The sequence below is a fragment of the Microbacterium resistens genome (genome assembly GCF_021172025.1).
Lineage (GTDB): Bacteria > Actinomycetota > Actinomycetes > Actinomycetales > Microbacteriaceae > Microbacterium > Microbacterium resistens.
Map to the genome: position 1 here is coordinate 2602714 of NZ_CP082781.1, position 56361 is coordinate 2659074.

Sequence of the window (56361 nt, forward strand, 5' to 3'; positions counted from 1 at the left end):
CGACAAGGGACCCGACGGCGGCTATCGCCTTGCCGCCGGATCCGACCTTCCGCCGCTGCTGTTCGACGACGCCCAGGCGGTGGCGATCGCCGTCGCGCTGCGCCACGCTCCGGCAAGCGGCGTCGAGGTCGACGAAGGCGCGGCCCGCGCTCTGGCGACGGTGCGTCAGGTGATGCCGTCCCGTCTCCGTCATCGGGTGGACGGGATCCGCTTCGCCTCGTCGGGTGCGGACGTGCGCGTCGACCCGGCCGTGCTCGAGGCCGCGAGCGCGGCAGCGGCCGAACGGCGGGTGCTGCGGTTCGACTATTCCGGCGGGGATGAGACGCGACGGACGGAGCCCCACGCCGTCGTGGCACGCGGCGGCCGCTGGTATCTCGTGGCCTGGGACCTGGACAGGGACGATTGGCGGCTGTTCCGTCTCGACCGAATGCGTCCGCGCACGCCGACCGGCCCCGGCTTCACACCGCGCCGCCTCCCCGCGTCCGACGCCCAGACCTTCGTGGCGGCGCGGAACAAGGGGGCCATGACGGAGGACCGCTGGCCGTGCACCGGCGTGGTGGTGGTCGATCGCCCGGCCCGCGACCTCGCCGCGTGGGTCGAGGACGACGATCTGGAGCAGCTCGCGGACGGCACCTGCCGGATCAGGATCGGATCGTGGTCGTGGACGGGCGTGCTCGCCGCGGTGGCGCGCTTCGACGCCCCCTTCACGATCGTGGCGCCCGACGCTCTTCGCCGGGCGGCGACGACGCTGGCCGAGCGGCTCTCGTCCGCCGTCGGCTGACCGCTGCGCCGCGCGGAATGCTCCGCCGGACGCGGACGGCCGTCCGGAGCCCGGGGTTCTCGCGCATCTCCTCGGTCTCGCGCCGGCCCGCGGCGGGGATCGCGCGCGGCACCCGCCGGTAGACTGGACGGGCCCCGCCTCCCTCTTCTCCAGGAGCCCGCGTGACCACGTCCGAAGCCCCCGTCCACGTCCCCGACTCCGTCGAGAACGCCCGCGCGACCCCCGAGAAGGAGCAGCCGTACGCGGCGCTCGGCCTCAAGGACGACGAGTACGCCCGGATCCGCGAGATCCTGGGCCGCCGCCCCACCTCCGGCGAGCTGGCGATGTACTCCGTGATGTGGTCGGAGCACTGCTCCTACAAGTCGTCGAAGAACTACCTGCGCCGGTTCGGGCAGAAGGTGTCCGACGAGATGCGCGAGCGCCTCATGGTGGGCATGGGCCAGAACGCAGGCGTCATCGACGTGGGCGAGGGCTGGGCCGTCACGTTCAAGGCGGAGTCGCACAATCACCCGTCCTTCATCGAGCCCTTCCAGGGGGCGGCGACCGGCGTCGGCGGCATCGTCCGCGACATCATCTCCATGGGGGCCCGCCCGGTGGCCGTCATGGACGCGCTCCGCTTCGGCGCGATCGACCACCCCGACACGGCCCGCGTCGTCCACGGCGTGACCAGCGGGATCAGCTTCTACGGCAACTGCCTGGGCCTTCCGAACATCGGCGGGGAGACGGTCTTCGACGCCGTCTACCAGGCCAACCCGCTCGTCAACGCGCTCGCGGTGGGCGTCCTCCGTCACGAGGACCTGAAGCTCGCGAACGCGACCGGCGTCGGCAACAAGGTCGTCCTGTTCGGCGCCCGCACCGGCGGGGACGGCATCGGCGGCGCCTCGATCCTCGCCTCGGACTCCTTCGACGACGGCGGGCCCACCAAGCGTCCCGCCGTGCAGGTCGGCGACCCGTTCGCCGAGAAGGTGCTCATCGAGTGCTGCCTGGAGCTCTACCGCGACGAGCTCGTCGAGGCGATCCAGGACCTCGGCGCCGCCGGGATCTCCTGCGCCACGAGCGAGCTCGCCGCCAACGGCAACAGCGGCATGCACGTGTCGCTGGACAACGTGCTGCTGCGCGACCCCACGCTCACGGCCGAGGAGATCCTCATGTCGGAGTCGCAGGAGCGCATGATGGCGATCGTCGCGCCGGAGAAGCTCGACGCCTTCCTCGCCGTCACCGGCAAGTGGGACGTCGAGACCTCGGTGCTCGGCGAGGTGACCGGCGACGGGCGCCTCGTGATCGACTGGAAGGGCGAGCGGATCGTGGACGTCGACCCGTCCACCGTCGCCGTCGACGGTCCGGTGTACGACCGCCCCGTCGCCTACCCGACCTGGATCGACGCCCTGCAGGCGGACGCCGCCGAGCTCCTGCCGCGCTCGAACGACCCGGAGGTCCTGCGCGAGCAGTTCCTCGCCCTCGTCGCCTCCCCGAACCTCGCCGACACCCGGTGGATCACCAACCAGTACGACTACTACGTGCTCGGCAACACGGCGCTCGCCTTCCCGGACGACGCGGGCATGATCCGGGTGGACGAGGAGTCCGGCCTCGGATTCGCGATCGCCACCGACGCGAACGGCCGCTACTGCCAGCTCGATCCGTACGCCGGCGCGCAGCTCGCGCTCGCCGAGGCGTACCGCAACGTCGCGGTCACCGGTGCGGTGCCGACCGCGATCACCGACTGCCTGAACTTCGGCTCCCCGGAGAACCCCGAGGTCATGTGGCAGTTCGGCCAGACCGTCGACGGGCTCGCGGACGGCTGCTACGAGCTGGGCACGCCCGTCACCGGCGGCAACGTCTCGTTCTACAACCAGACGGGCGACGTCCCCATCCACCCGACTCCGCTGGTCGGCGTGCTCGGCATCATCGACGACGTCTCCCGCCGGATCCCCTCGGGCTGGCAGGACGCGGGCCAGAACATCTACCTGCTCGGCACCACCTCGACCGAGCTGTCCGGCTCCGCCTGGGCGGAGACCGTGCACGACCACCTCGGCGGCACGCCGCCGAAGGTCGACCTCGCCGCCGAGAAGCGCCTCGCGGGTCTGCTGTCCGCCGCGCGCGACGAGTGGCTGGTGTCCAGCGCGCACGATCTGTCCGAGGGCGGTCTCGCCCAGGCGCTGGCCGAGGGCGTCATGCGCTTCGGGGTCGGCGCCCGCGTCTGGCTGACCGAGCTCATGGAGCGCGACGGGGTGGACGCCGCGACCGCGCTGTTCTCCGAATCGACCGGCCGCGTGATCGTGACCGTGCCGCGCGAGGACGACGTGAAGTTCCGCGGGCTCTGCGAGGGGCGCGGCTATCCGGTGCTCCGCATCGGCGTGACCGACACGGAGCCGACGCTCGAGGTGCAGGACGTGTTCACCGTCTCCTCCGAGGAGCTGCGCCGGGTCTCCCAGTCCACGCTCCCCGCCGCCTTCGGCCCCACCGTCTCGGAGCCCGCCCCGGCCTGACCCGCCCCCTTCGCCGCGGCGTCCGCGCCGCCGCGTCCGTTGTCGCGGCGTCCGTTGTCGCGGCGCCCGCTGTCTCGGCGTCCTCTGTCGCGGCGTCCGTTGTCGAGTGGTCAGTTTTTGTGGGTTGAGCGCCGCTCAACCCACAAAGACTGACCACTCGATGCGTGCGCCGGGTGCGCCGGGCGTGAGCGAAGGGTCAGAGGCGAAAGGTCGCGCGGGGGATCTCGTCGACGAGGCGACGGGCCAGCGCGAAAGCGTGCTCCTCGTCGAGGCGATGCTCGGCGACGAGGCTCGCCAGATAGCCGGCGTCCAGACGACGGGACATGTCATGCCGGGCGGGGATGGAGCAGAAGGCCCGGGTGTCGTCGATGAAGCCGCTGGTCTTGACGAAGCCCGCGCTGTCGGTGACCGCGCGGCGGAAGCGGGTGATCGCGTCCGGGGTGTCGAGGAACCACCAGGGCGCGCCCGCGTACACGCTCGGATAGAACCCGGCGAGCGGCCCGATCTCGCGACTGAAGGCGGTCTCGTCGACCGTGAACAGGACGAGGCGGAAGGTCTCGTGCACGCCGAAGTCCCGAAGGATCGGGGTCAGCGGACCGGTGAAGGACGCGACGGAGGGGAGGTCGTGGCCGGAGTCGGGACCGTAACGCTCCCGCGTCGGACGGTGATGGTTGCGGATGACGCCCGGGTGCAGCTGCATGACCAGTCCGTCCTCGGCGGACATCTCGGCGAGGCGGTACAGCAGATTGCGACGGTAGGCGGCGGCGTCCGCGGCGCCGACCTCGCCGCGCAGGCCCGCGGCATGGATCCGCTCCGCGTCCGCGTCGTTCAGCGGCTCCGACCCGGCGTCGACCACGCCCGTGTCGGTCGCGGTGCCCCCGGCCGCGCGGAAGGCCTCGCGCCGCCGGCGCAGCGCCTCCCGCAGCCCGGCGTAGGACCCGGCGTCGACGCCCGCGGCCTCGGAGAGCGCCGCGAGGGACGACGCCCAGCCGTCCACGGACGGATCCATGTACCGATCGGCGCGGAAGGTGGGCAGGACCCGGCCGCGGAACGTGGGATCCTCGCGCAGGCGGGCGTGCGCCTCGAGGTCCTCGGCCGGGTCGTCCGTGGTCGCCAGGACCTCGATACGGAACCGGTCGAACAGCGCGCGCGGACGGAACGCGTCCGCCTGCAGTTGGGCGTCGATGTGGGCGTACAGCTCGTCGGCGTTCTCGGCACAGGGCTGCTCCGTCACGCCGAACACCTCCGACAGCGAGGTCTCGAACCAGAACCGTACGGGGGTGCCGAGGAACACGTCCCAGTGCGTGCAGAACGCCCGCCACACCTCCTCGGGATCCGCCGGCGACGGACCCCGACCGAGCGCGTCGAGCGGGACCCCGACGGCGTGCAGCAGCCGCAGGACGTAGTGATCCGGCGTGATGAGCAGGGTCGCGGGGTCGGGGAAGGGCCGGTCGTCGGCGAGGAGCGCGGCGTCCACGTGCCCATGGGGAGAGAGGATCGGCGCGGCGGCGACCTCCTCGTACAGCCGGCGGGCGAGGCCCCGGACTCCGGGATCGATCGGCAGCAGCCGGTCCGGATGGGGACGAAGGGGGGCGGCTCTCATGATTCTCCTGATGCTGCCGAGGGCCGGGTGGCCGCGTGCGGACCGCGCCGGGACGGCGCGGGGCCGGTGGACTCCCGGACGGTGAGGTGGGTGGGGAGGGAGGCGATCTGACGTCGCGACAGCGCGCCGGATCCGACCCGGCCGCTCTGCAGCCGGTCCAGGAGCATCGACACGGACATCCTCGCCGCCTGCGCGATCGGGGCCGTGAGCGTGGTCAGCGGAGGGTGGCAGAAGTCCGCGCCGAAGATGTCGTCGCAGCCGACGATGCTCAGATCCTCCGGGACGCGCACCCCGCGTTCCTTCAGCCGGCCGAGCATCCCGATCGCGATGAGGTCGTTGAACGCGACGCACGCGGTCGCGCCGGTGTTCAGCGCGGCGTCCGCCGCGGCCGCGCCCGCCTTCGTGCGTGGCTGGTAGGGACCGACCCGCGAGTACTCGAGCCCCAGGCGCTCGCACGCGCCGATCACGGCCTGCCACCGGACGTTGTTCGCCCAGCTCGTCGGGGGTCCGGCGACGTAGCAGATGCGCCGGTGCCCGAGGGAGGCCAGGTGCTCGATCGCCTGATCGAAGCCGAGGCGGGTGTCGATGAAGACGGACGGGACGCCGGGGACCGCCCTGTTCAACGCCACGATGGGCAGCTCGCCGCTCAGCTCGGCGAGGCGCTCGTCCGACAGCCGCGACGCCGTCAGGATGGCCCCGTCGTAGGCCGTGCGCAGGTCCTCGAGCGTGCTCTCCTCCATCTCCGGCGACTCCTCGGTGTGCACGAGGATCTGCGAGTACCCGGCGACGCGCAACGCCTGCTGGGTGCCGCGGATGATGCCGAAGTAGAAGGGGTTCGTGACGTCGGAGACGAGCACCGCGACCAGGCGTGTGGGCACGGGCGGAGCGGGCCTGCGGGAGCCGGTGGGCGAGTATCCGAGCTCCTCGGCGATCCGCAGGATCCGCTCCCGCGTCTCCGGATTCCCTCGCCCGGGGGTCGCCAGCGCCCGCGACGCGGTCGAGGTGGCGACGCCGGCGGCGTCGGCGACGTCGGCCAGGGTCGCCCGGCGCGGAGGCTCGGCGGTCTCGGACATGGGGCATACGCAATCACATGTGGCAAATATTGGCAATCAATTGCAATGAATTGCCATTGTGCCTACTTTTGCCGCAGGCCCCGTCCCGCCGGCGCGGTCCATTGGCTCGAAGGAGAGTTTCGATGAAGTCACGACGCACCCTCGCCCTCGCCGCGACGACCGCGGCCGCCGCCCTGACCCTCGCCGGATGCGCGGGATCCGCCGACGCCGGCGCTGGAGCAGGCGCCGACGGCGAGGTCGACGGCACGGGGAAGACCCTGACCGTGATGGTCGCCGCGAACGGCCTCTATCCCGAAGAGCAGAAGGAGTGGTTCCAGAAGGTCTCCGACGCCTTCGAGGAGAAGACCGGTGCGACGGTCACGTTCGAGACCTTCGCCAGCGCCAACGACGAGCTGACGAAGATCCAGACCTCCGTGCTCTCCGGCCAGGGCCCCGACGTGTACGGGCTCGGGACGACCTTCACCCCGACGGCCTACGCCACCGGCGCCTTCGTGAAGCTCACCGACGCCGAATGGGACAAGGTCGGCGGGCGGGACCGCTTCGTCCCCTCGCTGCTGGGGATCTCCGGTCCCAGCGAGGAGGACGAGGTCGGCGTCCCGTTCGCGAGCCGCCCGTTCGTGATGGCGTACAACAAGGACCTGCTCGCCGCCGCCGGGATCAGCGAGGTGCCGACGACCTGGGACGAGCTGACCGAGGCCGCGAAGAAGACCACCGCGGGCGACGTGCACGGGCTCGCGCTCGGCTACGCGGACAACTACGACCCGTGGAAGTTCATCTGGGGGATGTCGGTGCAGGCCGGGAACCCCCTCGTCGACGTCGACGACAAGAAGGTGCGCCTGGAGGATCCGACCGTCACGGCTGCGTACGAGACGTACTTCGGCTGGTACCGCGACGGACTCGTCGACCCGGCCTCGATCGGGTGGAAGAACGCCCAGGCCGTGGCCGCGTTCGCCGAGGGCAAGGCCGCCTTCCTGCCCATGACCTCCGCGGTCTCGCGCGCCGCCTTCGCCGATTCGGCCGTCTCCGACTCCTACGCCTACGCCCTCCTGCCGACAGTGCCCCCCGGCACCGCCGAGCGCCCCTCCGGCGGGGAGGACGCGGCGAGCATCCTCTCCGGCGACAACCTCGTCGTGGCGCAGTACTCCCCGAACCAGGACCTCGCCTTCGCTCTCATCGAGATGATCACGAGCACCGAGTGGCAGGTGGAGTACTTCGACACGTTCGGCGAACTACCGACCGGCGTCGAGGCCGCGGCCGAGGTGCAGAAGGCGAATCCCGAGCTCGCGGCCAACGTGGACGCCGCGGCGAAGTCCGTCGCGACGCCTTTCACCGGCGCCTGGGGCGACACCCAGCTCGCGCTGACGAACGTCGTGGTGCAGTCCCTGCCCGCGCTGCAGAGCGGGGCTCTCACGGCCGCCGACATCGAGAAGGCGGTGGCCGTCGCCCAGTCGGCGGCGCAGTCCGCTCTCGACAAGTCGAAGTGAGCGGTCCCCGATGACGTCGACCATCACCGACGAGCGCACTGTTCCCGCCCGTGCGCGGCGCATGGGCGGGCGCCACCGCTCGGACGGCACCCCGCCGTCCGAGCGGCCCCGGCCGCTGTGGATGCTGGTCCCGGGCGGCGTGCTGATGACGCTGCTCATCCTCATCCCGCTCCTGCTGGCGTTCTGGATCTCGCTGCTCGACCTCGACCAGTACTCGATCCGTCAGTGGCTGCAGGCGCCGTTCGTCGGCCTGGGGAACGTGATCGAGGCGTTCTCCTCCTCCCCCCTGCTCCGTGGGATCTGGCTCAGCGTCAGCTACTCGCTGATCGTCTCGGTCGCTGCGATCCCGATCGGAGTGCTCGCCGCGCTCGCCACGCAGAACGCGTTCCGTGGCCGGGGGCTCATCCGCTCCGTCTATCTGATCCCGTACATCCTCCCGGCCTTCGTGGTCGCCACCGTGTTCCGCGCGATGTTCCAGCCGGAGGGCGTCGTCGACGAGGCGTTCGGGCTGTTCGGCATCACCCCTGGGCTCTGGCTGAACGGTCCGCAGAGCTACTGGACGCTCGTGATCGCGCAGCTGTGGGTGAGCTGGCCGTTCGTATACCTGCTGACGCTCGCCGGGCTCCAGGCCGTGGATCCCGAGGTGCACGAGGCCGCCGCGCTGGACGGGGCCGGCTGGGGGATCAAGCTGCGCCGGGTGATCCTGCCCTACCTGCGCGGATCCATCCTGCTCGCGTTCATCCTCACTTTCCTGCACAACATCAACGCCTTCACCATGCCGTTCGTCCTGTTCGGCATCCCGGCCCCCGCCGATGTGCAGGTGTTGCCGGTGCTCACCTACATCACGGCGTTCCAGAGCTTCCGGTTCGGCCTGTCGGCAGCGATGGCCGTGGCGTCGCTGGCGATCGTGGCCGTCCCGCTGTTCGTCTACCTGCGCGCCGTGCGCCTGGACACCGGAGAGGACGCGAGGCGATGAGCACGACGACCACGATCACACAGGTCAACCCGCGCCGCCGTCGCGCCGGCGGACACGCGCAGGTCGACCGGCTGCTCCCGCGCCCGCTGCTGATCGCGGCGAACGTGCTGCTGTGCCTGCTCGTCGCCGGACCGGTGTCGTACATGCTGTTCGCGTCCGTCAACTCCGACGTCGCCGTGGCGTCCGGCGCGTACTGGCCGACGGCTCTCCGCCTGGACAACTACCTCACGGTGTGGCGCAGCGTCGACCTCGCCGGGGGGCTGGTCAACAGCCTGCTGATCTGCGGCGCGGTCGCGATCGTCTGCGCGGCCGTGGCGGTCTCGATGGCGTGGGTGCTCGTGCGCTTCACCTTCGTCGGGCGGATCACGATCCTGCGGGGTCTGCTCGGCCTGCAGTCGGTGCCGGGAACCCTCATGCTGCTGCCCGTGTTCGTGATGTTCTCGACATTGTCGGCGGCCCTGCGCATCCCCACGATCGGCACCCACTGGTCCGTCTTCGTCACGTATCTGACCTTCGCGCTGCCATTCTCCACCTGGGTGATGGTCACCTACATCCGCGGACTCCCTCGCGAGCTGGAGGAGGCCGCCCGCATGGACGGCGCCTCGAACCTGCGAGTGCTGACACGGATCGTGCTGCCGCTGAGCTGGCCGGGGATCGTCGTCGCCGCGATCTTCGCGTTCCTCCAGGGATGGAACGACGTCCTCTTCGCCTCCGTGATGACCAACACGGAGAGCCGCACCGCCGCCGTGGCCCTGCAGATCTTCGGCGCCACCCAGGAGACCGGCGCCGTTCCGCTCTACGGCCAGATGATGTCCGCATCGCTGATCTGCGCCATCCCCGTCGTCGTGCTGTATCTCGTGTTCCAGCGCTATCTCGTCGGCGGACTCACCTCAGGAGGAGTGAAATGACCCGGTGGACCCTCTCCGGCTTCGGAGACGAGATCGATCCCGACCCCGTCGTGCAGGCCGCGGTGCTGCAGGCCCTCGGCGCCAACCGGATCGAGGTCCGAAGCGCGTGGGGCACGAACATCGTCGACCTCGACGACGCCCAGCTCGACCGCCTCGCCGGGGTCCTGCGCGACCGGGGCATGGGCGTCTCGGCCATCGCGTCGCCGATCGGGAAGGTGGACGTCGCCCTGCCCGTGGAGCACGAGGTGCGACGGCTGGAACGCGCGATCCGCGCCGCCGAGGTGCTCGAGGCGCCGTTCATCCGGATCTTCTCGTTCTTCCGCTCCGCGGAGCGCACGCCCGAGGACGTCCGCGACGAGGTGCTCGTTCGGATGGCCGCGCTCGCGCGCACGGCCGAGGCCGCCCGCGTCACCCTCGTGCACGAGAACGAGAAGGAGATCTACGGCGACACCCCCGACCGTGTGCTCGATGTGATCGAGTCCGTCGGCTCGGACCGCCTCCGGGCGGCCTGGGACAACGCCAACTTCGTGCAGGTCGGTGTGCGCCCGTTCACGGACGGCTATGCCCTGCTGCGGCCGCACATCGCGTACCTGCAGGTGAAGGACGCCATCGCCGCGACCGGCGAGGTCGTCCCCGCCGGAGAGGGCGACGGAGAGCTCCGGGAGACCCTCACCGCCCTGCGGGACGACGGCTACGACGGTTACGCGTCGCTGGAGCCGCACCTCACCGACTACTCCGCGCTCGGAGGCTTCTCGGGTTCGGCGGCCTTCGGCCGCGCCGGGAGAGCCCTGCGCGCCCTGACCGACGAGATCGGAGTCACCCTGTCATGACCGCCGACCCCCTGGACGTCGCCCTGATCGGCTGCGGCATCATCGGCGTCAACCACGCCCGCGCCATCGCCCGCACCCCCGGGCTGCGGATCACCGCACTCGTGGACGAGGTCCCCGCCGCGATCGAACAGGTCGGCAGCGTCCTTGCGAACGAGCTCGGGCTCGATCGCCCGTCTGCGTACCCGGACATCGCCTCGCTGCCGGACTCGATCGCCGTGGTGGTGATCTGCACGCCGAGCGGATCGCACGTCGAGCTGGCGGAGCAGGCGGTGGCCCGCGGCGCGCACGTGGTGCTGGAGAAGCCCCTGGACGTCGCGCTGGATCGGGGCCATCGACTCGCCCGCATCGCCGAGGAGGCCGCCGCGCAGGGGATCCGCGTGGCGGTGATCAGTCAGCACCGGTTCGATCCCGGTGCCGTCGCCGTCGCCGAGGCGGCGCACAACGGGCGCCTGGGGCGGGTCACCAGCGCCGTCGCCTCGGTGCCCTGGTGGCGCTCCCAGGAGTACTACGACTCGGGGGCCTGGCGCGGCACGTGGGCGCTCGACGGCGGCGGCGCGGTGATGAACCAGGGCGTGCACACGGTGGATCTGCTGCTGTGGTTCCTGGGCACGCCGGTCGAACTGTCCGCGATGACCGCCCTGCTCGCGCACGAGCGGGTGGAGGTGGAGGACGTCGCGGTGGCGACCATCCGTTTCGCGTCCGGGGCGCTGGCCGTGCTCCACGCGACGACGGCCGCCTTCCCGGATCAGCCGGTCCGCCTCGCGGTCTACGGGTCGCAGGGCACGGGGATCGTCGAGAACGACCAGCTCGCCGGGCTCTGGCTCGACGGGGATCCGACCGACCGCCGCGCGGAGGCCGTGCCGGAGGGGCACCGTCTCGGCGAGGATCCCGGACCGAATCCGTTCGTGGAGGGGCACGCCCGGCAGTACGCCGACATCGTGGACGCGATCCGCTCCGGCCGGGCGCCGCGCGTGGGGGTTCCCGAGGCGCTGCAGGCTCTCGCGGTGGTCCGCGGGATCTACGTGTCGGCGACCACCGGCGCACCGGTCCGCATCGCAGACCTCCTCGACGGCACCCTGTCCGACGACGACGTCCGCACGGGAGGTGCCGCATGAGGTTCTCCGTCTTCACGGCCGCCACCCCGGAGTGGGAGCCGGAGGAGGCCGCCCGGCGCATCGCCGCCCTCGGCTATGAGGGCATCGAGTGGCGCGTCACGGACCAGGACCCGGCGGATCCGCCCGGGTTCTGGGCCGGGAACCGGGCGACGTGGCCGCTCACCGGCCTCGAGAAGGCGGTCCCTGAGATCGCCCGGGTCACGCGAAAGGCGGGGCTCGAGTTCAGCGGGCTCGGCGGATACGTGCTGGCCGCTGACCGGGCCGACGTGCTTCGGATGCTGCAGGCCACGGCGAAGCTCGAAGCACGGCGCGTGCGGGTCCGCATGCCCTTCGCCGACACCGAGGACTACGGCACCGTGTTCCGCCGGACGCGGGCCGACGTGGAGTGGGCGGCAGAGGAGGCCGGCCGCCTCGGCGTCCAGGTGCTGGTGGAGCTCCATCACCGGACCATCACGTCGTCGGCTTCGGCCGCGCTCCGGCTCGTGGACGGCATCGATCCGGCGACGATCGGCGTGATCCACGACCTCGGGAACCTCGTGATCGAGGGACAGGAGGACACCCGGTCGGGCCTCCAGCTCCTCGGCGAGTACCTCGCCCACGTGCACGTGAAGAACGCCGTGTGGCGTCGGACCGGCGACACCGGTGTGGACGGCGACGTCGGGTGGGAGGCGGACTGGGCACCGCTGCGGGAGGGCATCGCGAGCGTCCCCGACTACTTCCGCGCGCTGGCCGAGGTCGGGTACGACGCCTGGGTCACGCTGGAGGACTTCTCCACGGCCCTGCCGCTGGAGGAGCGTCTCGCGGACGACCTCGCGCATCTGCGGGCGGCGGCGTCCGCGGCGACCGGGAGCGGGGCGGCGACGGGGAGCGGGGCGTGACGGGCGCCGGGGAACGACCGGGGGTGGGCGCGTCGCTGTCGCGCACGCGCCCCGCGGCGCCCGTCCGGGTCGCGCACCTGGGGCTGGGGGCCTTCCACCGTGCGCATCAGGCCTGGTACACCCAGCGCGCGAACGATGCGGCCCGCGACGAGGGATGGGGGATCGCCTCGTTCACCGGGCGCTCGTCCGCGGCCGCGGACCGGCTCCGGCTCACTGGCGGGGTCTACACCCTGCTGGGGCGCTCCGCGGAGGGCGACCGCGCGGAGCGGATCGAGTCGATCGTCCGGGCGGTCCCCGGCGCCGACGACCGCGCCTGGCAGGACACCGTCGCCGATCCGAACGTGGGCGTGCTGACCGTCACCGTCACGGAGGCGGGCTACGGGCCCGCCTCCGGGCCTCCCGCACGCATCGCCGCCGCGCTGCTCGCGAGAGCGGACCGCGGCGCGGATCCGATCGCCGTGGTCAGCTGCGACAACCTGCTCGGCAACGGGCGCGTGCTCCGACAGGCCGTGCGCGCCGCCGCAGCAGCGCACGCCGATCGTGTCGACGAGGCGGCGACGTTCGTCGACACGGTCGTGGACCGCATCACGCCCGCGGTCACCAACGCCGACCTCGCCGTCGTCCGCGAGCTGACCGGGCACGACGACCCGTCCGCCGTGGTGACCGAGCCCTTCGCCGAATGGGTCCTCGCCGGGGACTTCCCGAGCGGCCGGCCGGCGTGGGAGGCCGCCGGCGCGCGCATCGTCGCGGATGCCGCCCCGTACGAGGAGCGCAAGCTCTGGCTGCTCAACGCGGGGCACAGCGTGCTCGCCGCCGCCGGACGCCTCCGCGGGTACGAAACGGTGGCCGAGGCGTTCGAGGATCCCGAGTTGCGCGACGGCGTCGAGGCGCTCTGGGACGAGCAGCGCGAGGTCATCGACCTCCCCGCGCGCGAGGTGGACGACTGGCTCACGGCCCTACGGATCCGGTTCACCAACCCGCGCATCGCGCACCGTCTCGATCAGATCCGGCGAGACAGCACGGTGAAGATCCCGCTGCGTGTGCTCGCGCCGCTCCGGCGGCGGCGGGAGGCGGGCCTGCCGCCGGGCGACGCCCAGCTCGCGGCCCTCGACGCGTGGGTCCGATCCGTCGTCGAGCTTCCTCCGACCGACGACGCGACGTCCGCGCTGGCGTCCGAACTCGCGGCCGTGGAGCCGGCCGATCGGGTCCGCACGGTCGTGGACCGCCTCTCCCCGGGTCTCTGACCCGTCCCTCCTTCGCCGCAGCGTCCGCTGTCGAGTGGTCAGTTTCTGTGGGTTGAGCGCCGCTGAACCCACAGAAACTGACCACTCGACGCATCTCCGCGGGTTTGAGGGCGCCGGGGCGTCGCTAGATGAGCCACAGCGCCGGGATGGGAAGTGCCCACAACCGATCTCCCATCGATGCCCCCGCCTCTGCGGTGTTGAGAACGTAACCGCCGAGGAAACGCTCGCCCAGCTTGTCTCGCAACAATCGCAGGCCGGAGAGATGCTCCGCTTTGAGCGTGCTGGACGCTTTGACTTCGAAGCCGATAACGGACCCATCGGCGAGTTCCACGACGATGTCCACTTCTGCACCGTTCCGGTCTCGGAAATGGAACAGCTCGTACTCCTCGGAGCTCCACGTCCGCTGTTTCATCAGTTCGGCAACGACGAATCCTTCCAGCGCCGCCCCCAGGAAGGGGTTCCCGAGAGGTTCGAGCTGTCGCTCGGGCGTCCGAGTGAGACGAGCGGCAAGACCGGAGTCGCTGACGATCGTCTTGGGACGGGCCGCTTCCCGGCTCGTCAGGTTCGGGGTCCACGGCCGAAGCATGCTGGTCAAGTACATGGTCTGCAGCAGATCCACATACGCGGTGATCGATGTCTCCGGGACATCGACGTCTCGCGCGATTCTCGCCTTGACGAGTTCTCCCGACTGGTTGGCCGCCAGAAGTCTCAGCACGCTTCCGATCCGCCCGGAGTCCACTCGCGGTGCGATGTCCTTCACATCACGATCCAGCAAGCGCTCGACGTAGCCGTCGAACCAGACGTTGCGCATGCGCTCTGAGAGTCGTCGGGCTTCGGGATATCCGCCGCACGCGACCAGCCTGATGCTCTCCTGCCGTGCATTCGTGGTCGAGAAGTCCGCCGGATCTGCTCCGCGACGAAGACTGGAGATGATGTCATCACGACGCCCCTGTGCCTCACCCACGCTGAGCGGGCGCAATTCGACGGTCACCGCACGACCGGCGAGGCTGTCCGGTGTACGTGAGAGCTTGAGCAGGTTGCTCGACCCCGTGAGAACGAATCTTCCCGGCCGCCGATCCCGATCGATCGAGGCCTTGATGGCGAGCAGGAGCTCGGGGGCTCGCTGGAGCTCATCGATAACGAGGGTGCCCGCTCCGCCCTGCTCGACGAAGGCGACCGGCTCGGCCCTTGCGGCGAGGCGAGTGCTTTCATCATCGAGCGTCACGATGCGTGCCCGGGTGCCAGACACGAGTTGGGCGGCGAAGGTGCTCTTTCCCACCTGCCTCGCGCCCTGGATCACTGTTGCCGGGAAGGTCTCCATGACCTCCTTCGCAAAGGGCTCCGCATGCCGTGGAATCAGGTCTTCCATGGGGGCAGTCTAGGCGTGAAGCCGTAGGTTCGCTAGCACTAACTCGTGGTTTCGCTGTCATCGCTTCGTAGATACGCTGACTTCTGGTCGTAGTTTCGCTAGCCTCAACTCGTAGATTCGCTGACCCCTCGCCAGCCTGTCCCGGCCTGACCCGTCCCCATCCCTGTGCGGTGTCCGCGCCCACGCGTCCGTTGTCGCGCCGCCCGTTGTCGAGTGGTCAGTTTCTGTGGGTTCAGCGCCGCTCAACCCACAGAAACTGACCACTCGACCGGCTGAGCCGGCGCCGCTCGTCCGCGCGGAGAAGGTACGTCCGCGCGGAGAAGGTACGCCCGCGCGGAGAGAAAACCGGAATCGCTCCGCGCGAAGCGAGATCTCCGTGAGCGCGGCGACGGCCGAGGGGTGAGGCGGGGCGAGGCGGGGCGAGACGCGCCGACCGGATCGGGGCTAGGCGGGGGCGTGGGAGCCGGGGATCGCGGCGATGAGCTCGCGGGTGTAGTCGTGGGCGGGGGCGCCGAGCACCTGCGCCGCCGCGCCGGACTCGACGACCCGGCCCTTCTGCATCACGACGATCTCGTCGGAGATCTGCCGGACCACCCCGAGGTCGTGCGAGATGAACAGGTAGCTGAGGCCGAACTCGGCCTGCAGGTCCACGAGCAGCTGCAGGATCTGCTCCTGCACCGAGACGTCGAGCGCCGAGACCGGCTCGTCGAGGATCATCAACTCCGGGCCGATCGCGAGCGCCCGCGCGATCGCCACGCGCTGCCGCTGGCCGCCGGACAGCTCCGCCGGACGACGCGCGGCGAGCGCGGGATCCAGCCGCACGCGCTCCAGCAGCTCCCGGACGAGGGCCCGCTGCGAGCCGCGATCGCCGACCCGGAACGCCCGCAGCGGCTCGGCGACGATCCTCTCCACCGACATGCGCGGATCCAGGGACCCGAACGGGTTCTGGTACACGACCTGCATCCGGCGCCGGAGCTGGCGCAGGGCCTCGCCGCGGATGCCCGTGATGTCCTCGCCGTCCAGCAGGATCGTCCCGGCATCGGGCACGACGAGCCGCGCCGCGATCCGGGCGCTGGTGGTCTTGCCCGATCCGGATTCGCCGACGATCGAGAGGGTCCGTCCCCGGGGGACGACGAAGGAGACGTCGTCGGCGGCGAGGAAGGACCCGCCGCGGACGCCGTAGGTCTTGTGCAGGCCGCGCACCTCGAGGATCCCGGCGGTCGCATTCCCCGCGGACGCATCGGGATCGCCCGCGGGGTCAGCCGTGGGCACGCGCTCGCGGAACGACGCGAAGAGCGCCCCGTCCGCACGGCCGCCCGCGCGCGGGGTCAGCCGGCCCTCCCGCAGCCCCGGCGCCGCGGCGACGAGAGCGCGCGTGTACTCGTGCGTCGGGGCGCCCAGCACGTCGGCGGTCGCGCCGCGCTCCACGATCTCGCCGCGGTACATGACGATGATCTCGTCGGCGCGGTCGGCGGCGACGGCCAGGTCGTGCGTGATCAGCACCACCGCTGTCCCGTGCTCCTGCACGAGTGCGTCGAGCTGGTCCAGAACGTGACGCTGGACGGTCACGTCCAGCGCGCTGGTCGGCTCGTCGGCGATCACGAGCTGCGGCCCGCACGCCCAGGCGATCCCGATGAGGGCCCGCTGCCGGAGCCCCCCGGACAGCTCGTGCGGATACTGCGTCGCCCGCAGCGCCGGGTCGGGGATCCCCACCTCGTCGAGGATCTCCACCGCCCGTGCGGCCGCCGCGGCGCGGGGCATCCGCCGGTGGATCCGCAGCGACTCGGCGATCTGCTCGCCCACCCGCATCAGCGGGTTGAGGGAGGAGCCGGGATCCTGCGGGACGAATCCGATCTGCGCGCCCCGCATCCTCCGCAGGGCGCGCTCGGGGAGGCGGACGAGGTCGTGCCCGGCGAAGCGGACGGCGCCGCCGATGATCCGCCCGTTGTCCGGCAGGCGGCGGATGAGCGCCTGCGAGACGGTGGACTTCCCGGAGCCGGACTCGCCGACGAGGGCGACGACCTTCCCCGCCTCGACCGTGAAGGAGACGCCGTGCACGACCTCGGCCCAGCGGCCCCGCGTGCGGTACTCGACGCGGAGGTCCTCGACGCTCAGCAGCGGTGCGCTCATCGTTCGTCTCCGATTGCTCGTGCGATCCGGTTCACGGCCAGCACCACCGCGAGGATCACCAGACCCGGGATGATGCTCAGCCAGGGCTGGGTGGCGATGAAGTCGCGACCGGTCGAGGACAGGGCGCCCCACTCCGGCGCGGGCGGCGGCGCGCCGAAGCCCAGGAAGGTGAGCGCCGAGACGCCCAGGATCGCGGTGCCGAGCTCCAGCGCGGCGACGGCGATCACGGGACGGGCGGCGTTGGGCAGCACGTGCTGGAACACGACAGCGGGAAGCCGGGCGCCGAGGGTCCTCGCGGCTTCGACGTACTCCTCGTTGCGGACGCGGAGCACCTGGGCGCGCATCACGCGCGCGAAGCTGCCGGCGGCTCCCAGCCCGACGCCGAGCCCGATCGAGACCGGGCCGAAGCCGAGGGTCGCCACGACGATGAGGGCCAGGAGGATCCCCGGGATCGCGACGAGGACGTCCACGACCCGCATGACCGCGAAGTCGACGACGCCGCCGAGGAAGCCGGAGGCGAGTCCGACGAGTCCCCCGACCACCACGCCCACGGCGACCGCGAGCGCCGCGGACACGATCGACAGCGCCGCGCCGTGCACCACGCGCGAGTAGAGGTCGCGGCCGAGGTTGTCGGTGCCGAAGAGGTGCTCGGCGCTCGGCGGCAGCAGCCGCTCCTTGGGCACCGACAGGTACGGGTCGTGCGTCGCGAGCAGCGAGGGCGCGGCGATCGCGACCGCCACGACGAGCAGGACGAGAACGCTCAGCAGGAAGCCGGGCTGGCGGAGGAGCCTCATGCCGCCGCCTCCGCGGGGGCGGCCGGTCTGGCGGCGCCGCGCCCTCGGCCGGAACGCCGCGTCCGCGGGTCGATCACCCCGTACGCCAGGTCGACGACCAGGTTCACCGTCGCGTAGACCGCGGCGATGAGCAGCACGATCCCCTGGATCACCGTGATGTCCCTGGCCAGCACCGCGTTCACGGTCATCCGGCCGATCCCGTCACGGGAGAACACCGTCTCCACGACCGCCGTCCCCGCCGCGAGATACCCGATCGTGAGCCCGAGCATGGTGATCGACGGGAGCAGCGCGTTGCGCAGCAGATGGGCCGTGAAGATCCGGCGCGGCGGGACGCCCTTCGCGACCGCGGTGAACACGTGCTGTCCCGCCTGCGCCTCGATGACGGCCGCGGAGAACACCTGGAACAGGATCGCGCCCACGGGCAGAGCGAGCGTGATGGCCGGCAGGATCGCGCTGCCCGCCTGCCGGGTGCCGGAGGAGGGGAGCCATCCCAGGCCGAACGAGAACACGCTGATGAGCAGGAGCCCGGTCAGGAAGGCGGGGATCGCGACGCCGAACGGCGGGATCTGCAGCAGGACGTTGCGCAGCCACCGCGTCGGGGCGAGGAAGGCGAGGAACGTGACGAGTACGGCGAGCACGATCGCGATGACCAGCGCCAGGACCGCGATCTCCACCGAATGCGGCAGAGTCCGGGCGATCATCGTCGCGACCGGCTGCCCGGTCGCGAGCGAGATCCCCAGGTCGCCCTGGAGGAGCATCCCGAGCCGGTGCCAGTACTGCTCCCACGGCGTCCCGGCGAGGCCGTAGCGCTCGCGCAGCCGCTCCAGGGTCTCCGGGTCGACGACCGTGTCGCCGCCGCTCTTGCTCGCCAGCGCGGCGAGCACGGGGTCCCCGGGCAGGAAGGTGATGAGGAGGAACACGACCGTGTACGTCGCCAGCACGACGAAGACGAACTGAGCCACCCTGGGGAGGATGTAGCCCATGATGCGCCGGCCACGGCCGGGTGGGATCGTCCCTGTCATCGTCCTTCCCTCCTGCCCGGGGCGGTCAGCGCTCGACCGTCGCGTCGTACAGGACGATCCGCGAGGAGGAGTCGAAGGCGACGCCGGTGACGCCCTTCTGCGCCGCGTGCACCTGCGCGACCTGCAGCAGCGGCACGAGGTACGCCTGGTCGAGGATCCGCGTCTGCGCCTGCCCGAGCAGGTCCGCGCGAGCCGCAGGGTCGGAGGTCTCGGCCTGCGTCGCGAGCTCGGCGTCGAGCTCCAGGTCGGCGACGACGGCCCAGCGGGCGGCGGACTCCGCGGAGAACATGACGCGCAGCACGTCCGGATCGGTACGGGTCAGGCCCGCGCCGAGGAAGTCGTAGTCCCGCGACGAGACCGCGCCGAAGAAGTCGCCGGAGGTGACCATGGCGATCTGCAGATCGATCCCGGCCTTGGCGAGCTGGGCCTGTGCGGCCTCCAGCACGTCCTGGCCGTAGAACGCGGTGACGGTCATGCGCAGGGGCGTGCCGTCCTTCTCCCGGACCCCGTCGGCTCCGGCCTTCCAGCCGGCGTCGTCGAGGAGCTTCTTCGCCGCGTCGAGGTCCGTCTTCAGCGCGTCGGCCTGGTCGAGGAACGACGGCGTCGCGCTGCTGAGCACGCCGGTGGCCGGGTCGACGTGGCCGGATCCGGTGAGCTCGGAGATCTCCGCGCGGTCGGTCGCCAGGATCATCGCCCGGCGGACGGCCGGGTCGGACACGACGGGGCGCTCGGTGTTGGGGACCAGGGAGTGGGGGACGCCCGGATTGGCCCGCGCGAAGATCTGGAACTCCTCGGTGCCGAAGCGCGCCTCGTCGGCGGCGGGGAGGTCGAGGATCATGTCGAACTCGCCGGTCTGGAGGCCGCCGGTGCGCACGCCGGGCTCCGGCGTGACGGCGAACGTGACGGTCTTGACCGCGGCGTCGCCCTCGTGCTCGCGCAGCTCCGAGGCCCAGCCGTAGCCCTCCCGCGCCGTGAGCACCACGGAGTCGTTCGACGTGTAGGTGTCGAGCACGAACGGACCGGATCCCACGGGCGACTGACAGCGCTCCTCGGCGCTGAGCGCGGCCGACGCGTCCGAGAGCAGGCCGAGGGTGATCGTGCTCGCGCCCTGCAGGAACTGCGCGTTCGGCTCGGCGAACGTGACGCGCACGGTGGCGTCGTCGACGATCTCGGTGCCCTGGTAGCCGGCCAGGTACTGGGAGGCGAGCGCCGCGGTGGTGCCGAGCGCGGCGAGGGCGTCGAAGTTCGCCTTGACCGTCTCCGGGGTGAGCGCGGAGCCGTCGCTGAAGGTGACGTCGTCGCGGAGGGTGAACGTGAACGCGGTGAGCGTGTCGTCCGCCTCGTAGGACTCGGCCAGCCACGGCACGATCTCGCCGGTCTCGGGGTCCTGGTCCACGAGCGAGTCGACGAGCTGCCGGCCGATGTTGAGCGCGGTCGTGAGCGTCACCTGCTGCGGATCCAGGCAGACCGGATCGTCCTGCACGGCGATGTACAGCTCGTCCGAGGCCGAGCCGCCTCCTCCGCCTCCGCCGGCGGCGCACCCCGCGAGGAGTCCGGCGCCGACGACGGTGGCCCCGAGGGCCGCGGCCCAGCGCGAGGCGGTGAGTCTTCCTGAAGTGTTCACGTTTGTCCCTCTCGGAGTCGGGCGGGGCTCAGGCCGCGCCGGTCTGGACGCTGGTCGGAAGGGCGCCGTGCACGAGGCGGCCCCGTGACACGACGGCGACGATGTTCTCGACGCGGAGGTCCTCGATGTCCTCCCACGGCCGACCGCGGAGCACGACGAGGTCGGCCGCGCGGCCGGGGGCGAGCGAGCCGATCCGGTCCCCCATGCGGACCACGTCGGCGGCGTCGGAGGTCGCGGAGACGAGGGCGCGTTCGGCCGTCCAGCCGAACATCCGCGCCATCAGGCGCACCTCCTCCATCTGGTCGCCGAACTGCACGAACACGCCGTTCGCATCCGTGCCGAGGACGAAGCGGATCCCCGCGCGTCCCGCGTCGCCGAACAGCGAGTCGCGGTAGGCGACGACGTCCTTGGCCTTCGCCTGCGCCTCCTCGCCCACGTTCACGCGGCCGTCGGCGATGGCGTCGTTGATGAGCAGGGTGGGGGCGATGGAGACGTTCCGCTCGATGAGACGGTCCCACTGGTCCCGCTCCAGCCCCGTGCCGTGCTCGATCGAGTCCGCGCCGACGGCGAGGGCGATCTCGTTGCCCTCGGCGGAGTGGCTGTGTGCGGCGACCGGCATCCCCAGGGCGTGCGCCTCGTCGATCGTCGTCCGGATCTCGTCGAGGGTCTGGTTGCGCCAGCCCACCTTGTCGCCCATCGAGAGCACGCCGCCGCTCGTGAAGATCTTGATGCCGTCCGCGCCGAGGCGGGCGTATTCGCGGACGAGCTTGCGGCACTCGTCCGGGCTGTCGGCGACCCGGCCGCGGTGCGGGTAGTGCGGAGGGATGAAGAGGTCGCCGTGGCCGGCCGTCATGCCCACGGCTCCGTGGACGAGGATCCGCGGACCCGGCTGGATCCCCTCGTCGAACGCCCGCTTCACCGCGAGCTGCCGCTCGTCCCCGGACAGGTCCCGCAGCGTGGTGACGCCGCCGCGGGCCGCCTTCTGCGCATTGTGGGCGATGTGGAAGACCTGCTCCTCCCACGGCGTGATGAGGGGCCAGGACGACCAGTCCGCGTGACCGGTCCCGGAGTAGGCGCCCAGGTGCACGTGCGTGTCGATGAGTCCCGGGATGACGCACAGGTCGTCGTGCGCGGGCTCGTCGTCCGCGACCGTCTCGATGCGGTCGCCCGACCACTCGATGCGGCTGGCTCCGCGGAAGGCGACGCCGTCCCAGAGCGGGACGCCGCGGATGGACTCCTGAGTCGATGGCACTACTCACTCCTCTGTGCGGGTGGCCCGACGCTAGCAGATTCCGCGACACTTGTTGAGAGGTTCTGCTTGATTTGCCGGAACTTGTTGACTTGTTGTGACGAACACCGCCATCTAGGCTGTCCGAGCGGGGAAGGACGGCATGACCAAAGGCGCGATCGGTTCCTGGAGCGAGCGGAAGCCGCGCGCTCCCCTCAACGACGACGAGCGCATCCTCAGCGGCGTGCTCCGGCACGTGCGGGAGTCCGCCGAGGCGGATGCGCCCCTGCCGGGCGAGCACCGGCTCGCGGAGCTGCTGGGGTGCACCCGGCAGCAGATCCGGCACGCGCTGACCCAGCTGGAGAGCCAGGGGATCGTGATCCGCCGTCAGGGGGCGTCGACGATGGTCGATCCGCTCGCCCTGCGGCTCAGCGCCCGCTTCGACGCACGCGTCGAGTACGGAGACGTGCTCGCACGGATGGGATACACGCCGTCCGTCGAGGTCATCTCCGCGTCGTTCGAGCCCATGCCCGAGGACATCGCGCCTCTGCTGACCCCGGACGTCGAGCCGGTCACCGCGCGGATCGTGCTGCGCTGGTTCGCGGACGAGCGACCCGCGATGATCGGCACGTACACGGTCCCGTTCCCCGCCGGCACGGAGCGGCCGTTCATCGATCCGACCCGCTCGGTGTTCGAGATCGCCAACGACCTGTGGTCCGAGGCGATCGCCTGGGAGGTCGTGACCGCCGGCGTCACCGCGCTCTCGGAGGAGCAGGCCCCGCTGCTGGAGCAGCCCGTCGGCGGTGTGGCGAAGATGTGGCAGATCGTGGGGGTGACCCTCAGCGGCAAGCGGATCTATCACGCGCACGAGGTGCACCACCCCGACCTCGTGACCTATTCGTTCGTCCGCACGGTCAAGGAGCCCTGGAACGTCACCTGGCGCTGACCCCCTCCCTCACCCCGCGCTCCTTTCGTCGAGTGGTCAGTTTTTGTGGGTTGAGCGCCCCTGAACCCACAGAAACTGACCACTCGACCAGGGCGGGGGATGTGCATCGGGAGCGGGGATCACGTACGCTCGCGCTAGCGGATCCCGGGACGGACGGCGCGACCGTCGAGCCCGGGGAACGCACGGCGAAGGACGAGGACGGGAGCCCGGTGAGCGACATCGACGAGGAGTACGGCGACTTCGGCGAGCGCCGCAACCGCCGGATCCGGGTCGTCGCCTGGGTGACGATCGTGTCCCTCATCCTCGTCGGCGGCGGCGCCACCACCCTCGCGGTCCTCTTCGGCTGACGCGCTCGACCGGGGCCGGGCAAGCGAATGTCAGGGGGGCCTGTGCCGCGGGGGCGTCGGCGCGTAGCGTGGGCACAGACACCGTGACGGAGGCGCCATGACCATCCAGCCGATCGACGTCGCCCGTGACGCGAACCTCGAGGGGTTCGTGATCGGGTCGCCCGTGAGCATCATCCGGGAGTACGTCACCACGCCCGGCACGGGGCCGCGGCTGCACCGCCATCCCTATGCCGAGACCTTCGTCATCCATCGCGGCCGGGCGCTGTTCACCGTGGGCGACGAGCGCGTCGTCGGCGTCGGGGGCCAGATCCTGGTCGTCCCGGCCCTCGTCGCGCATCGCTTCGAGGTGCTCGACGGTGGGACCTACGAGGCCACCCACGTGCACGCGAACGACCGCTTCGTCACCGAGTGGCTCGAATAGGGGCGGCTGATCGCCTCTCGTCGGCGCCGGTGTCGGCGCCGGGGAGGATGCTGGACGGATGGAGAGTCAGGACCCCGACCGCGCACGGCTCACCCTGGAGGGGATCCGCGCGGAGGCCGCGAGCCGCGTGGCGGCGGCCGAGGCCGCGCTGGCGGCGCTCATGCACGACCGGGAGAGCGCGAACGACGACGACGAGCACGATCCCGACGGCGTCACGCTGTCCGCCGAGTGGTCACGCCTCTCCGGCCTCGCCGATGCGGCGCGCGCGGAGCTCCGCCAGGTCGACGACGCGCTGGCCCGCACGGCGGCGGGCGTCTACGGCGTGTGCGTCGACTGCGGACGCCCGATCCCGCCCGCACGCCTCGCGATCCGGCCGTTCGCGGAGCGGTGCGTGCCGTGCGCCGAGAAGCGCGGGCGCTGACCCTCCCGCCCGCCGGCCCGAAGCCCCGTGACGCCGCGCCGGCCCGGCGACACCCGTCGCCGGGCCGGCGCACCCGCGTCAGTGGTGTCCGCCGTGGCCGCCCGTACCGCCGGACGGGACGGCGCCGTCCGGGGCCCGCACCCGTGCCTCGTCTCCGCGCTCGATCACCACGAACTGCCCCATCATGCCCTCGTCCTCGTGCAGGAGCATGTGGCAGTGGTACATGTACGGCATCGCCGGGTCGGCGTAGTCCTCGAAGCGCAGCAGCAGCCGGTAGGTGGTGTTCGGGTTCAGGTAGATCGTGTCCTTGCGCCCCGCCAGCTCCGGGGGCGGCGCGTGCCCTCCGACGGAGAGCACACGGAACTGCACGTCGTGGATGTGGAAGCTGTGCGGGATCGGCTGCGTGCTCGTGACCTCCCAGATCTCCGTGTCGCCCACGTAGGCGACCTCGTCGATCCGGCTCATGTCCATCTCCTCGCCGTTGATCTCGCGCGTGTTGAGCACGAACGACCGGGTGGTCGCCGCATCCGCCTCGTGCAGCTCGTCCGCCCCCGCCTCCGCCGACTCCGGCCACGACGGTGCCGGGACCGGGGCGTGGGAGTCCGCCGCGCGGAACTCCATCACATCGAACGCGTCGTTGCCCCCGGACGTCGCGGGGACGACGATCCCGCCCAGGTCCGTCTTCTCCGATCGCAGCCGCACCCGTTCGCCCGGCTCGAACGCCACCACGACCTCGGCGCGCTCGCCCGGGGCGAGCCGCAGCCGGTCCCGCTCCACGGGCTCGTCCAGCAGGCCCCCGTCGCCGGCGACCATCGTCATCGGCCGGTCGGCGAACGCGAAGGTGTAGGTGCGCGCCGTCGAGCCGTTCAGCAGCCGCAGCCGCACGCGCTCGGTCGTCACGTCCTGATAGGCGCCGGGTGTGCCGTTCACCAGGATCGTGTTCCCGAGCATCCCGGGCTCGGATCCGTCGCGGTCGAGCACGAGCGCGCCCTCGTCGTCGAAGCGCTTGTCCTGCACGATGAGCGGCAGGTCGTCCACGCCGTACGCGGAGGGGAGGTCGGCGGCGAGGCTCGCGTCGTCGTCCAGCACGAACATGCCCGCCAGGCCCCGGTAGACGTGCTCCTCGGTCGCCCCGTGCGGATGGGGGTGGTACCAGAGCGTCGCCGCCGGCTGGTCGATCGTCCACGTCGGCCGCCAGTTCTCCCCCGGCGCCACCATCTGGTGCGGACCGCCGTCCATCGCCGCCGGCAGGTGCATGCCGTGCCAGTGCACGCTGGTCGGCTGGTCGAGCGCGTTGCCGACCTCCACGGCGACCCGTTCGCCCCTGCTGGCCCGGAGCGTCGGGCCGAGGAAGGACCCGTCGAACCCCCACGTCTCGGCCTCGCCGACCCCGGGGAACTCCGTGGTCCCGCGCTGCGCCGTCAGGTGGAAGGTGCGGACGCCCTCCTGGACCGTGGACGGCGCGAGCGGCGGGATGGCCAGGGGGTTCGCGAACTCCCGTTCCTCGACGGGCGAGGTGGACAGCGTGTCGCATCCGGCGAGCGCGGTCGCCGCGAGCACCGCCGCGAGCACCGCCGCGGACGCGCGCCACCGTCGCCGCGGCACCGCCCCGGTCATGCCCGCCTCCGCAGACGCTGGATCCCGAACGCGAGCAGACCCGCGATCATGCCCCAGAACGCGTCGAGGGCGAGCGCGACGAGCAGGGCCCAGATCGGGCCGTCCGCGGTCCCGAACACGGTCCCGATGAGCAGCGTGATCACGCCGTAGGCCGTGCCGGTCAGCGTCAGCGTGAGCACGGGCATCCGGACCGGGGCGAAGCCCACCACCCCGATCCAGGCGAGCGCGATCAGGCCCAGGAGCGTGAGGGCGCGGGCAGCGCCGTCGCCGAAGCCGAGGAGGGCGGTGAGCGGCCACAGCAGCGCCAGCGAGGCCAGGCCGAGGATCACCAGCCAGGGCGGGCCGGACGGCTGAGCGGGGCGACCGGCGGAGGGCGGGACAGGGGCGGGAAGAGGATCGATGTTCGTCATGCCTCCACGTTCCGCTGCAGCGCGCCGCGGGGCATCGGCCCGGGATCGTCGGTCCGCGTCGTCGCCGGAGGACGCCCGCGTCGCCCCGGATCGATCGGCCGATCGCCCCGGATCGATCGCGGTCGAGCGGCGCGGTTCCTACTCTGGACACATGACCGCACGCACCGGCATCGAGCCGCGTCTGGGCGACGCCGGCCTCGCGCTCGCCGTCGCGCTGGTGATCGCGGTCGTCATCGCGTCGGACCCGGAGCGTCGAGGCGGCGTCGGCGCCTACGTCTGCGCCGCGGCGTTCGGTGCCGTCCTGCTGCTGCGGCGTCGGCTCCCGCGCACGATCGTCGTGGTCACGGTCCTCGGCATCTTCGCGTTCTACTGGGCGGGATTCCCGCCGGTCGGCATGGTGCTCCCCGCCGTCGGCGCGCTGTACTCGGCCGCCGAGCAGCGGCGCACCGGCTGGGCGATCGGCAGCGGCGCCGTCCTCCTCGCCGTCGCGTCCTACTTCCGGCTGGACGGCTCGGAGCCCGAGGCCGCCTTGAACGGCTACACCTTCGTCACCGAGCTGGCGCTCGCCGCCGCGGCGATCGCGCTCGGGGTCGCGGTGCGCCTGACCCGGGAGGCGCGGGAGCGCACCGCCCTCATCGCGGAGCTCACCGCCGCCGAGGAGGCGCACGCCGCCGAGGCGCGCATGCAGGAGGAACGGATGGGCATGGCGCGCGACCTCCACGACACGATCGGGCACACCCTCTCGGTCGCGGCGCTGCACGCCGGGGTCGCTGCCGAGGCGACGGACTCCGGCGCCGCCCGGGCCGCGATCGCGCAGGCCCGTGCCGCGACCTCCGAGGCGCTTCAGGAGCTGCGCCGGACCGTGAAGGTGCTGCGCGCGGACCGGACGACGGATCCCGCGCCCGTCCTCGGCCTCGCGTCGGCCGACGAGCTGTTTGCCGCGGCGCGCGCCGCGGGCCTCCGGGTCGACGCGGACGTCGCGGTCCCCGCCGACGCGCTGAGTCCTGCCACGGATGCCACCGCCTACCGCATCGTGCAGGAGTCGCTGACGAACGTGCTCCGCCACGCGGCCGCCTCCCGTGCGGTCGTGACGGCGCGGGTCTCCGAGGGAGAGCTGACGCTGCGCGTCGCGGACGACGGCCGCGGCGCGGCGCCGACCTCGCTGCGCAGCGGGGCGGGGATCCGCGGGATGCAGGAGCGGGGCGCGCTGGTCGGCGGCACGGTCACGGCACGGCCGGCGCCGGGCGGTTTCGTGGTCGAGGCCCGCCTTCCGCTCGACCCGCGCGCACCCGGGTCCGGATCCGGACCCGAAGCCGACAGGGAGGGACGATGACCCGTCCGCCGATCCGCATCGTGCTCGTCGACGACCAGGAGCTCGTGCGCGCAGGGCTCCGGGCCCTCGCCGAGCGCGACGGCGACATCGCCGTCGTCGGCGAGGGCGCGGACGGCCGCGCCGGCCTCTCGCACGTCCGCGAACAGCGCCCCGACGTCGTGCTGATGGACATCCGCATGCCGGTGATGGACGGCCTTCAGGCGACCAGGGAGATCGTCCAGGACCCGGCGCTCGACGAGGTGCGGGTCCTCGTGCTCACCACGTTCGACGAGGACGAGCACGTGTTCGAGGCGATCCGGGCCGGCGCGTCCGGGTACCTCCTGAAGGATGTCTCCCCCGAGGACCTGCGCTCCGCGATCCGCGCCGTCGCGGCCGGCGACTCGCTCCTGTCCCCCTCCGTCACGGCGACCGTGATGCGGGCCGTCACCGCCGGATCCCGGACCGACGACACGCCGCTGCAGGGACTCAGCGGACGGGAGGTCGAGGTGCTCGCCCTCATCGGGCGCGGGCGCACGAACGACGAGATCGCCGCCGAGCTCTTCCTCAGCCCGGCGACGGCGCGCACCTACGTGAGCCGGCTGCTCGCACGGCTCGGCGCCAGGGACCGGGCCGCGCTCGTGGTGCTGGCGTACGAGACCGGACTGGTCACCCCCGGGAACGGCTGACGCCGTCCCGACGCGCAGGAGCGCCCGCCGCCCGATCCTCCGGGCGGCGGGCGCGAACGACGGCTCCGGTAGATGCAGGGCGACCGCTCCGGTGGTGAGGGGCAAGCTCTTTCCTGCTCGCTGTTTGGTGTGCTGTTGGTTCTAGTGCATGGAAGCGCGCCTATACTTTCGCCATGAGTCGGGCTCAGATTGGCGTGCAATCAAAACTCGTTCGACGAACCCACCGACCACTGACTGTTGTTGGCGTGCTAGGCGAACTCCTCTTAACAGCGGGTGTCATCGTACTGCTGTACGTGGCGTGGCAGATGTGGATCGGTGACGTGATCATCGGCGCGGTCGATAACGAGTCAGGCAACCAAACGAGTCAGGAGTGGGCGGCGAACCCGCCGCCGCCCCCACCGCCACTTGTCGCGAACCCCAGCGACCCGTCGCACGCTCCCGTGTACGAGCCTCCCGTGCTCGCGCCTCCGGAGGACGGAGTCGAATGGGCCCAGATGATAATTCCAAGGTTCGGCGCTGACTACAACCGCAAGATTGCAGGCGGCGTGAGCCGGCCCAACACTCTCGACAACGGGTGGATTGGCGTCTACCCAAATGCCAGCATGCCGGGCCAGATCGGCAACTTCTCAGTGGCTGGACATCGCACTACGTGGGGAGCCCCGCTTAACCAGATCGACAAACTCCGCCTCAATGATCCGATCGCCATCGAGACCGAACAGGGCTGGTACACATACCGATTCCGCACCCTTGAGTACGTGACGCCCGACAGGGTGGACGTGCTCGCGGACGTTCCTCAGCAACCAGGCACCCAGACCGGCGAGCGGTACATCACTCTAACCGCATGCTCGCCCCTCTATTCGCTGACGGAACGCATCATCGCCTATGGCGTCTTCGACAGCTTTCATCCTCGTGCGGACGGCGCCCCCTCCTACTTAGGTGAAGACAAATAGGTAGCCAATGGTCCAATTGCATGCCAGATGAGACGCTCGATAGCGTCCCAGCATGAAGAACTCAAAGAAGAAGCTCATCACTGCGAACCTCGTCAGTCTCACCATCGCAACGGCATCGGTCATCCTCACCGCACTACCAGCGAACGCGGTCACCGGAATCTCTCGACACTCGTCGGCTTCAGCCTGCGTCGCAGAAAATCGCCTCTACGTGCAGGAGGGATATCAGACGACCGCATACACCAAGACCTCTGACCTAAACCCCACGTGGTACTTCTACTACACCAACTCGAACTGGTCCTAGCCAACAGAATGCCCCCAGCACCTCGAGGCAGACCTCACCCACGAGCTTCACTTCGACGTGATTGCGTACCAGTTGTCGAAAAGTCTTCCCACACCGAGCTCGACTCTGGTCACCCCCGGGAACGGCTGACGTCATCCCGACGCGCAGGAGCGCCCGCCGCCCGATCCTCCGGGCGACGGGCGCTCCCGTCTCGTCACGCGGTGCGGCGACGCCTCACCATCAGGCCCCCGCCGACGGCCAGCAGAGCCGCGAGCGCCACGAGACCGGCGATCCCTCCACCGTCCATGCCCGTGGCCGGAAGACCCGATCCGCCGGGCCCGGGAGCCGGAGCACCCGGCGTCGGAGCGCCCGGGGTCGGCGCGGGCTCCGTCGGGGTCGGGGTCGGGGTCGGCGTCGGGGTCGGGGTCGGGGTCGGGTCCGCCACGACGGTCAGGGCCGCGTCCGCACGCCGGTCGCCCTGGACGAGGGAGACCTGGTGGACGCCCGGCGCGGCGCCCGGGACCGTCAGGGTGCGGTGCAGCTCGCCGTTCGCGTCCGCGGTCGCCTCCTGGGCGACCTCGCCGTCGAAGAGCACCTGCACGGTCTCACCCGCGACGAGATCGCGCCCGGTCAGACCGACGCCGTCCTTCGCCAGGGCGCCCACCGTGATCTCGCCGATCGACAGCTCCAGCGTCGGCGCGCCCGGGCGGGGATCCTCGGTCACGGTCAGGGTCGCGGTCGCCAGGACGTCGCCCACCGCCGCCGCCGGCAGCCCGGTCGCTCCCGAGCGAACCCGCTCGCCGGCCTGGATCAGCTCCACGGTGTGCGCTCCCGGCTCCGCGTCCGCGACGGTGAACGAGACCGAGCCCGCTCCGTCCGCGCCGCTGGTGAAGCGCGCGACCTCGACCCCGTCGAACGCAACGCGGACCGGCGTGCTCGCGGGGAGCCCCGCGGCGCTCAGCGCCACGCCGTCCGTGGCGAGCGCGCCGGCGGCGATCTCGTCCGGCGACAGGGTGACCTCGGCCGGCGTCGTCGGGTCGGCGGTCACGGTGACGTCCGCGGACGCCTCCTCCGCGCCGCTGCGCACGGTCACCGGGTAGGTGCCGGGGGCGACGCCGTCCCGCACGACGGTCGCGGCGACCGCGCCGTCCGCATCGGCCGTGACGGTGTCGACCACCTGGCCGTCGAACAGCACCTCGGCCTCGGCGTCGGCGGGGAAGCCCTCGCCGGTGACCCCGATCCCCGACGACGCGAGCGTCGACACGGTCAGCGTCGCCGGGTCCAGGGCCACCGTCGGGTCCTCGTCGACCGGGTCCGCGGTCACGGTGAACGAGGTCTCCGCGGCCCAGCGCCCGCTCGTGAGCGTCACCGCATGCACACCCGTGGCGGCGCCGGCGGCCTTGTGCGTGTAGGCCAGCGCGCCGTCGGCGGACGACCGGACCGTCGCCACGTCGGCGCCGTCCACCGCGATCACCACGTCCGCGTCCTCCGGGAAGCCCTCCCCGGTCAGTCCCACGCCCGTGGAGCCGAGTGCGGAGACCGTCAGGGAGGCCGGGGACGCCGAGGCGGTGGGGTCGTAGTCCACCGGGTCCGCCGTCACCGTGAAGGAGGCCTCCGCCGACCACTGCCCGCTCGTCAGGGCCACGGCGTGCCCGCCCGTCGCAGCGCCCGAGGCGGTGTGGACGTACGAGACGTCGCCGGCGGCGTCGGAGCGCACCGTCGTGGCGGTCGCGCCGTCGACGGCGATCGTGACGTCGGCGTTCTCCGGGAAGCCCTCGCCCGAGATCGTCACCCCGGAGGCGGCCAGCTCCGACACCGTGAGGGATTCCGGGGCGACCGACGCCGTGGGGTCGTAGGTCACCGGGTCCTCGGTCACCGTGAGCGTCGTCGCCGCGGACCACGTGCCACTGGTGAGACGGACCTCGTGGGAAGCGGGGAGGATCCCGGCACGCACGAAGTCGTGCTGCACCGCCCCGGTCGCGTCGGTCCGCAGCGTCGCCATCTCGGTGCCGCTGAGGGTGAGCACGACGTCGGCGTCCTCGGGGAAGCCCGTCCCGGATACCCGCACCCCCGTGGTGCCCAGTGCCGACCGTGTGACGGTGGCCGGATCGACGGTGACCGCCGGCTGGTACGGATCCTCGGTCACGGTCAGCTCCGCCGACACCGTGTGCGGTCCGCTGGTGAGCGTGACGGTGTGCGCGCCGGGGGCGACGTCGGCCCGCCGGAGGGAGTAGGTGAACCGCCCCTGGGCGTCCGCCGGCATCGACACGATGGCGCTGCCGTCGAAGGTCAGCGAGACGTTGTCGTCCGCCGGGAAGCCGGTGCCCGTGATCGTCACGCCGACTGCCGCCAGATCCGACGCCGAGATGATCGTCGGATCGAGGGCGATCTCCGGGTCCACGACGGGATCGGCCTGGATGACGAGAGTCGTCGTCGCGGACCTGCCGCTGCCGGCCATCCGCACCTCGTACTCGCCCGGGACCGCGTTCGCCACGGTGAGCCGCGAGGTCGCCGTGCCCGACGAGTCCGTCTGCATCGTCCCGAGCTCGTCGCCGTCGAAGGACACCGTCACGGTGGACTCCGGAGCGAAGCCCGTGCCGGTGAGCGTCAGGTCGCCGGCCAGCGCCTGCGACACCGTCGCCGGGTTCGGCGCGATCGACAGCTCCGCCGCCACCGGGTCGAGCTCGGCGGTGTAGGTGAACTGGGTCGCCGCGCACGGCAGGCCCGGCATCACGGCGTCCGCGGCGTTGGAGCCGCTGTTGACGATCACGCCGTCGTCGCTGACCACCCCGCCGAACCAGTACTCGAAGTACAGCTCGTCGTCCGGGTCCTCATCGTAGGTCCAGTGCGCCGAGAACGAGCCGTCCGCGGCGATGGGGGTCTCCGGGATCCCGATGAACTGCACCATCTGGGCGATGGGAGGAGCGGTGCCGCACCAGGTCCAGGACTGCGTGTCCACATCGGTGACGGCCCCGCCCTCGACCGTGACGGCGATATCGAAGCCGTCACTGGTCGTGCCGGTGTAGACGCCGTCCTGCGCGGCCGCCTGCGCGGGCAGGGCGAAGCCGAGGACGCTCAGGCCTGCGGCGAGCAGGCCGGTGAGGAGCATCGCCAGGCTGCGCGCCCAGCGGGGTCGTCGGGGGGTCGTGGGTCCGGTTCTCATCATCGGCGGCTTTCCTGTCGTCGGGGACGCACTCCCCCGACCGACGCGGATGGCCGCGACGCGGGGGCGCACCCGTAGTCTGTCGGCGGCGCTCCGTGAGACGGAGAAATCGGAACGAATCCGAACGGCGCCGACCCGCCGGCGGCACGCGAAGGAGCCGCCGCCCGAAGGCGACGGCTCCCCGGGTGCGGGTCAGGGCAGCGCCGGCCCACCCGGGCCGGCGCCCGGGACCGGGTAGTACACCGGGGGCTGGTCCTCCCACGCGGACGGCAGTGTGAGCAGGTCGTCGTAGTGGTGCATCGCGATGCCGCCGAAGGACGGCTCGTCGCCGAAGGCCGCGTAGACCTTGTCCAGCTCCGCCTCCAGATACGTCCGCCCCTCCTCGAAGAACGTCACGCTCTCGGGATCGCCGGTGCCGGAGAGGTCCTTGGTCTCGATGCCGATCACCACCGAGTCCGGCTTGCCGATCGCGTTCGCGTAGTCGATCTCGTGCTGGGCCTGGGCGATGATCCCGGCGCCGCCGTCCGCGGTGTCGCGGTAGTCCATGATCGAGATGTAGTCGGTCATGTCCTGGATGTGGTCGGACAGCGGCTTGGTCTCGCCGTTCCACGTGATCGCCGTGCAGCAGGACGACGTGTCCAGCCAGCGCGGGATCGCGGGGCCGACGAGCACCGGGAGCCCCGAGGCGTCGCGGCGCTCGATCAGCGTCTGCAGCACCTCCAGCCAGCGGTTCGGCAGGTCGTTGCCCGGCACCTTCCACTCGCCGAGGATGTACGGTTCGATGTCGACGTTGATGCCGTCGAAGCGGGCGTCCTCGGGCACGGCGAGGTTGTAGTCCAGCACCTTCTCGAACTCGTCCACGGCGAAGTGCTCGAACTGCTCCAGCGCACCGAAGTACGGCGGGCGCGTGCCTCCGGCGACCGTCGCCTGCACGTGGTATCCGCGCTCCTTCGCCCATCGCACGAACGCCGCGACCTCCTCCCGGGCGTCGCGGAGCATGTCGCGGTCGCCGTAGCGGTCGACGCCGAGGTAGATCGTGCGGATCGGATCGGATCCGAACGTCTCGGTGTCGTCCATGACGGCGCCGAGACGGTCGCGCGCAGCGGTCGAGAACACCGCCTCGTAGGAGGCCCGCTCCCAGATCCACATCGAGCGGTCCTGGTCGTAGACGACGGGATCCTGCGCCTGCGCGCCGCCGACCGAGACATAGGTCGTCGGCGACAGCGAGACGTGTCCCGCGACGTCCGTCGCCCGGGCCTCGATGCCGACGAACCCCGCCTCGCGGGCGGGGAAGACGGCGCGGTAGTCGCCGGTGTTCCCGGGGGCGGGCGTGGCACGACGCCATTCGCCGCCGTTGACGCGGACCTCGACGCTCTGCACCGCGTGCTCGGACGCGACCCGGACGACAGGCTTCAGCACTCGCCCGTCCTGCGGGCCCTCCTCCGGCGAGACGATCGTGACGACCGGCTTCGCGGCCGCGGGGTTGTCGACCTCGACCGCGACGAACGATGACCACGTCGTGTAGAGCGTGGTCAGGTCCCGGCCTCGGACGGCGAGGTCGAGGCGGCCGTCGACGTCGGCGATGTCGATCGACACCTGCCAGTCGCCGTCGTCCTCCACCTGCTCGATGGGCACGAGCTCCTGGCCGCCGACGGCCAGGACGAGCTCGGAGACGTTCGCCGACGTGCCGGTGACCGTCAGCGTCTCGCCCTGCACGGTCGCGCCGTCGTCCGGCGAGGTGATGGCGATCGCGGTGACGGGGTCCTCGGCGGCGGCCGGGGTCGCGGCGACGACCGTCAGCGCCCCGCCGAGGAGTCCCGCCACGGCCCACGCCGCGACTGCTCTCTTGGTTCTCATGTCCGTTCCTCTCCGACCGCGCCCCGATGCGCGGTGCGTCCGTTCAGCCCTTGACCGCTCCCGCCACCATCCCGGAGGCGAGCCGCCCCTGGACGATGAGGAAGAGGATCACCACGGGCACCGAGATCAGCGTGGCGCCGGCCATGATGCCGGCCCAGTCGGTCGCCGACATCTCGCTGCTGAAGGTCTGCAGCCACAGCGGGAGCGTGGCGTTGCCGGGCTTGGTCATGACGACGAGCGCGAGGGTGTACTCGTTCCAGGCCTGGAGGAAGGAGAACACCGACGCCGTGACGATCCCCGGCCCCAGCAGCGGGAGCGTGACCCGGAAGAAGGCCCCGAACCGGCTGCAGCCGTCCACCATCGCCGCCTCCTCCAGGTCGGCGGGGATGCCGTGGATGAAGCCGCGCAGGAGCCACACCGTGAACGGGACCACCGTGCCGACGTACAGCAGCGACAGACCGCCGACGGAGTTCAGCAGCCCCCAGCCGTCCAGCATCCGGAACTGCGAGATGAACAGCGCCTCGCTCGGGATCATCTGGATGATCAGCACCATGAGGATGATGAGCCCGCCCCCGCGGAACCGGAACCGGCTGACGGCCACCGCCGCGAGGAAGCCGAACAGCACGGCGACGACCACCACCACCGCGGTGACCGAGGCGCTCATGCCGAGGGCCGACCAGAAGCCCTTGTCGGCGAGGATCCCGGCGAAGCTCTCCGCGCTGAACGGGATCGGCAGGAACCGCGGCGTCTTGCTGAACAGGTCGTCGTTGTCGGAGAAGGCCGTGTTCACCATCCAGTAGACGGGGAAGACCAGCAGCGCGGCCGCGGCGATCGCCACCGCGTTCCATCCGCGGCGGTGGGTGTCGCGGCGGCTGCGCCGTCCGCGCGGCGCGACGGCGGGGAAGTCCGTCGTGCGCAGGTCGACCGGAGCGCTCATTCGCTCGCCTCCCTCTGCTGGGCGAACATCCTCGCGATGTACTTCCAGGTGAGCAGCAGCGTCAGCAGCAGCACGACCGTGGCCAGCGCCGAGGCGTCGCCGTACTCGCCCTGCCCGATGCCGACGCGGTAGATGTAGGTGCCGAGGAGGTTGGTCTCCTCCACCGAGACGCCCGCCTGCTGCAGGACGTAGATCTGGGTGAACACGCGCAGGTCCCACACGATCTGCAGGAGCCCGACGATCATGACCGCGGGGGTGATGATCGGCAGGGTCACCTCCCGGAACCGCTGGAACGGCCGCGCGCCGTCGAGCTCGGCGGCCTCCAGCACCTCCAGGGGCACCTGGGTCAGCGCCGAGTAGATCATGAAGATGATCAGCGGCAGGCTTCCCCAGATGACCGTGAGCGCCGCGATCGTGAACACGCCCATCGGGGTCGACGTCCACGGGAAGCCGGCCATGTCCCGGAACCCGATCGAGGCGAGCAGCCAGTTCACCAGTCCGTACCGGCCGTCGAAGAGCCACTGCCAGATGACCATGGTGACCAGGGCGGGCGTCGCCCAGACCAGCAGCAGGGCGACCTGGAGCACGATCCGCGCCCAGCTGCTGACCTTCGTCAGCAGCACCGCGACGAGGCAGCCGATCACCATCGACAGCGTGGCGCAGATCGCGCAGAAGACGATGGATCGGAGGAACACGAGCCACATCGTGGGGTCCGTGAGGACCGAGACGTAGTTGTCCAGGCCGACCCACTCGGGCTCCTCGCCGAACTGCTGGGCGAGACCGAACTTCTGCAGCGACATGATGAACTGCTGCAGCAGCGGCCATCCCAGCGCCACGGCCACCGCCGCGATGAGCGGCAGGACGAGGAGGTAGGGGAGGACGGCGCCCCGCGCGCGGCGACGCCGCCGCGCGCGGGGGACGGGCTCGGGCGCCGGGGGCGCCTTCTGTGGTTCGACGACGGTCGCGGTCATGTCAGTCGGCGTTGAGCGTCTCTTCGATCTTGGCCCCGGAGCGCTTCACCACGGCGTCGATGTCCTCGCCCTTGGCGATCGCGGAGAAGAGGTCGACCGGGATGTTGTTGCCCTCGACGATCGCCCAGGCGGGGGCGGTCGGGGTCAGGCGCGACGTCTCCGCGATCTGCTGCTGCAGCGAGGCGGGGACGAGACCGTCCGGGATGGCGTCCGCGTAGGCGGTGTTGCCGGGCACCCAGCCGGAGTCCTCGGCCAGTTGGCTCATGAAGTCCTCGCTCATGATGAGCTCCAGCGCCTTCTTCGCCAGCGGCTGGTTCGACGAGTTCGCCGAGACGGCGACGTTCGACCCGCCGAGGAACTGGTGGCTGTCGCCGCCCGCCTCCGCAGGCGGGAGCGCCATGACGCCGGTGACGTCCTTCAGCTCGTCCGAGATGCTCGCCTGCGCGAACACGCGGTACGAGAACATCGCCACCTCGCCGTCGTTGTACGGCACCCAGGGGCTTCCCGCGGTGTCCTTGCCGTCGAGCGCGCCGAGCGCGGACGTCGACCAGATCGTCTGCATCTGCGTCAGGGCCTTCTTGGCCTCCGGGGTGTCCAGGGCGCTGACCCACGCGTCGCCGTCCTTCTCGGCGTAGTTCGCGTCGTTGCTGAACAGCCAGCCCTCGAGGCCGTGCGTGTCGACGACCGGGAAGTAGATCCCCTTGAAGCCCTCGACCCCCTCGGGGTTCGCGGCCTGGATCCTCTGGGTCGCCGCGACGAGCTCGTCGAGCGTCTTCGGCACCTCGATGCCCGCGGCCTGGAAGAGGTCCGTCCGGTAGAAGAGGACGCTGGAACCGGCGTACAGGGGCAGCGCGTAGCGCTTGTCGTCGACGGTCGCGGCGTCGACGAAGCTGGGGATGAGCTCGTCCCCGCCGAGGTCCTCGTACACGTCGGTGAGGTCCGCGAGGGCGCCGACGCTGGCGAAGGTCACCGTCTTGGTGTTGCCGATCTCGACGATGTCCGGCGTCTCGGTCTTGCTCGCGAGAGAGGTCTGGAGACGGGAGACGATGTCCTCCCACGGCTGCATCTCGACCGTGAGGGTCGAGCCGGGGTTCTCCTTCGCGAACTCCTCCTCCAGCCACGCCACGGCGTCCTCGGACACCGAGTCCTGCATGAACCAGACCCGCAGGTCCCCGGTCTCGCCGTCGCCTCCGCCGGCCCCGGCGCCGCCGCCGGAGCAGGCCGTCATCGCGAGCGCCCCGGCCAGGGCCGCCGCCGCGATCATGGTGCGTCTTGCCATTGTCGTTCCTCCGTGGTCTTCCTTGACGAGCGCCGGACGGCGCCCGATGAACGGGCGGATCTCTGCTGGTGTCACGCTAGCGTGCAATCGGTTGCATTACAAGCGAAACGTCGATCGGGATCCGCGAATGGAGTTTTCATCCCAGGTCAGAGGGCCTTTCGATGCCGATCCCCTGATCTGGTTCCGCGCGCACCGCCACGTCCGACGTGCGCGCCGTGCGTCAGTGTGCAGGCACGCGGGCCGATGCGCCGAGCTCCTGCGCGACCGTCTCGAGAAGACGGATCGGCGCCCGCATCTGCGCGGCCGGGATCGGCGGCACACCGGTGGCGAGCATCTCCGCGAACGCGTCCACCCCGGGCTGCACGTAGTCCTCGCCCAGCCGGATCTCTCGGCTGAGCACGCCGTGCCTGCCGACGGCGGTGGCACGGAACGGCACCCGCCCGTCCTCGTCCGGCCGGATGAACTCCAGAGCGACCAGCGTGTCCGCGACCCGATACCGCGCGACGACGGCGTGCGGGGTGCGGCACACGTCGATCCCCTCCGGGTCGCCGGGCAGGAGCCGCTGAGCGGCATCGGCGATGTGGATGCCGTAGAAGAAGATGCCGCTGTATTCGCTGTCGGGGTCGGCGGGTCCGGTCAGCGTGAGGGTCTGCAGCTCCCCGACGCTGCCGAGGTCCCTCGCCAGATCCTGCGTGTCGGCGACCCAGCGCAGCGCCGAGGAGGACGTGAGCGGAGCACCGCCGCGCTCGGCGGCGGCGATGATCTCGTCCGCGTCGGCCACGCCGGCCGCGAGCGGCTTGTCCACCCACACCGGCACCCCCGCCTCCAGGAACGGCACGGCGAGGTCGCGGTGCAGCGCGCCGTCGCGCGAGGTCACGATCAGGGCGTCGACGCGGCCGCGCAGCTCAGCGGCGTCCTCGACCACCGTCTCGATGCCGCCCAGGCGCGCGAGCTCCGCCGTGCGCTCCGGCTCCCCCGCGACCAGGGCGGTCACACGGACGGGCACGTGCGAGGGGCGCAGGACGTTCAGGTAGTGGACGATCTCGGTGGCGTGGCTGTTCTCGATGCCGACGATCGCGACGCGCGGGGCGTTCATGCGTTCTCCTTCAGGGGCTCGGGGGTCGCGGCGCGCCGCGCGGCGGGGGCGTCGCCGGCGGCGTCGTGCTCCAGGGCGACGGGACGCCCGGTCCGCGCCGACTCGTACACGGCGAGCACGACCTGGAGCGCGCGACGGCCGTCGCGGGTGGTGATGGCGGGGGCGCGGCCCTGCGCGATGGCGTCCAGGACATCACGGTACTGGCGGAGGTGCGCCACGTCGACCGCGCTCCAGCCCTCCGGGACGCTCCGCTCTTCGACGTCGTCCGGGCCCGGCGCGAGTCCGGACGCCGCGGCGAACACGGAGAGCCGATCGTCCTCCATCACGCCCGTGCCGCGGTCGCCGTGCACCGCCAGGCGCACGGGGAGTCCGGGATACGCCGCCGTGCTCGCCAGCAGCACGCCGATCGCGCCGTTCGCGAAGGTGATCGTGGCGCCGGCGACGTCTTCGACCTCGATCCCCTCGTGGGCCACGCGCCCGGTCGCCGCCTGCACCGAGACGGGGGTGCCGAGCATCCAGAGGAGGAGGTCGAGCGCGTGGATCCCCTGGTTCATCAGAGCGCCGCCGCCGTCGATCGCCGCCGTGCCGCGCCAGTCGCCGGAGTCGTAGTAGGCCTGCGGCCGGAAGAACGCGGACTCCGCGACGCCCGAGGTGATCCGGCCGAGCTCGCCGTCCTCGATCGCACGGTGCAGGAACGCCGCGGCCGGCTGGAAGCGGCGCTGGCTGATGACGGACACCGTCCGCCCGCTCGCCCGTTCGGCGGCGATCACCCGGTCCGCGGCGTCGAGGGCGATGTCGATCGGCTTCTCCACGATGACGTCGAGGCCGGACTCGAGCGCCTCGACGGCGGCGTCCGCGTGGTAGGCGCTGGGCAGGCAGATCGCCACGACGTCGACGCCCGCCTCCGCCCGGGCCTGGGCGAGGGTCGTGAAGGCGGGGACCCGATACGGCTCGGCGAGGGCACGGGCGCGCGCGGGATCGACCTCGACGATCGCGGCGAGCACCCCCTCCGTCTCGGCGAGGGCGGACACCAGGCGGGCGTGCACGGCGCCGATCGCGCCGGCACCGAGGACGGCGATGCGCTGCGGGGCGGTCATGGGATCTCCTGTCTGCGGGTCTGAGCCGGGGGAAGGACGACGACGGTCAGCGCGACCAGGGACGCGGCAGCCCGTCCTGGTCCGCCGACTCCTGGGCGAGCAGGGCGAGACGGGTGGCGAGGAGCGAGGCGGCCGTGTCCACGGCGCCCGGGCCGGCCGCGACGCCACCGCCGGCGCCGGACGGAGCCGAGGCCAGGGCGTCGAGCGCGTCCTGCGCAGGGCGGCGCCCCTCGGGAAGATCGAGCAGTCGCGCACCGCGGCGCTGCGTCGTCACCTCGACCCGGTGACGCGCCCAGGACACCTCGGCGGTGCCCTCGGTGCCGACCAGCCGGAGGCGGTAGTCGCCGTGCACGTCCGACTCCGCGGGCGTCAGCCAGCTCACCTCGGCGGTGACCACCGCCGAGGACGTGCGCAGCGTCGCGACGCCGTAGCGGGCGAAGTCCGGGATGTCTTCGAGGGGCGCGGAGACCGCCCCCTGGACCACGCCCTCGTCCGCCGGGGCGAACAGCAGCGCGATGTCGAGGTCGTGCACCGCGAGGTCGGCGAGGACGCCTCCGTAGCGGGCACGGTCGAGGAACCACTCGGGCCGCCTCTCCCGCTGCAGCTTGTGCGGCGCCGAGGTGGTGACGCCGACGATCTCGCCCAGCTCCCCCGCGGCGACGACCTCGGCGACCGCCAGGGTCTCCGGATATCCGCGCTTCTCCAGGAGCAGCGACACCGTGCGATCCGCCGCCGCAGCGGCCTCCTCGATCGCGGCGAGCTCCGCCAGGCTCGTGCAGAGGGGCTTGTCCGCGATCACGTGGGCGCCGGCGCGGAGGGCGGCGACGACATCGCGTCCGCGGTCACCGTAGATCCCGGCCACCATGACCACGTCGGGCTGCTCGGACAGGAGCGCCTCGGCGTCGGTGACGCCCGGGACGCCGAACCGTTCGGCGTACGCGTCCGCGATCCGCCGGTCGGGATCCTGGACCCCGATCAGCGTGAAGCCACGCCGGTCCTCCCGCGCCAGCTCGTCGAGCAGGTACTCGACGTGCGGGTGGGCGGCACCGACGATGGCGATCCGGGTCATGGGCGCCAGTAAAGCATGCGACCGGTTGCATAGTCAACCGGTCGCATGCGGACGACGCCTCACTCGCGGGCCGCGGGCCGCGCGGCGTCCGTGGTCTCCCGGACCACGAGGTGCGTCGCGATCGCCACCCGCTCGGCGGGACGCTCGGCGTCGGCGAGACGGGCCAGCAGCAGCTCCGCGGCGGCCTCGCCCGCGGCGGCCGAGGCCGCCGAGATCGTCGTCAGCGCCGGGTTGGTCCCGGAGGCCAGCGTGTCGTCGCAGCCGATCACGCTGATGTCCCTCGGCACGGCGATGCCGCGGAGGGCGAGCCCCGCGAGCACCCCCTGGGCCACGACGTCGTCGAAGGCGATCACCGCCGTGGCGCCGGAGGCGAGGATCCCGCCGACGGCGTCGCGCCCGCCGGTCGAGCTGGGGCGGCCGAGCTCCTGCACCGCCACCTCGATGCCGACCCTCTCCGCCGCACGGTTCAGCGCCGCACGCCGTTGCTGGTCCGACCAGGACTCCCGCGGTCCGGACAGATAGACCACGCGGCGATGCCCGAGGCGGTGCAGGTGCGCCACCGCCTCGTCCAGCCCGCCGCTCGGGTCGATCAGCACCCGCGCGAGGCCCTCGATGTCCCGGTTCACCAGCACGACGGGCCGCTGGGCGTCGAGCTCGCGGATGCGCTGCTCGTCGAGCCGCGGCGCGGCCAGCACGAACCCCTCGACCTGGGCGCTCAGTCGCGAGGTCAGGTTCGCCTCGCGATCGGCGATCTCGTCCGAGTCCCCGAGGAACACCGCGTAGTCGGCCTGATCCGCGAGGGTCTGCACCCGGCGCACCAACGGGGGGAAGAACGGGTTGGCGATGTCCGGGACCACCACCGCGATGTTGCCGAAGCGCCCGGTGGACAGGGCGCGGGCGGCATGGTTGACGACGTATCCGAGCTGGTCGGCGGCGGCGCGCACGCGGTGCACGGTCTCGCCGCTGAGCATCTCCGGGCGACTGAACGCGCGGGAGACCGTGGAGCGGGACACGCCGGCCACCCGGGCGATGTCCCCGATCGTCACCGGGTTCGTGGCGCTTCTCCGTTTCCCTGTCACGACAGACACACTATGCCCGCGGACCGCGTGCGCGCCTCGGGCCACGGGGTCCGGCCGCGGGATCCTCGCAGCTCCGCACCCGATACGCATCAGTGCTTGACTTCGCAACCGGTTGCACTAGTGTGGCCAATCATGAGCACGCCCACGTTCGCCCTCCACGCCCACCCCGACCGGGACTCCCTGGGCGCCGCCGCCGCCCGCTCGGCCGCCCAGACGCTGCGCGCGGCCATCGCCGAACGGGGCGCCGCGCGGATGATCGCCGCCGCCGCTCCCAGCCAGCAGGACGTCTACCGCGCCCTCGTCCAGGAGCCGGGGCTCGACTGGAGCGCCGTCACCGTCCTGCACATGGACGACTACCTGGATCTCGACCCGGGGGCGCCGCAGCGCTTCGCCGCCTGGCTGCGCGTCCATCTCGTCGATCACGTCCGCCCCGGGCGCTTCCTCGCCATGCGCACGGAGCTCGGCGCGGAGGCCGCGGCGGCGGAGTACGAGGCGTACCTCGACGAGGGGCCGATCGATCTCGTCTGCCTCGGGATCGGCGTCAACGGGCACATCGCCTTCAACGACCCGCCCGACGCGCGCTTCGACGACCCCTCGCGCGTCCGCGCCGTCGCCCTGGACGAGGCGAGCCGCATCCAGCAGGTCGACGACGAGTGCTTCGATACCCTCGACGACGTGCCCACCCACGCGCTGACCCTCACCATCCCGACGCTGCTGTCGGGGTCGCACCTCGTCTGCGCGGTGCCGGGCGAGCGGAAGGCCGCCGCCGTGCGCGCCCTCGTGGACGAGCAGGTGGACGAGTCCTGGCCGTGCACGGTCCTGCGCCGCCATCCGCACTGCGAGGTGCACGTCGACCGCGACGCGGCATCGCTGCTGCCCGTGTCGGCGACGCTGTCCCTGTCCTCCGCCGCGGTGCCGGCGTCGTGAGCGCGACGGTCCTGCGCGGACGTGATGCGTTCGGAGGAGGCGGGATCGACGTCGTGGTGGACGACGGGATCATCACCGCCATGACCCTCCGGGAGCCGGTGGCGGACGAGCCGTGGATCGGGCCCGGCCTCGTGGACCTGCAGGTCAACGGGCACGGGGAGGGCGACGCGAACGCCGCCGATCCGCATCCGGACCGGATCGCGGAGATGGCGCTCAGCCTCGCCGCACGCGGTGTCACGCGCTTCCTGCCGACCGTCATCACCGCGTCCGCTCCCGAGATGCGGGCGCGCATCCGGGCCATCGCCGAGGCGCGGCGGGATCCGCACGTCGGGAGCATGATCGCCGGCGTCCACGTCGAGGGGCCCTGTCTGTCCCCCGAAGACGGGCCGCGCGGCGTGCACCCGCGGGAGCACATCCGCCCGCCCGATCCCGACGAGCTGCAGTCGTGGCTCGACGAGGCACCGGGGCTGATCCGGATCGTCACGCTCTCGCCGCACCACCCCGGCACGGAGGAGGCGATCCGCCTCCTCGTCTCGCAGGGCGTGCGCGTCGCCGTCGGGCATACGCACGCCGACGACGCGCAGATCCGCGCGGCCGCCGCCGCGGGCGCATCGTTGTCCACGCACCTCGGCAACGGCGCGCACGCCGTGCTGGCCCGGCATCCGAACTACCTGTGGTCGCAGCTCGCCGAGCCCCGGCTGGCGGCGGGCCTGATCGCCGACGGGCATCACCTGCCGGACGAGACCCTGTCGGCGATGCTCGCCGCCAAGCGCGAGCACGGCGCGTTCCTCGTGAGCGATGCGGTGGCGACCCCCGCGGAGCTGCGCGAGGGCGGCGTCTCTTCCGTCGGCGGCGGGGTCCGCATCGCGCCCGACGGTGCGCTGCGGCATGCCGCCACCGGCTTCCTCGCGGGGTCGATCCAGGCGCTCGACACGGGCGTCGCGACGGCCGCACGGGTCACCGGATCCCTCGCGGAGGCCGTGCGCCTCGCCGCCGTCGCCCCCGCCCGGATCCTCGACGGCGCCGAGCCGTGGCGGGTGGGGTCCCGCGCGGACGTGCTCCGGTTCCACTGGGCGCCGGGGGACGCGGCGATCCGCCCCGTCTCCGTCCACGTCCAGGGCCGAGCGCTCGTCGGCTGACCGCTATCCCGCTCCCGCGCTCTCCTGCCCCGGCCGCCCCGCCGCGCCGCCGCGCCGCCTCAGGCAAAAGCGCGAAATCAGGCAACAATCCCCAGCCCTCGCCTGAACTCGCGCGATTGCCTGAACTCGCGTGCTCACCACCGCACCGCCAGCAGACAGCGGATCCCGCATCCCTCAGCGCCGCTCAGGCAAACGCGCGAGATCAGGCAGTAAGCCCCATCCCTCGCCTGATCCCACGTGATCGCCTGATCCCACGCGACCGCGTGATCCCCCCTCCACGCTCAACGCGACATCAGGCAAACGCGCGGAATCAGGCGACAATCCCCACCGCCCGCCTGAACTCGCGTCATCGCCTGAGCCCGCGTGATCGCCGAACCTCGCGCGATCGCCTGATCCCACGGGATCGCCTGAACCTGCGTGGCGCCCCGCATCGAGACCGGGGCGCGGCGGCGTCAGCGGCGCTTCGGACGGCCGGTGCGAGTGGGGGCCGGTGGGCCGTCGAAGTGCTCCGGGTGACGTGCGCGCACGGCCTCCAGGTCGGCGAACACGAAGCGCAGGTGCTCGCGCAGCGCCGCGATCGCCCCCTCGACGTCGCCGGCGGCCAGGGCGTCGAGCACCCGCTCGTGGTCGTCGACGTAGTCCTGCACGCCGCGGGTGGCGCTCATCCCCACGTAGCGCGCCCGGTCGAGATGCCCCTTCGCGGCGGAGACCGCCGCCCAGGCGTTGGCGTGACCGGCCAGGCCCAGGAGCATCCGGTGGAACTCCTCGTCGAGCGGATAGAAGGCGTCGCGATCCGCCGCACGGCGCTGGGACGCGATGGCGGCGCGGAGGCGGGTCTCGTCGGCCGGATCCGGCGTCCGGCAGGAGGCGAGGGATGTGAGCTCGATCGCCTCGCGGATGAACTGGGCCTCGCGCACCCGGTCGGGATCGATCAGCGTGACGTAGGTGCCGCTCTGCGGACGGACCTCGACGAGCCCCTCCTGCGCGATGAGCAGCAGCGCCTCGCGGACCGGCTGCCTGCTCAGCCCGAGGGAGACGGCGAGGTCGTTCTCCGACAGCAGCGCGCCGGGCGCGTGCACCCCCTGGATGACGTCGTCACGGATCCGTGCATAGGCGACGGACCGGGCGGAAGGCATGCCGACACGATAGCTTGACGAAACTGGTATGGCAGTGATTCGATGGACGGACGATGACCTGACGGCGCCGGCGGGTCCCGGCTCCATCGGGCCGGACACCGGGCCGACGAACGAGGACCAGGAGCGCGCATGACCATCGACAAGGCCGAGGTGATCGTCACCAGCCCCGACCGGAACTTCGTGACCCTCAAGCTCACGACGGCGGACGGGATCACCGGCCTCGGCGACGCCACGCTCAACGGGCGCGAGCTCGCCGTCGTCGCCTACCTCTCCGAGCACGTCGTGCCGCTGCTCGTGGGCGCCGACGAGGGCCGGATCGAGGACACCTGGCAGTTCCTGTACCGCTCGGCCTACTGGCGGCGCGGACCCGTGACGATGGCCGCGATCGCCGCGGTCGACATGGCGCTGTGGGACATCAAGGGCAAGCGCGCCGGCATGCCCGTCTACCAGCTCCTCGGCGGCGCGAGCCGCACCGGCCTGCTCGCCTACGGGCACGCCTCCGGCAAGGAGCTGCCGGAGCTCTTCGACTCCGTCCGCGAGCATCTGGAGCAGGGCTACCGCGCCATCCGGATCCAGACGGGCGTCCCCGGCCTGAAGGCGATCTACGGCATCGCCTCCCAGGCCGCGGACACCTTCGGCGGCGAGGTGCGCTACGACCACGAGCCCGCCCGCCGCGGGGTGAAGCCGGTCGAGGAGGACTGGGACACCCGCTCCTACCTGCGCCACCTCCCCGGCGTCTTCGAGGCCGTCCGCAACGAGTTCGGTCCCGAACTGCCTCTCCTCCACGACGGACACCACCGCATGACGCCGATCCAGGCGGCCAAGCTCGGCAAGGAGCTCGAGCCCTACGACCTGTTCTGGCTGGAGGACTGCACGCCGGCGGAGAACCAGGAGGCCCTGCGCCTGGTCCGCCAGCACACGACGACCCCTCTCGCGATCGGCGAGATCTTCAACACCGTGTGGGACTTCAAGGACATCATCCGCGAGCAGCTCATCGACTACGTGCGCGGCGCCGTCACGCACATGGGGGGCATCAGCCCGCTGAAGAAGACCCTCGACTACGCCGCGATGTACCAGATCAAGTCCGGCATGCACGGGCCCACGGACATCTCACCGGTCGGCATGGCCGCAGCCATGCACCTCGGGCTGGCGATCCACAACTTCGGCATCCAGGAGTACATGCGCCACGGCGCGCGGACGGATCACGTCTTCCGCCAGTCCTTCACCTGGCGCGACGGCCTGCTCCACCCCGGCGACGCCCCCGGCCTCGGCGTCGAGCTGGACGTGGACGAGGCGGGCAAGTACCCGTACGAGCAGGCCTACCTCCCGTACAACCGTCTCGCCGACGGCACTGTCCACGACTGGTGAGCCCGCGCACGCATCCCCGGATCGAGGGCAGGAGGAGGATGGACGCATGAACGCTCTCCCGCCCGTGGTGGTGATGGGGGTCTCCGCCGTCGGCAAGACCTCGGTGGGGATCGAGATCGCCCGGCGGACCGGCGGCATGTTCACCGACGCCGACGACCTCCACGGCGAGGCGAACATCGCGAAGATGTCCGCGGGGATTCCGCTCGACGACGCGGACCGGTGGCCATGGCTGGACCGCGTCGGCGAGGCGCTGGTGCCCGGAGCGGTCGTGGCGTGCTCGGCGCTCAAGCGCGTCTATCGCGACGTCCTGCGACGCCACGCGCCGGCCGTCGCGTTCGTCCATCTGGACGCGGATCCGGATCGCCTCCTCGCGCAGGCCTCCGGCCGCAGCGCGCACTTCATGCCCGCCTCCCTCCTGCGCTCTCAGCTCGACGCCCTCGAACCCCTCGGCACGGACGAGAAGGGGATCGTGGTCACCGTGGACGCGGAGCCCGCCGCCCTCGCCGCCCGCGCGGTGGCGGCCCTGACGTCGTCCCCCGTCGACTCCGGCGCCTGATCCGGGGCGCGCTGGGGCGCTGCGACGCTCCGGCCATGGCATCCCCAGACGCGCCCGTTGCGATGAACGAACGTTCGCCGCAACGGGCGCGCGCGACTCAGATCCTCAAAAGGCAGAGTCTTTGAAGCTGCGAACCGCCTCCCGGCACGAACGGGGTACCGGTGGAGGCGCTTCGTCTCCAAGCCCCAACCACCGAATACCATCCCGATCGACCTTGGCGTTCTCCCATAGGGCCCCTGGAGGCTCGGCCAATGCCAGCGCACCGGCGATCGCAGCGCCTTCCCGAGTGCCGTCAGCGACGTGCGGCCCCCATGCGAAAACCCGACCCAAGACGTGATGTGTCGGGTCGGCCGGCTTCGAGTAGACGAAACAGGCACGGTCGTTCGTGTCGTCCCACTGCGCCAGAACGTGAACCGCACCCGTCCACGCGATCTCCAACTCCTGCCGGACAAGGTCGACGAAGCTCACCTCTGGCGTTCGCATGACCGCTATGCCGCCGGATACTCGTCCGGAAGCGGGTCGAAGGAAAAGAGCAACTGAACTTCTCCAGAATCGATTTGACGCTCAAGCTCCACGATCTCAGGGCTCGACATCATCTCCGCCTGCTCCTCTGCTTGTTCATCACTCAACAGGTACTGTTCGGCACGGAGCTTTTCCCCAACCGGAACATCAAGATCACCGTCGGTCACGAAACTGTTGTACGGATTATGCTTTCCTGGATTCAGAATCGAGTAAGTGACCCAGTTCGGACAGCGCCAGATGCCTTGCTGCTCGCAGAACATTGTCTGCATTCCCATAACCCCACCCACAGGCCAACCATGATACAGCTTATGGCTCTTGGGATCTACCACCGCCCGAATCTCGCGCCGATCCGTCACCCGACAGATTTGTGGATTGCCACTACAATAGGACTTCCCAGCATAGGCCTTAAGCAGGTACTGCGTCCCCTGCGGAGTGATGTTCGACGAATGCAGAACCGCCTTCATGGCGGCCACGCTCCACAAATTATGCTTGTTCCACGCCTTGTCCATCCCCCAACCCTTGTCGATATCAGCATCCCAAAAGCCTCGGCGAATGGGGATATTCCCAATCTGGGCGTTACCTGCCGTGTCCATCTTCTCACTGGTTGGGTAGCCGGCCGGCGGCTGCCCTGCATTCGCTGGGCCGGCAACAGCAACGATACCCACGAGCGTCGCCAACGCGACCCCCAACGCGACAAACGCTCGGGCGATGGACATTCTAGAGTTTCTCCGCGCCAATCTATTTCCTTACTTCCAAACAGGCCACAGGAAGCCCAGACGACGAGTGCCGCCCAGATCAATCAGTGGATTTGCGGCGAGTTTACACACACGCAGGCCGCGAATCGACAACCCCGTAAGGGCTTCTCCATTAGAAGAAGGAATAGTTCTCTTCTCGGAGGAACCTGGAAGAAGACGGCAAACACCATGTTCCAACGAGGAGGCTCGCCGCCGACCAGTCTTATCGCCGAGCCGTTGGCGGCGAGAGATTCGCACTTCTCGGTCAGATCGGCGAGGCGCCGCCGCGTGGTCTCATTGATCATCCGCGCCTCCCCTCCCTCCCGGGGTTACCGTGAATGTCCTCATATATCAGCAGATCTTCACGGGCTCCTGACGTCGTCCCCCGGTCGGCTCCCGCGCCTGATCCGCGCGAGGGGCGCTGCTACGCTCCGGCCATGGCATCCCCCACCTCCTCCGCCCGGCCCCGGCGCCGCCTCGCCGTCGCCGCGCTCGTCCTCGGGGTCGTGACCGCGGCGGTCGCGGCCATCGGCTGGGCTCTGACGCTGTCCACGCCCGGCATGGGCTCGCTCTCGGTGATGATCCTGGCGGCCATCGCGGTGTGGGCGCTGGCCCTCGCGACCGCGATCGTCGCCGTGGTCGCCCTGATCCGGGCTCCCGCCAAGATCCTCGCCGTGATCGGCCTGGTGCTCGCCCTCGTCCCCGCGGTCATCGCCGTCGCCTGGGTGGTCCCGCTGCTGGCCGCGCTCTGACGCGATCGCTCCGCACCGGCCCCGGCCCGCGGGCGGAAGACTCCGTACGGGTCTCGCCCCGTGGGGCGGAAGAATGGATCCATGACCACCGCCGATCGTGATCGCCTGCACGCCCTGCTCACCGACGAACGCCCCGTGAACTGGGTGATCACCGGCGACTCGATCACCCACGGCCTGGTCCACACGCAGGGCGGGCGCAGCTACCCCGAGCACCTGCACGAGATCGTGCGCGGCGAGCTCGGGCGCACGCGCGACGCCATGATCACCACCGCGATCAGCGGTCACCGGATCGTGCAGATCCTCGACGACTTCGACCGGCGCGTCGCCTTCTGGGCGCCCCACGTCGTGACGCTGATGATCGGCACGAACGACTGCTCCACCGGCGGCGTGTTCCCGATCATCGAGCCGGACGAGTTCGGGGCCTCGCTCACGACGTTCGTGTCGCGCGTGCGGGACCTCGACGCGATCCCCGTCCTGCTCACGCCGCCGTCGGTCGACGCCGCCCACGCGCCCGAGCGCGCGCGGATCGGGGAGTTCGCCGAGGCCGTGCGCGAGGTCGCCCGCGCCGAAAGGACGATCCTCGTCGACATGCTGGCCGCGTTCACCCGGATCGGCAACGGCGGCGTCCCGTCGGCGCTGATGAACGACGCGTTCCATCCCAACGCCGCCGGGCACGCGGCTCTCGCCCTGGAGGTCGCCGCCGCCCTGGGCCTGGAGCCGGAACCGTCGCGCGCCCTGACGCTGCTGCGCGCCCGGGTCGCCGCCGCGACGTTCCTCCCGTGAACCGCCACCGTTCCGGTGCGCCGTCGCGGATCGTAGGCTGAGGGCATCATGGATGAGATCCTCAGGGCGCTCGGGGAGTTCGCCCGCGACTACTGGTGGCTCGTGTTCCCCTTCATGGGCGTGGCCGGCGGTGTCGCCAAGGCGTGGGAGCGGGGCGCCAAGCGCCGCCACCAGCGCCGCCTGGAGACCATCCGCGTCAAGGGCGAGATCAAGGCCGCTCAGCTCGCCGCGCGGGGCAAGGCCGTGCCGGCGCAGGTCGTCGCCGCCGACCCTCCCGTGTCGTCCACGGACCTGTTGGAGCGGCTCTTCGCCGAGCACGACGAGATCACGGCACGCTGGCTGGACTACGAGCTGGACGTCGCGAAGCTCATCGCCTTCCCCGCCATGAGCGACGGTCGTCAGCCGCTGACGGCCGCGTTCCTGCGGGCCAAGCGCACCGCCGACGCCCTGCGCCCGGCGACGGCCGACGCGAAGATCAGCGAGCAGCGCGTCGCGGAGTACCTCGACGCGGTGGGCGCGTACGCCGTGGCCTTCGAGGTCGCGGAGAAGGATGCGCGACGCCTGCGGGACTCGAGCTTCAGCGAGGCCGAGCGCAAGCGGCTGGAGCGCGCCCAGCACATGCTCACCGTCGCGCTCGACCAGTCGGCGACCGCGGCGGAACGCCAGACCGCGTACAAGCGGGTGCGGGAGGAGCTGGACGGCCTGCTGTCCCTGTCGGACGAGGCCGTGGAGAACCTCGAGAAGCGCGTGGCGCTGCAGCTCGAGGCGCCCACGGCGACCGGATCGGCGGGAGCGAGGAGCGCGGACGCCGCACCGGCGGCCGCGCCCGGGGTCACGGCGCCCGCCGCCGCGTCCGCTCCGTCCCGGCCGAACACGGCCCCCGCCGACGCGACGACAGGGATTCGCGACGGCGCGGAGCCCGTCGCCGACCCGGTCCCCGCCCCGGATCCGATCCCCGCCCCGGATCCGCTGCGAACCCCGGGACGCGACCGGCGGTGACGCCCGAGAACGTCACTGGCCCCGTCGCCCGCCACGCCGAGGCGCCCGTGTGGTGGGCGGGATGGGGCGGACTGCGCTGGGTCGACGGGGATGCCGGGGACCTCCTGACCCTCACGGACCGCGGCGTGCGGCGGCAGCACGTCGATGACCGCTACCTGGCCTTCGCGCGGCCGCGCCGGTCGGGCGGGTTCGCGGCGGTGGGCGCGCAGGATCTGTACCTCGCGGACGACCCGGATGGACCCGCGCACCCGGTCCTGCGCCTGCTCGACGGCACCGGCACCCGGATGAACGACGGCTGCTGCGATCCCCGCGGCCGCCTCCTCGCCGGCTCCATGGCGACCGACGACGCGTCGGGCACGGGCGTGCTGCGGCGGATCGATCCGGCGCCCGACGGAGCCACGGCGACGACGCTCCTGCGCGGGATCACGTGCTCCAACGGGGTCGGCTTCGCCCCGGACGCGCGCCGCGCCTACTACGTCGACACGGCGACGCGGCGGATCGACGTCCTCGACGTGCACGACGGCGAGCTCGGCGGGCGACGCACGTTCGCCGCGTTCCCCGAGGACGCCGGGTTCCCGGACGGCCTCACCGTCGCCGCGGACGGCAGCGTGTGGGTGGCGGGATGGGGCGGCGGCGCCGTGCTCGGCTTCGACACGGACGGCGCGCTGCAGGAGCGGATCGTCCTTCCGGTGCCGCAGGTGAGCGCGTGCACCTTCGGCGACGACGACCTCGGCACCCTGTACGTCACGACGTCGGCGCAGGGGCTGGATCCGGATCACGGGACCGCGGCCGGATCCGTGTTCGCCGTGCGCCCCGGCGTCCGCGGCCTCCCGGTGACGCCGTACGCCGGCTGACGCGCGCCCGCCCCGGGTCGTTGAGCGAGGAGCGCAGCACCGAGACGAAACGCGCCCACCCCCGGGTCACCACGTTTCGACTCGCTGCGCTCGCTCAACGACCGAGGCTCACCCCGGGGCCACCACGTTTCGACTCGCGGAGACCCGCACTGAGCGAGCGAAGCGAGTCGAAGTGTCGCTCAACGACCGAGTACGGGCACCCACCCGGCTGCGCTCGCTCAACGACTGACGGGCTGGGCCCGCGGCACGGTCGCACTCAGCGGGAAGGACCGTGCCGCGGGCGCAGCCCGCCGGCGGCGCCTCAGGCCACGACGGCGCGCCGCAGCCGCTGCCGCTGGCGCCCGAGTCCCTCGATCTCCACGGTCATCTCATCCCCGTCCCGGAGGTACGGGAAGCGGCCGGACAGCGCCACGCCCTGCGGCGTCCCGGTGTTGATGACGTCGCCCGGCTCCAGCACCATGAACTGGCTCAGGTGGTGCACGAGCTCCCACACCGGGAAGATCATGTCGGCGGTGGACGAGTCCTGACGCGGCTCGCCGTTGACCCAGGAGCGGAGCCGCAGCGCCTGCGGATCCACCTCCTCGGCGGGCACGAGCACCGGCCCCAGGGGGTTGAACGTCTCGGCGCACTTGCCCTTGGACCACTGGCCGCCGGAGACGTCGAGCTGGTAGGCGCGCTCCGACACGTCGTTCGACACGGCGTACCCCGCGATCACGTCCCTCGCCGCGGCGGGTCCGGACAGATAGCGGGCGGTGCGGCCGATGACCACCGCCAGCTCCACCTCCCAGTCCACCTTCTCCGCGCCCGGGGGCAGCAGCACGTCGTCGTCCGGGCCCACGACGGTGTTCGGGTGCTTGAAGAACACGATCGGCTCAACGGGCGGCGCGGATCCCGACTCCGCGGCGTGCGCGGCGTAGTTCTGCCCGACGCAGATGACGGCCGTCGGACGCGCGATCGGCGCCCCGGTGCGCCACTGCTCGACCGTCGGGTCCGCGACCGGCAGACGCCCTTCCCGCAGCGCCGCCCGTACGCGCCCGATCCCGTCGTCGGCGAGGAAGGCGCCGTCGATCTCCGCGGTGACGGACGACAGCTCGCGCAGCGTCCCCTCGTCGTCCCGCACGAACGGGCGCTCCCGGCCCGGCTCTCCTCGGCGCATCAGCTGCATGGTCTTCCTCTCGTTCGGGTCCGGGTGCGTGCGGATCAGCGCGAGGTCGGCGCGACGTCCGCGGAGGCTCCGCGCACGGCCCGGTCGGGGTTGACGATCGCGTCCACCCGCTCTCCGGCCAGGAAGCGGACGATGTTCTCGGCGGCGTGCACCGGCAGATCCTGCAGCGCCTCAGGCGAGTACCAGGCCGCGTGGGGCGTGAGCAGGACGTTCGGGGCGTCTCGGAGAGCGGCGCCGGCCGCCAGCGGCTCCTCCTCGAACACGTCCAGCGCCGCCGCGCCGATCCGCCCGTCGTGCAGCGCCGCGACCAGTGCGGTCTCGTCGATCAGCGGACCGCGACAGGTGTTCACGATCACCGCTCCCGGCTTCATCGCGGCGATCGCCGCCGCATCCACGAGGTGGCGGGTGTCGGCCGTCAGCGGCACGTGCAGGGTGAGGATGTCCGCCTCGGCGAGAGCCTCATCGATCGCGACCGGCTCGCAACCGGCCGCCCGCACCGCCTCGTCGGGGGCGTAGGGGTCGGCGACCAGGACGCGGAAGCCGAGACCCCGGCATCCCCGCGCGACGAGCGACCCGATCCGCCCGAACCCGAGCACGGAGATCGTCGTGCGGGATGGCCGCACGGCCATCGGCTGCGCGGCCACGGCGCGCCACTCGCCCCGGCGGACCGCACGGTCGTAGGCGAGGAGCCCGCGGGCCTGCGCCATGATCAGGGCGACCGTGTGGGCGGCGACCTCCTCGATGCAGTAGCTCGGGGTGTTGGCGACCGCGATCCCCCGCTCGGAGGCGGCGGCGACGTCGATCATGTCGTACCCGATGCCGAGCCGGCTGATCATGCGCAGTCGCGGCATCCGGTCCATGAGAGCCCCGTCGATCCGGTGCCACTGCACGATGAGACCTTCCGCCTCGGCGCCGAGCTCGGCGATCCGGTCGTCGGTCGCCTCGGGGGCGCGGACGGCGCGGAGCCCGGCGGCGCGGAGCGTCCGCTCGGCGGCATCGCCGGGCAGGTCGCAGTCGGTGAGGAGGATCAGGGACTCAGCCATGACACCAAATGCTATAGCATCTAGCAGCCGCGGGCGACCGCCGGGCCGACGAGCCATCCGGCCCGCCGGTCCGACGCTCATCCCGATCCGCTCATCCCTCCCGCGCGCCGCGGCGGCCCGCCAGCGCCCACGGCGACACGAGCGCCGCGCCGCCGACCGCCAGCGCCGCCGCCAGGAGCACCGCGGGCGCACCGCCGCGGTCCTGGGCCGCGCCGGCGACGGCCGGCCCGAGGGTCGCGCCGAGGTTCAGCGCCACCGTCGCGAAGGCCCCGCCGAGCACCGGAGCCCCGGCCGCTTCGCGGACGATCCGGCCGATGACCGCCGAGCCCACGGCGAAGCTGAGCGCGCCGCACACCGGCGTCAGCGCGAGCACGCCGACGGGACCGCCCGCGACGAGCGCGAACCCCGCCCACGCGCCGCCGAGCAGCCACAGGCCGGTCACGATCCACCGCCGCTCCCGGGGCGCGGCCCAGCGCCCGGTCGCGCTCACTCCCGCGAAGGCGCCGACGCCGAACGCGGCGAGCAGCACGGGGACGAGGGCGGGGACGATCCCCGCCGCCTCGGCCACGACGCCGAGGTACGTGAAGACCCCGAACGTCGCGGCATTGACGAGGACCCCGAGAAGGATCCCGCCGAGGACCGGCCGCCGGTGCAGCTCCGCGACCTCGCGCCGCAGAGTGAAGGACGCGCCGCCTCCGGGCGCGACCAGCGTGCGGTCGCGCGCGATCGCGACCAGCGCCGGCACGCACAGGGCCGCGACCGCCCAGAACGTCGATCGCCACCCCAGGACGGACGCGAGCGCCGCCCCGGCGGGGACGCCGACGATGGTCGCGAGCGTGGTCCCGGCCAACAGCACGCTGACGGCGCGGGTCGTCAGCGCGGCGGGCACGATCGCCCGGACGGCGCCGAGCGCCACCGCGAGGAAGCCCGCGTTCGAGACCGCGGCGACCAGACGGGTGAGCAGCAGCAGCTCGAATGTCGGCGCCAGGGCAGAGCAGACATGCGCGGCGAGGAACACGGCGAGGAGGACGAGGAGGGTGCGGCGGGGATGCCACCGCACGGCGAACAGGGCCATCGCCGGCGCGCCCACCACCATCCCCAGCGCGAAGGCCGAGGTGAGGAGGCCGGCCGTCGCCGGGGACACGCCGAGATCGGCGGAGATGTCGAGCAGGAGGCCGGCGAGCATGAACTCGCTCGTGCCCTGGGCGAAGACGGCCAGGGCGAGGACAGGGATCACGAAGGGCATGGTCATCCAGACACGCGGACGCCGCCTCCCGCACGGGAGGACGACGAGTCGAAAAGGGGTCGACGAGAGGCGGGGAGCGCACGACGTGCGCTCGCATCCGCGGTCTAGTGTCTGGACGCCTCGGGACTCATGGCCCCGATCCTACGCGAGATGCCCTGGCCTCCGTTTTGCTATAGCGTTTGGGACATGACTGTTCGCCGCGCCCTGCTCACCGGGGCGAGCTCCGGCATCGGAGCCGCCGCCGCCCTCGAACTCGCCGGGGAAGGCACCGCCCTCTGGCTGACCTATGCCGGACGGGAGGCCGAGGCCGGACGGATCGCCGACGAGTGCCGTGCCGCCGGATCGCCCGACGTGCGGGTGTCCCGCCTGGATCTGCGGGATCCCGCCTCCGTGTCCGCCCTGGTCGAGGAGGTGTCGGGCGCGTGGGGGGCGCTCCACGTGCTCGTGAACAACGGCGGTGTCTGCCCCTACGTCCCCTTCGACGAGATCGACATCGACGAGTGGGACCTCGTGATGGAGACCAACGCCCGGGGGACCTTCCTCCTCACCCGCGCCGCCCTTCCCCTCCTGCGGGCGGCGGACGGCGACCGCTCCGTGGTGAACATCTCCTCCATCGCGGGGCAGGTCGGCGCACTGCAGACCGGGATGCACTACGCCGCGAGCAAGGGGGCGATCCTCGCGATCACGCGCAGCTTCGCGCGGCTGCTGGCCGGCGAGGGGATCCGGGTCAACGCCGTGACCCCCGGCCCGGTCGCGAGCGCCATCACCGACCAGCTCCAGGGGGAGGGGCGCGACCGCCTGGCCGCGTCGATCCCGCTCGGCGCGTTCGGCGAGCCGCAGGACGTGGCCTGGGTGATCGCCTCGCTCGCCTCGGAGCGTGCGCGCTTCGTCACCGGAGCCACGTACGACGTCAACGGAGGAGTGCGCATTGACTGACACCGCCCGCAGCCCCCTGGACACCGTCCGGGCGCAGCTCGACGCGTTCAACGCGCACGACCTGGACGCGTTCGTGGCGACCTACGCGGACGACGCCGTGATCACAGGCGTGGCGCCCGAGCCGATCGCCGGATCGGACGCGATCCGCGCCTTCTACGAGCCGCGGCTGCAGAACCCCGACCTCTCCTGCGTGATCGAGACGACCGTGCTGTTCGGCGACCGCTGGGTCGTCGCGCAGGAGCAGGTCGTGAACGCCGGCGTCGCCACGGAGACGATCGCCACCTTCGACGTGGTGGACGGCCGGATCGCCCGCGCGTCGATGCTGAAGGCCTGATCCGCCCCCGGTCGCTGAGCGAGGAGCGCCCGGCCCGGGTCACCACGTTTCGACTCGCGGAGACCCGCACTGAGCGAGCGAAGCGAGTCGAAGTGTCGCTCAACGACCGAACACCGCCACCCCCGGTCATTGAGCGAGGAGCGCAGCGACGAGACGAAACGCGGCCACCCGGGATCAGCGGGTGAAGCGGCGGCGGAGCTCCGGATCCACGGACACGTCGCCGAAGGACGCCGACCAGCCGCCGTCCACCGCGATCGACTGGCCCGTCAGATACGGCGCCTCGTCGGAGAGCAGGAACGCCACGACGGCGGCGACCTCCTCCGCCCGGGCGATCCGCCCCATCGGCGGCCCCTCGGCGAGCGCCCGTTCCGCGGCCTCCGGATC

52 protein-coding genes (2 of these 52 cut by a window edge) are annotated in these 56361 nt (G+C 71.7%); 27 read left to right on the forward strand and 25 right to left on the reverse strand.

Annotation, left to right across the window (positions count from 1 at the left end; genetic code table 11):
• Positions 1-781, forward strand: partial view of a helix-turn-helix transcriptional regulator gene (locus tag K8F61_RS12295; protein ID WP_231819316.1) — the 3' portion only. It extends 158 nt beyond the left edge of the window; the window shows 781 of its 939 coding nt (coding positions 159-939); its start codon lies off the left edge, out of view; its stop codon occupies positions 779-781.
• A gap of 161 nt (positions 782-942) precedes the next feature.
• Complete coding sequence (gene purL, locus K8F61_RS12300) at positions 943-3267, forward strand: phosphoribosylformylglycinamidine synthase subunit PurL (RefSeq protein ID WP_231819317.1); 2325 nt, start codon at positions 943-945, stop codon at positions 3265-3267.
• A 196-nt stretch (positions 3268-3463) separates the two neighbouring features.
• Here the strand turns inward: purL and uxaC are convergent, their stop codons facing one another.
• A complete protein-coding gene (uxaC, locus tag K8F61_RS12305) occupies positions 3464-4870 on the reverse strand; it encodes a glucuronate isomerase (RefSeq protein ID WP_231819318.1) in 1407 nt (468 codons plus the stop codon).
• On the reverse strand, positions 4867-5943 hold the full coding sequence (locus tag K8F61_RS12310) for a LacI family DNA-binding transcriptional regulator (RefSeq protein WP_231819319.1): 1077 nt from the start codon (positions 5941-5943) through the stop codon (positions 4867-4869). Before K8F61_RS12310 ends, uxaC begins: the two co-directional genes overlap by 4 nt.
• Positions 5944-6065: 122 nt before the next feature.
• On the opposite strand from K8F61_RS12310, the gene K8F61_RS12315 reads away from it, so the two are divergent.
• Genes K8F61_RS12315 through K8F61_RS12345 form a run of 7 tightly spaced genes read left to right on the forward strand, consistent with a single transcriptional unit; the run spans position 6066 to position 13378 of the window.
• Entirely contained in the window at positions 6066-7427 is a 1362-nt protein-coding gene (locus tag K8F61_RS12315; RefSeq protein WP_231819320.1) for an ABC transporter substrate-binding protein, read from the forward strand.
• Between the two features lie 10 nt (positions 7428-7437).
• Positions 7438-8403 (forward strand): carbohydrate ABC transporter permease, encoded by a 966-nt coding sequence (locus K8F61_RS12320; protein ID WP_418888049.1) that lies wholly within the window; start codon positions 7438-7440, stop codon positions 8401-8403.
• The gene (locus K8F61_RS12325) at positions 8400-9311 is read left to right on the forward strand and encodes a carbohydrate ABC transporter permease (RefSeq protein ID WP_231819321.1); all 912 of its coding nucleotides are present in this window, start codon (positions 8400-8402) and stop codon (positions 9309-9311) included. The genes K8F61_RS12320 and K8F61_RS12325 overlap by 4 nt, the downstream gene beginning before the upstream one ends.
• Positions 9308-10141, forward strand: a complete 834-nt coding sequence (locus K8F61_RS12330; RefSeq protein ID WP_231819322.1) for a sugar phosphate isomerase/epimerase family protein — start codon at positions 9308-9310, stop codon at positions 10139-10141. Before K8F61_RS12325 ends, K8F61_RS12330 begins: the two co-directional genes overlap by 4 nt.
• A complete protein-coding gene (locus K8F61_RS12335; protein ID WP_231819323.1) occupies positions 10138-11256 on the forward strand; it encodes a Gfo/Idh/MocA family protein in 1119 nt (372 codons plus the stop codon). The genes K8F61_RS12330 and K8F61_RS12335 overlap by 4 nt, the downstream gene beginning before the upstream one ends.
• Positions 11253-12134: a sugar phosphate isomerase/epimerase family protein gene (locus K8F61_RS12340; protein ID WP_231819324.1), complete on the forward strand. Its 882-nt coding sequence runs from the start codon at positions 11253-11255 to the stop codon at positions 12132-12134. The genes K8F61_RS12335 and K8F61_RS12340 overlap by 4 nt, the downstream gene beginning before the upstream one ends.
• Positions 12131-13378 (forward strand): mannitol dehydrogenase family protein, encoded by a 1248-nt coding sequence (locus K8F61_RS12345; protein WP_231819325.1) that lies wholly within the window; start codon positions 12131-12133, stop codon positions 13376-13378. Before K8F61_RS12340 ends, K8F61_RS12345 begins: the two co-directional genes overlap by 4 nt.
• Positions 13379-13502: 124 nt before the next feature.
• Here K8F61_RS12345 and K8F61_RS12350 read toward each other — a convergent pair whose 3' ends face one another.
• The 6 genes from K8F61_RS12350 to K8F61_RS12375 form a co-directional block, all read right to left on the reverse strand.
• Entirely contained in the window at positions 13503-14747 is a 1245-nt protein-coding gene (locus tag K8F61_RS12350) for an ATP-binding protein (protein WP_231819326.1), read from the reverse strand.
• A 444-nt stretch (positions 14748-15191) separates the two neighbouring features.
• The gene (locus K8F61_RS12355; protein WP_231819327.1) at positions 15192-16877 is read right to left on the reverse strand and encodes a dipeptide ABC transporter ATP-binding protein; all 1686 of its coding nucleotides are present in this window, start codon (positions 16875-16877) and stop codon (positions 15192-15194) included.
• Positions 16874-17671, reverse strand: coding sequence for an ABC transporter permease (locus K8F61_RS12360; RefSeq protein WP_067248709.1), 798 nt, complete (start codon positions 17669-17671; stop codon positions 16874-16876). Before K8F61_RS12360 ends, K8F61_RS12355 begins: the two co-directional genes overlap by 4 nt.
• Complete coding sequence (locus K8F61_RS12365) at positions 17668-18693, reverse strand: ABC transporter permease (protein ID WP_157518273.1); 1026 nt, start codon at positions 18691-18693, stop codon at positions 17668-17670. The genes K8F61_RS12360 and K8F61_RS12365 overlap by 4 nt, the downstream gene beginning before the upstream one ends.
• 25 nt (positions 18694-18718) lie before the next feature.
• Positions 18719-20317: an ABC transporter substrate-binding protein gene (locus K8F61_RS12370; RefSeq protein WP_231819328.1), complete on the reverse strand. Its 1599-nt coding sequence runs from the start codon at positions 20315-20317 to the stop codon at positions 18719-18721.
• 28 nt (positions 20318-20345) lie between these two features.
• Positions 20346-21569: a metal-dependent hydrolase family protein gene (locus tag K8F61_RS12375; RefSeq protein ID WP_067248719.1), complete on the reverse strand. Its 1224-nt coding sequence runs from the start codon at positions 21567-21569 to the stop codon at positions 20346-20348.
• Positions 21570-21708: 139 nt separating this feature from the next.
• Between K8F61_RS12375 and K8F61_RS12380 the strand changes: the two genes are divergently transcribed.
• The 4 genes from K8F61_RS12380 (at position 21709) to K8F61_RS12395 (ending at position 23680) form a co-directional block, all read left to right on the forward strand.
• Positions 21709-22491 (forward strand): GntR family transcriptional regulator, encoded by a 783-nt coding sequence (locus tag K8F61_RS12380; RefSeq protein WP_067248722.1) that lies wholly within the window; start codon positions 21709-21711, stop codon positions 22489-22491.
• A 209-nt stretch (positions 22492-22700) separates the two neighbouring features.
• Entirely contained in the window at positions 22701-22838 is a 138-nt protein-coding gene (locus tag K8F61_RS12385; protein WP_219085011.1) for a hypothetical protein, read from the forward strand.
• Between the two features lie 97 nt (positions 22839-22935).
• Entirely contained in the window at positions 22936-23259 is a 324-nt protein-coding gene (locus K8F61_RS12390) for a cupin domain-containing protein (RefSeq protein ID WP_219085008.1), read from the forward strand.
• 58 nt (positions 23260-23317) lie between these two features.
• Entirely contained in the window at positions 23318-23680 is a 363-nt protein-coding gene (locus tag K8F61_RS12395) for a TraR/DksA family transcriptional regulator (protein ID WP_231819329.1), read from the forward strand.
• 78 nt (positions 23681-23758) lie between these two features.
• Here the strand turns inward: K8F61_RS12395 and K8F61_RS12400 are convergent, their stop codons facing one another.
• Both K8F61_RS12400 and K8F61_RS12405 read right to left on the reverse strand, forming a co-directional pair.
• Positions 23759-25297, reverse strand: coding sequence for a multicopper oxidase family protein (locus K8F61_RS12400; protein ID WP_231819330.1), 1539 nt, complete (start codon positions 25295-25297; stop codon positions 23759-23761).
• Positions 25294-25707, reverse strand: a complete 414-nt coding sequence (locus K8F61_RS12405; RefSeq protein ID WP_231819331.1) for a hypothetical protein — start codon at positions 25705-25707, stop codon at positions 25294-25296. Before K8F61_RS12405 ends, K8F61_RS12400 begins: the two co-directional genes overlap by 4 nt.
• Positions 25708-25858: 151 nt before the next feature.
• On the opposite strand from K8F61_RS12405, the gene K8F61_RS12410 reads away from it, so the two are divergent.
• From K8F61_RS12410 to K8F61_RS12425, 4 genes are all read left to right on the forward strand, one after another.
• Entirely contained in the window at positions 25859-27040 is a 1182-nt protein-coding gene (locus K8F61_RS12410) for a sensor histidine kinase (RefSeq protein ID WP_231819332.1), read from the forward strand.
• The gene (locus K8F61_RS12415) at positions 27037-27705 is read left to right on the forward strand and encodes a response regulator (RefSeq protein ID WP_231819333.1); all 669 of its coding nucleotides are present in this window, start codon (positions 27037-27039) and stop codon (positions 27703-27705) included. Before K8F61_RS12410 ends, K8F61_RS12415 begins: the two co-directional genes overlap by 4 nt.
• A gap of 173 nt (positions 27706-27878) precedes the next feature.
• Positions 27879-28655, forward strand: coding sequence for a class E sortase (locus K8F61_RS12420; protein WP_231819334.1), 777 nt, complete (start codon positions 27879-27881; stop codon positions 28653-28655).
• Between the two features lie 52 nt (positions 28656-28707).
• Positions 28708-28956 (forward strand): hypothetical protein, encoded by a 249-nt coding sequence (locus tag K8F61_RS12425; RefSeq protein ID WP_231819335.1) that lies wholly within the window; start codon positions 28708-28710, stop codon positions 28954-28956.
• Between the two features lie 193 nt (positions 28957-29149).
• Here K8F61_RS12425 and K8F61_RS12430 read toward each other — a convergent pair whose 3' ends face one another.
• The 9 genes from K8F61_RS12430 to K8F61_RS12470 form a co-directional block, all read right to left on the reverse strand.
• The gene (locus K8F61_RS12430; RefSeq protein WP_231819336.1) at positions 29150-32101 is read right to left on the reverse strand and encodes an LPXTG cell wall anchor domain-containing protein; all 2952 of its coding nucleotides are present in this window, start codon (positions 32099-32101) and stop codon (positions 29150-29152) included.
• A 189-nt stretch (positions 32102-32290) separates the two neighbouring features.
• On the reverse strand, positions 32291-33955 hold the full coding sequence (locus tag K8F61_RS12435; protein ID WP_231819337.1) for a hypothetical protein: 1665 nt from the start codon (positions 33953-33955) through the stop codon (positions 32291-32293).
• Between the two features lie 43 nt (positions 33956-33998).
• Entirely contained in the window at positions 33999-34892 is an 894-nt protein-coding gene (locus tag K8F61_RS12440; RefSeq protein ID WP_067248091.1) for a carbohydrate ABC transporter permease, read from the reverse strand.
• Positions 34889-35863, reverse strand: coding sequence for a carbohydrate ABC transporter permease (locus K8F61_RS12445; RefSeq protein ID WP_231819338.1), 975 nt, complete (start codon positions 35861-35863; stop codon positions 34889-34891). The genes K8F61_RS12440 and K8F61_RS12445 overlap by 4 nt, the downstream gene beginning before the upstream one ends.
• Position 35864: 1 nt before the next feature.
• On the reverse strand, positions 35865-37142 hold the full coding sequence (locus K8F61_RS12450) for an extracellular solute-binding protein (protein WP_219085000.1): 1278 nt from the start codon (positions 37140-37142) through the stop codon (positions 35865-35867).
• A gap of 220 nt (positions 37143-37362) precedes the next feature.
• The gene (locus tag K8F61_RS12455) at positions 37363-38238 is read right to left on the reverse strand and encodes a Gfo/Idh/MocA family oxidoreductase (protein WP_231819339.1); all 876 of its coding nucleotides are present in this window, start codon (positions 38236-38238) and stop codon (positions 37363-37365) included.
• On the reverse strand, positions 38235-39335 hold the full coding sequence (locus K8F61_RS12460) for a Gfo/Idh/MocA family protein (protein WP_231819340.1): 1101 nt from the start codon (positions 39333-39335) through the stop codon (positions 38235-38237). Before K8F61_RS12460 ends, K8F61_RS12455 begins: the two co-directional genes overlap by 4 nt.
• Positions 39336-39381: 46 nt before the next feature.
• The gene (locus tag K8F61_RS12465) at positions 39382-40404 is read right to left on the reverse strand and encodes a Gfo/Idh/MocA family protein (RefSeq protein ID WP_231819341.1); all 1023 of its coding nucleotides are present in this window, start codon (positions 40402-40404) and stop codon (positions 39382-39384) included.
• Between the two features lie 59 nt (positions 40405-40463).
• Positions 40464-41483 (reverse strand): LacI family DNA-binding transcriptional regulator, encoded by a 1020-nt coding sequence (locus K8F61_RS12470; protein WP_231819342.1) that lies wholly within the window; start codon positions 41481-41483, stop codon positions 40464-40466.
• Positions 41484-41615: 132 nt separating this feature from the next.
• Here K8F61_RS12470 and K8F61_RS12475 point away from each other — a divergent pair, with 132 nt between their 5' ends.
• Both K8F61_RS12475 and K8F61_RS12480 read left to right on the forward strand, forming a co-directional pair.
• A complete protein-coding gene (locus K8F61_RS12475) occupies positions 41616-42410 on the forward strand; it encodes a 6-phosphogluconolactonase (RefSeq protein ID WP_231819343.1) in 795 nt (264 codons plus the stop codon).
• Positions 42407-43549, forward strand: a complete 1143-nt coding sequence (locus tag K8F61_RS12480; protein ID WP_231819344.1) for an N-acetylglucosamine-6-phosphate deacetylase — start codon at positions 42407-42409, stop codon at positions 43547-43549. Before K8F61_RS12475 ends, K8F61_RS12480 begins: the two co-directional genes overlap by 4 nt.
• A gap of 452 nt (positions 43550-44001) precedes the next feature.
• Here the strand turns inward: K8F61_RS12480 and K8F61_RS12485 are convergent, their stop codons facing one another.
• On the reverse strand, positions 44002-44685 hold the full coding sequence (locus K8F61_RS12485; RefSeq protein WP_219084994.1) for a GntR family transcriptional regulator: 684 nt from the start codon (positions 44683-44685) through the stop codon (positions 44002-44004).
• A 129-nt stretch (positions 44686-44814) separates the two neighbouring features.
• On the opposite strand from K8F61_RS12485, the gene manD reads away from it, so the two are divergent.
• A complete protein-coding gene (gene manD / locus K8F61_RS12490) occupies positions 44815-46053 on the forward strand; it encodes a D-mannonate dehydratase ManD (RefSeq protein WP_067248057.1) in 1239 nt (412 codons plus the stop codon).
• A 46-nt stretch (positions 46054-46099) separates the two neighbouring features.
• On the forward strand, positions 46100-46609 hold the full coding sequence (locus K8F61_RS12495; protein ID WP_231819345.1) for a gluconokinase: 510 nt from the start codon (positions 46100-46102) through the stop codon (positions 46607-46609).
• Positions 46610-47097: 488 nt separating this feature from the next.
• On the opposite strand, the gene K8F61_RS12500 is transcribed toward K8F61_RS12495, so the two are convergent.
• On the reverse strand, positions 47098-47847 hold the full coding sequence (locus tag K8F61_RS12500) for a hypothetical protein (protein WP_231819346.1): 750 nt from the start codon (positions 47845-47847) through the stop codon (positions 47098-47100).
• Positions 47848-48302: 455 nt separating this feature from the next.
• On the opposite strand from K8F61_RS12500, the gene K8F61_RS12505 reads away from it, so the two are divergent.
• The 4 genes from K8F61_RS12505 (at position 48303) to K8F61_RS12520 (ending at position 51253) form a co-directional block, all read left to right on the forward strand.
• Positions 48303-48617: a hypothetical protein gene (locus tag K8F61_RS12505; protein ID WP_231819347.1), complete on the forward strand. Its 315-nt coding sequence runs from the start codon at positions 48303-48305 to the stop codon at positions 48615-48617.
• A gap of 81 nt (positions 48618-48698) precedes the next feature.
• Positions 48699-49400, forward strand: coding sequence for an SGNH/GDSL hydrolase family protein (locus K8F61_RS12510; protein WP_231819348.1), 702 nt, complete (start codon positions 48699-48701; stop codon positions 49398-49400).
• Between the two features lie 48 nt (positions 49401-49448).
• Positions 49449-50399 carry a hypothetical protein gene (locus K8F61_RS12515; RefSeq protein WP_336246420.1) on the forward strand — a complete coding sequence of 317 codons (951 nt, stop codon included), beginning with the start codon at positions 49449-49451 and terminating at the stop codon, positions 50397-50399.
• The gene (locus tag K8F61_RS12520) at positions 50396-51253 is read left to right on the forward strand and encodes an SMP-30/gluconolactonase/LRE family protein (RefSeq protein WP_231819349.1); all 858 of its coding nucleotides are present in this window, start codon (positions 50396-50398) and stop codon (positions 51251-51253) included. Before K8F61_RS12515 ends, K8F61_RS12520 begins: the two co-directional genes overlap by 4 nt.
• Positions 51254-51554: 301 nt before the next feature.
• Here the strand turns inward: K8F61_RS12520 and K8F61_RS12525 are convergent, their stop codons facing one another.
• The 3 genes from K8F61_RS12525 to K8F61_RS12535 all read right to left on the reverse strand — a co-directional run bounded on the left by K8F61_RS12525 (position 51555) and on the right by K8F61_RS12535 (position 54713).
• Positions 51555-52418: a fumarylacetoacetate hydrolase family protein gene (locus tag K8F61_RS12525; protein WP_231819350.1), complete on the reverse strand. Its 864-nt coding sequence runs from the start codon at positions 52416-52418 to the stop codon at positions 51555-51557.
• A 35-nt stretch (positions 52419-52453) separates the two neighbouring features.
• Positions 52454-53461, reverse strand: a complete 1008-nt coding sequence (locus K8F61_RS12530; RefSeq protein ID WP_067250673.1) for a C-terminal binding protein — start codon at positions 53459-53461, stop codon at positions 52454-52456.
• Positions 53462-53552: 91 nt separating this feature from the next.
• A complete protein-coding gene (locus tag K8F61_RS12535) occupies positions 53553-54713 on the reverse strand; it encodes an MFS transporter (protein WP_231819351.1) in 1161 nt (386 codons plus the stop codon).
• A gap of 180 nt (positions 54714-54893) precedes the next feature.
• Between K8F61_RS12535 and K8F61_RS12540 the strand changes: the two genes are divergently transcribed.
• Positions 54894-55643 carry an SDR family NAD(P)-dependent oxidoreductase gene (locus tag K8F61_RS12540; RefSeq protein ID WP_231819352.1) on the forward strand — a complete coding sequence of 250 codons (750 nt, stop codon included), beginning with the start codon at positions 54894-54896 and terminating at the stop codon, positions 55641-55643.
• Complete coding sequence (locus tag K8F61_RS12545) at positions 55636-55977, forward strand: nuclear transport factor 2 family protein (RefSeq protein WP_219084986.1); 342 nt, start codon at positions 55636-55638, stop codon at positions 55975-55977. The genes K8F61_RS12540 and K8F61_RS12545 overlap by 8 nt, the downstream gene beginning before the upstream one ends.
• A 174-nt stretch (positions 55978-56151) precedes the next feature.
• Here the strand turns inward: K8F61_RS12545 and K8F61_RS12550 are convergent, their stop codons facing one another.
• A protein-coding gene (locus K8F61_RS12550) for an SDR family NAD(P)-dependent oxidoreductase (protein WP_219084985.1) crosses the window boundary here: on the reverse strand, positions 56152-56361 show its end. The gene runs 588 nt beyond the window's last position; only the last 210 of its 798 coding nucleotides appear in the window; its start codon lies off the right edge, out of view; its stop codon occupies positions 56152-56154.

Coding starts and splice junctions, on each gene's coding strand:
- K8F61_RS12405 (WP_231819331.1), bottom strand. CDS start 25,707: ATGACGAACATCGATCCTCTTCCCGCCCCTGTCCCGCCCTCCGCCGGT.
- uxaC (WP_231819318.1), bottom strand. CDS start 4,870: ATGAGAGCCGCCCCCCTTCGTCCCCATCCGGACCGGCTGCTGCCGATC.
- K8F61_RS12510 (WP_231819348.1), top strand. CDS start 48,699: ATGACCACCGCCGATCGTGATCGCCTGCACGCCCTGCTCACCGACGAA.
- K8F61_RS12380 (WP_067248722.1), top strand. CDS start 21,709: ATGACCAAAGGCGCGATCGGTTCCTGGAGCGAGCGGAAGCCGCGCGCT.
- K8F61_RS12505 (WP_231819347.1), top strand. CDS start 48,303: ATGGCATCCCCCACCTCCTCCGCCCGGCCCCGGCGCCGCCTCGCCGTC.
- K8F61_RS12515 (WP_336246420.1), top strand. CDS start 49,449: ATGGATGAGATCCTCAGGGCGCTCGGGGAGTTCGCCCGCGACTACTGG.
- K8F61_RS12335 (WP_231819323.1), top strand. CDS start 10,138: ATGACCGCCGACCCCCTGGACGTCGCCCTGATCGGCTGCGGCATCATC.
- K8F61_RS12455 (WP_231819339.1), bottom strand. CDS start 38,238: ATGAACGCCCCGCGCGTCGCGATCGTCGGCATCGAGAACAGCCACGCC.
- K8F61_RS12540 (WP_231819352.1), top strand. CDS start 54,894: ATGACTGTTCGCCGCGCCCTGCTCACCGGGGCGAGCTCCGGCATCGGA.
- K8F61_RS12495 (WP_231819345.1), top strand. CDS start 46,100: ATGAACGCTCTCCCGCCCGTGGTGGTGATGGGGGTCTCCGCCGTCGGC.
- K8F61_RS12465 (WP_231819341.1), bottom strand. CDS start 40,404: ATGACCCGGATCGCCATCGTCGGTGCCGCCCACCCGCACGTCGAGTAC.
- K8F61_RS12410 (WP_231819332.1), top strand. CDS start 25,859: ATGACCGCACGCACCGGCATCGAGCCGCGTCTGGGCGACGCCGGCCTC.
- K8F61_RS12340 (WP_231819324.1), top strand. CDS start 11,253: ATGAGGTTCTCCGTCTTCACGGCCGCCACCCCGGAGTGGGAGCCGGAG.
- K8F61_RS12390 (WP_219085008.1), top strand. CDS start 22,936: ATGACCATCCAGCCGATCGACGTCGCCCGTGACGCGAACCTCGAGGGG.
- K8F61_RS12530 (WP_067250673.1), bottom strand. CDS start 53,461: ATGGCTGAGTCCCTGATCCTCCTCACCGACTGCGACCTGCCCGGCGAT.
- K8F61_RS12355 (WP_231819327.1), bottom strand. CDS start 16,877: ATGAGCGCACCGCTGCTGAGCGTCGAGGACCTCCGCGTCGAGTACCGC.
- K8F61_RS12450 (WP_219085000.1), bottom strand. CDS start 37,142: ATGGCAAGACGCACCATGATCGCGGCGGCGGCCCTGGCCGGGGCGCTC.
- K8F61_RS12535 (WP_231819351.1), bottom strand. CDS start 54,713: ATGACCATGCCCTTCGTGATCCCTGTCCTCGCCCTGGCCGTCTTCGCC.
- K8F61_RS12320 (WP_418888049.1), top strand. CDS start 7,438: ATGACGTCGACCATCACCGACGAGCGCACTGTTCCCGCCCGTGCGCGG.
- K8F61_RS12425 (WP_231819335.1), top strand. CDS start 28,708: ATGAAGAACTCAAAGAAGAAGCTCATCACTGCGAACCTCGTCAGTCTC.
- K8F61_RS12430 (WP_231819336.1), bottom strand. CDS start 32,101: ATGATGAGAACCGGACCCACGACCCCCCGACGACCCCGCTGGGCGCGC.
- K8F61_RS12460 (WP_231819340.1), bottom strand. CDS start 39,335: ATGACCGCCCCGCAGCGCATCGCCGTCCTCGGTGCCGGCGCGATCGGC.
- K8F61_RS12395 (WP_231819329.1), top strand. CDS start 23,318: ATGGAGAGTCAGGACCCCGACCGCGCACGGCTCACCCTGGAGGGGATC.
- K8F61_RS12325 (WP_231819321.1), top strand. CDS start 8,400: ATGAGCACGACGACCACGATCACACAGGTCAACCCGCGCCGCCGTCGC.
- K8F61_RS12350 (WP_231819326.1), bottom strand. CDS start 14,747: ATGGAAGACCTGATTCCACGGCATGCGGAGCCCTTTGCGAAGGAGGTC.
- manD (WP_067248057.1), top strand. CDS start 44,815: ATGACCATCGACAAGGCCGAGGTGATCGTCACCAGCCCCGACCGGAAC.
- K8F61_RS12360 (WP_067248709.1), bottom strand. CDS start 17,671: ATGAGGCTCCTCCGCCAGCCCGGCTTCCTGCTGAGCGTTCTCGTCCTG.
- K8F61_RS12310 (WP_231819319.1), bottom strand. CDS start 5,943: ATGTCCGAGACCGCCGAGCCTCCGCGCCGGGCGACCCTGGCCGACGTC.
- K8F61_RS12500 (WP_231819346.1), bottom strand. CDS start 47,847: ATGTCCATCGCCCGAGCGTTTGTCGCGTTGGGGGTCGCGTTGGCGACG.
- K8F61_RS12475 (WP_231819343.1), top strand. CDS start 41,616: ATGAGCACGCCCACGTTCGCCCTCCACGCCCACCCCGACCGGGACTCC.
- K8F61_RS12330 (WP_231819322.1), top strand. CDS start 9,308: ATGACCCGGTGGACCCTCTCCGGCTTCGGAGACGAGATCGATCCCGAC.
- K8F61_RS12420 (WP_231819334.1), top strand. CDS start 27,879: ATGAGTCGGGCTCAGATTGGCGTGCAATCAAAACTCGTTCGACGAACC.
- K8F61_RS12365 (WP_157518273.1), bottom strand. CDS start 18,693: ATGACAGGGACGATCCCACCCGGCCGTGGCCGGCGCATCATGGGCTAC.
- K8F61_RS12440 (WP_067248091.1), bottom strand. CDS start 34,892: ATGAGCGCTCCGGTCGACCTGCGCACGACGGACTTCCCCGCCGTCGCG.
- K8F61_RS12525 (WP_231819350.1), bottom strand. CDS start 52,418: ATGCAGCTGATGCGCCGAGGAGAGCCGGGCCGGGAGCGCCCGTTCGTG.
- K8F61_RS12400 (WP_231819330.1), bottom strand. CDS start 25,297: ATGACCGGGGCGGTGCCGCGGCGACGGTGGCGCGCGTCCGCGGCGGTG.
- K8F61_RS12445 (WP_231819338.1), bottom strand. CDS start 35,863: ATGACCGCGACCGTCGTCGAACCACAGAAGGCGCCCCCGGCGCCCGAG.
- K8F61_RS12315 (WP_231819320.1), top strand. CDS start 6,066: ATGAAGTCACGACGCACCCTCGCCCTCGCCGCGACGACCGCGGCCGCC.
- K8F61_RS12435 (WP_231819337.1), bottom strand. CDS start 33,955: ATGAGAACCAAGAGAGCAGTCGCGGCGTGGGCCGTGGCGGGACTCCTC.
- K8F61_RS12485 (WP_219084994.1), bottom strand. CDS start 44,685: ATGCCTTCCGCCCGGTCCGTCGCCTATGCACGGATCCGTGACGACGTC.
- K8F61_RS12415 (WP_231819333.1), top strand. CDS start 27,037: ATGACCCGTCCGCCGATCCGCATCGTGCTCGTCGACGACCAGGAGCTC.